Below are 55942 nucleotides of genomic sequence, written 5' to 3'. Positions count from 1 at the left end.
AGCGGGGCGGGCGGGCGCAGCGCCAGCGCGCGGCTGCTGAACCGCGCCGCCCACCTGTGCTATCTGCTGGAGGACCTGCCGCGCCTGCGCCGGCGCGTGCGCGAGCACGGCATCGACACGCAGCAGTCGGTGCACGCCTATACCCGGCTGATCGGCGCCATGCTCACGCTGGTCTTCGAGGCGGCCGACAGCGGGCTGGACCCGGGCATCACGCAGGCCCTGGCCGCGCTGTTGAACTTCATGCAGGGCAAGGAGCTATGCGGGCAAGAGCGCGCCGAAGGGGTCCTGGGCTTTGCCGCCGGCTACTTCGATGCGGACCGCAAGGCCCGCATGCAGCAGCTGGCGGCGGCCCAGGCGCGCTGCTTCGAGGTGTTCTGCCAGTACGCCGATTCCCAGGCGGCGGGGCGCTGGCGCGCCGCGCAGGCGCAGGCCGGCGATATGCAGCGGCTGCGGCGGATGATTCCCCGCACGTCCGCCGCCCAGCCCACCGACCCGGCCCTGGCGCAAGTCTGGTTCGATGTCCTGAGCGCGCACATCGACGCGCTGCACGGCATCGAGGCGGGCATGGCCGCGGCGCTGCCGGGCCTGTGCGAGCAGCGGCTGGCGCAGGCCCAGGCCGACCTGGACGATCACCGCAGGCTGCTGGCGCGCTGCGCCCAGGAAAGCGCCGAGCATGGCGCGCCGCTGCTGTTCGGCATCCAGGGCAGCACCCTGGATGCCACCAGCGACGACGCGGCCCCCGGCCCGCGGATCGGCCGCTCGCTGCTGGACCTGCTGCAGGCGCAGACGCTGCGCCTGCAGCAGCTCGATGCCGAACTGGCCCGCGCGCGCAGCAGCCTGGACGAGCGCCGGCGCCTGGAGCGGGCCAGGCGCATCCTGATGCAGCGCCACGGCATGGACGAGCAGGGCGCGCACGAGGCCCTGCAAAAGGCTGCGATGGACAGCGGCCTGCGGCTGGAAGAAGTGGTGGCCCGGCTGCTGCGCGAGCAGCCCGGCGCGCCGCAGGCCGGCTAGGGCCGGCCGCGCCTAAGGCGCCAGGGCCTGCTGCAGCGCCTGGGCGTTCTGCCGCAATTCGCCCAGCGGGTCGCTGCCTTCGGTGTGCAGCAGCACCGGCTTGGCGCCGCCGGCCTCGATGGCCTGGCGCAGGGCCGGATCCGCTTCGCGATGCATGAGCACGGCCGCCGCGCCGCTGTCCCGGATGGCGGCGGTCAGCGCCTGCAGGCGCTCGGGCGTCCAGTCGGCGTCGTCGCGCGCCATCGTCTCGACCAGGTCCAGGTTGAACGACGAGACCAGGTAGGGCAGGCGCTCGGAAAGGCTGATGACCGATACGTTTTCGGCCCGGGCCAATGCGGCCTGGCTGCTGGCGTTGATCTCGACCAGCTGGCGCTTGATGCGGGCAAGGTTGCCGTCGATGGCCGCCTGTTCCTGCGGCGCCAGGCGTCCGAGGTCGGCGGCGATGATGTCGGCCATCCGCCCCAGGTTGGCCGTGCCCAGCCAGGGGTAGGCGGCGAACTGGCTGCCGGCGCGCTCGCCGGGCTGCAGCGCGATGCCGCTCAAGGCGCCGTCCAGGGGAAGCGCGGCGTCGATCTCGACCAGCCGGATGTTGCTGCGCCGGGCCATGGGGTAGAGCGGATCGTCGGGCCAGACCGAACGCATGGCGACCACGGCATGGGCCTTGCCGGCGGCCGTTTGCAGCGCCTTGCCGCCGCGGCCCATGAAATACGACGCATGGCGCGTGGCGGGAAGATTGGCCGGCGCGGCCCGCTCGACCCGTATGCCGGTGCCCTGCGCCAGCGTTTCGGTCAGCGCCGCCAGCACCGGATGCGCGACCAGCACCACGGTGGCGGACTGGCCGTCCTGCGCCGCGGCGGCGGCCGGCGCGCCGGCCGCGCCCTGGGCCTGGGCCGGCGCGGCCAGGGCGACGGCGCCCAGCAGCAAGGTGAAGGCAAGCGCGGCCTTGCGCGGTGAGGTCTTCATGCAACGTTTCCTTTGAGTCCGGGCGCGACGCTGCGCGCCAAGGCGGCCAGGCCGAACAGCAGGCCCGCCACCAGGATGATGGCCGCGCCCGAGGGCACGGGCAGTTCCAGCTCGATGGGCAGCATGATGCCGGCCAGGGTGCTGACCGTGGCGATCAGCACCGACAGGCAGAAAAAGCCCTTGAGCGACTGGCTGAGCAACCGGGCGGCGGCGGCCGGGATCACCAGCAGGGCGCCCACCAGGATGGCGCCGATCACCTTGACCGACGCCACCGTCACCAGCGTGACCAGCCCCACGAACAGATAGTCCATGGCCTTGACCGGCACGCCGCGCACGGCGGCCAGCTGGGGGTTGAAGCTGGCCAGCATCAGGCGGTTGTAGTTGGGCAGGGCCAGCGCGCAGGTCAGCAGCGCCACGCAGGCCAGCACCGCCAGGTCCTTGGCGTTGACGGTCAGCACCGAGCCGAACAGCACGTTCTCCAGGATGTGGATGTTGATGCGCCCGGCCAGCACCAGCAGCAGGCTCGCGCCCAGGGCCAGCGACACCGACAGGAACACGCCGATCAGCGTATCGGGCGACAGGCCGGTGCGGTTGCGCAGGTAGTTCAGCACGATGCCGAACAGCAGGCAGTAGCTGAACAGGCTGCCGTAGGGGCCGGTGTAGGGCTCGCCCAGCAGGATGCCGATGGCCACGCCGGTCAGTGCCGCATGGCCGACCGCCTCGGAAAAGAAAGCATAGCGCTTGACCACCACCAGCGTGCCCAGCCCGCCCAGGATGGGGCCGATGATGAGCCCGGCCATCAGGGCATTGACCACGAAGCCGTAGGCCAACGCGCCGGGCAGCCAGCCTTGCGCGGCCCAGTCCTGGATCGCCATGCGGGCGGTGTCGAACCAGCCGGTCATGCTGCGCTCCCGGAAAGCGCGGCGGGCTGGCCGCCGGCGCCTGCCGCCTGGCCGCCCTGCGCGCCGGCATGGGAGAACAGTTCAAGCAGGCGTTCGCCGCTGAGCACCTCGGCGGGCGCGCCATCGCATAGCACCTGCCGGTTCAGGCCGGTGACGCGGTCGGCCAGGCGGCGCACCGCCTGCAGGTCGTGTTCGACCCACAGCACCGTCACGCCGCGCGCCCGCCAGCGGGCCAGCAAGGCTTCGAATACGCGCGCGCCGGCCTCGTCCAGCGCCGCCATGGGCTCGTCCAGCACGACCAGGTCGGGCTCGGGAACCAGGCCCTGCGCCAGCAGCACACGCTGGCGCTCGCCACCCGAGAGCGCGCCCATGCGCCGGCCGCGCTTGTCCAGCATGCCGACCGCGGCCAGGGCCTGCCCGATGGCCGGCCCCTGGCTGCGCGACAGGCCCAGGAAGGCCGGCCGCAGCTGGCACATGGCCGCCATGAAATCGTCCACGGTCATGGGCAGGCCGCGGTCGAACTCCAGGGCCTGGGGCACGTAGCCGATGATGCCAGGCTGCTTGCCGGGCCAGTCCAGGGTCAGCGTGCCGCGGTGCGGCGTCTGTCCCAGCAAGGTCTTGACCAGCGAACTCTTGCCCGCGCCGTTGGGGCCGATCAGCGCATGCACCGTGCCGGCCTGGACCCGCAAGTTCACCTGGCGCAGGATATCGGTGCGGCCCAGGGTGAGCGAGACGGCATCGAAGCGCAAGGACGGGCCGGCGATGGGCGCCGGGCTCACTGGCCGGCCTCCTGGATGGCCTGCACCACGGTGGCCAGGTTGCGGGCCATTTCCTCCTCGAACTGCCCGGCGCTGTATGGGCCGTAGGAGATGTGCGAGAGCGAGTAGAGCTTGACGCCGGTCTCGCGCTGGATGGTATCGACATAGGCCGAGGGGAAGTTCAGCTCCGAGAAGATCACCTTGACGTCGAGCTGGCGCAGCTGGTCGATGGTGGTCTTGAGCTGCGCGGGGCTGGGCTCGATGCCGTGCGCCGGTTCGACCACCGCCGTGACTTCCAGGCCGAACTCGCGCAGCAGGTAATCGTAGGCGCCGTGGATGGTCGCCACGCGGAAATCGGCGCCGGGGGCATGCGCCAGCCGTCCCAGCGCGTCGGCCCGCAGCTTGCGCAGGCGCTGGCCGTAGGCGCGGGCGTTGGCGGTATAGGCCTGGGCATTGGCCGGATCCAGCTTGCCCAGCTCGCGGGCAATGGTATTGACCTGGGCGATCGAGGCGGTGATCGACAGGAAGGTGTGCGGATTGACCACCTTGCCGCTATCGCCGCCGCCGCGCGCCGCCGCGCCGGTGGCCGCCAGCAGCGGCACCTGCGCGTTGGCCTCGATGACGGGCACCTCGGGATTCTCGCTGGCCGCGATCATCCGGTCGGCGAAATCGTCATGGCCGATGCCGTTCAGCACGACCACGTCCAGCGCGCCGATGCGCTTGATGTCCTCGGCGCGCGGCTCGTAGGCGTGGGGATTGAACCCCACCGGGATGAGGGGCACGACGTCGGCCCGATCACCCACGATATTGGCCACGTAGCTGTAGTAAGGGTGCAGCGTCACCCCCACCTTCAGGCGCGCGGCCTGGACGGGCAGGGCGGCCAGGGCAAGCGCGCCGGCCAGCAGGGCGGCGGCCGCGCGCAGCAGGCGGCGGCGTGAAGGCGGGCTGGACAAGGACATCAAGGACATGGGTTTCCTGCAAGAAAGGAGAAAGGAGGGGCAGGGCGGGCGCGCCGGCGGCCCACGGGGGCGCGGCCGGCGCCGGCGCGGCGCTAGCGGCGGTGCTCCCGGGTGACGCCCGCATCGAACTGCGCGATCACCTGCTGCCAGCCCTGCCGGGCCAGCGGCCCGGCCCCGGCCGCGGCGGGCAGGGCGGCCTGCCCGTCGCGCCGCAGCCAGATCTCGGGCTCGGCCGCCTGGCCGTGCCCGTCATGGCCGTGGCCATGGGCGGGCGGCGCCGGCGCAAGCAGCAGGAAGCTGCCCGCCACGGCGGCATCGCCGGTTCTGCCCAGGTAGGCATGGCGGTCCTGCACCATGCCGTCGGACCAGACATGGCCGCCGCGCGCCGCGCTGCTGGGATCCTGCGCAAAGGGCGGCAGGCCTTCCTCGGCCAGCGCCGCGGCGTCCGGCAGCGGCAGGCCGGCCTGCACGGCGTAGGCCAGTTCGTCGTGCACCACGCGCAGGTCGGCATAGATGCCTTGCTCGGCCGGGGTCAGGTCGCGCCGCGCGTCAAGCTGGCCGGCCGCCAGCGCCTGCGCGGCCTGCGGCGCCGGGGCCAGCCCGATATAGGCGCCCGCCCCGGCAAGGATGAGGGCGCAGGCAGCCAGCACCGCCAGCGTTTCATGGCCGGCGCCAGCCGGCCGCACCACCTGTTGCGCCATTTATTGGATGTCCGCGTGGTCGATCTCGACGACGTGGCCCGGGCCCGCGTCGAACAGCACGTAGAACTCGCCTTCGGGACGCTTGAAGGTGATGGAGGAGCGTTCGTCCAGCTTGCCCGGGACCAGGATCTGCTCGTCGTAGGAGATCACGTCCAGGGTCACGCCCGGCGCGCCGCTGCCGTCCGAGAAGCCGCCCGTGCACTGGACCTGGTCCGGCCCGGCGGACTTGCACTCGGCAACGGGGTTGTGGGCATGGGCGGCCGTGGCGCCCAGCACCAGGACGGCGGCCAGGGCGCGGCGGGCCGGGCCGGCAAAAAGGCGGGTAGGTTTCATCGTGCGGCTCCTTGTCGTTGCAGCCAGGTGACGGTATCGGGAGAGGCCTGGGCGATCGGCCAGGGCGTCTGGTGCACCGAGCCGTCCCAGCCTTCGGCGGTCAGCCACAGGTCGGCGTCGGTCGCGGTGCGTTCGGGTATGGGGATGGTCGCAAAAGCGCGGTGCGGCGAACCGAAGAAGATCGAGCCGGCCGCGCGCAGGCTGCGCGGCTTGCCCACGCGCAGGTACACGGCGCGCACCTCGTCCTGGCAACCCTGGCACAGCGCCATGGTGAAGGTCTTCATGTAGCCGGCCGGGTCGGGCTTGGGCGCGCCGGTTTCCCACTCGGCCAGCTGCAGCGGCCAGGGACCGACCTGCACCGTGCCGGCCGGGCGCTGGCCCAGCCCCATGGTGCCTCGGTTCAGCGCCACGTCCTGGAAATAGCGCGGCAGATACAGCAGCGGCAGCACCAGCAGCAGCGCGCTCAGGTGAAAGCGCCAGCGGTGCCACCAGCGCGAGAAGCCGCCGGCGGCCGGCGCAATAGCGGTGGCGGACTTGTTCATTCTGCGGCCTCGCGGGCGGGAGCGACCGGCGCGGCGGCCGGGCGCGGCGCACGCTGGCGCCGGGGGCTGACCGCCTTGGCGGTGGCCTGCGCGGTGCGCTTGGTCCAGATCAGCATGCCGCTGACCGACATCATGGTCAGCAGCAGGCCGAAGAAGAACCACACCAGCTTGAGCCAGAAGCCGCCGAAATCGCCCGTGTGCAAGGGCCGCATGGACTCGGTGAAGTACTCCAGCGCCGAGCGGTCCGACAGGCGGCGCACCGCCTCGGCCTTGCCGTTATAGGGATTGATCTGCGCCGACTGGAACATCAGCGGATAGCCGCCGCGCCCCATGACCGTGACCGGGTCGTAGGCGTTGCCGGAGAAGGCGATGCGCTGCGGCTCCATCGAGGGCAGCTCCTGGCGCGCGGCCGCCACGATCCGGTCCAGGTCCAGGCGCGGCACCGGCTGGCCGCGCGGCACGGTGGGGGCTTCTTCGCGCGCCACCACCGCGGGCACGCCCTGGGTGGAAATGGTGGTGTGGGTATCGAACAGGATGGCCTGCGCCAGGAACCACATGGCGCTCACGGAGATGAGCAGGATGAACCAGATCGACCACAGGCCCGCCAGGCGATGGAAATCGCCCCAGAAGATGCGCGCGCCCTGGTTCAGCCGCAGCCTGGGCTTGAAGAAAGCGCGCCAGAAGCGCTTGTAGACCACCAGCCCGGTGACCAGCGAGGCGAACATGGGTATGGACAAGGCGCTGACCAGGTACCAGCCCCAGCTAAAGCCGTTGGTAAAGGGGATCAGCAGCCAGCCGTGCAGCGCGCGCATGAACTGGCGCAGGTCGAAGTCCAGGCTCGGGCCCTGCACCACGCCGGTATAGGGGTTGACGTACAGCGAGGTGGTGCGCGCGCCCGGATAGCTGACCCGGGCGGTCAGGGCGAACTGGGACTCCTCGGGCCAGGACAGGGACTGGATGGCGGCCTCGGGCACCTGTTTCTGGATGCTGTCGTAAAGCGCCTGGTAGCCCATGCGCGGGGTCTGGGCATCGGGCGCGGATGCCCGCACGGCCGGATTGAGCAGCCAGACGATTTCCTGGCTGATCACGGCGATGGTGCCGGTCGCGCAGATGAAGCACACGAAGGCCCAGATGGGCAGCGCCAGCCAGCTGTGAACCAGGAACCAGAGCTTGGAGCGGGACGGTTTGGACATGCTTGAAATATGACGGGAACGGTATGGAAAGCTCGCCGCGCCCGATCCGGCGGCCGGAACCTGGCCGGGCCGCACAGGAAACGATGCAAACCCGTATTTTTGCAAATGGATCGCATTACAGCAACTGAATTGCTAATCGCTCGCATTTTCCTTTTGCCGCCGCGCACCGCCGGCCAGGCCCGGCGGCCGTGCCGGCCCGCCGTACAATAGGTCCAGGAGGAGCGCCAGATGTCGCCCGGACACGACAAGAAAGACAGGGTTTTCCAGGCCGTGCGCGCGGCTTGCCGCCCCGGGGGCGCGCCGCGCCGGGCAGGCGGGCGAAGCAGGGCGGCGATCGGCCTGGCCCTGGCGCTGGGCGCCGCGCCGCTGGCCCTGGCCCAGGCGCCCGCCTCGCCGGGCTCGGTGGCGCCGCAGGCGCTGCAGGCCGGCACCATGGCCGCGCGCCTGGCCGCCTGTACGGCCTGTCATGGCGAATCCGGCGCGGGCAGCGCCGACGGCTATTTCCCCCGCATCGCCGGCAAGCCGGCCGAGTATCTCTATAACCAGCTGGTCAATTTCCGCGACGGACGCCGCCAGTACCGGCCCATGCAGACCCTGCTGGCCAACCAGTCCGACGACTACCTGCACGCCATGGCGCAATGGTTCGCCGGCCAGCAGCCGGCCTATCCGGCCATGCGGGGCGCGCCGGCCGCCGCGGCCGCGCGGCGCGGCCAGACGCTGGCCTTGCACGGCGACGCGGCCCTGGGCGTGCCGGCCTGCACGGCCTGCCACGGCGCGACGCTCTCGGGCGTGCTGCCGGCCTCGCCGGGGCTGGTGGGGCTGCCGCACGACTACATCGCCGCGCAGTTCGGCGCCTGGCGGATCGGCAACCGGCGCGCCCACGCGCCGGACTGCATGGGCGAGATCGCGCGCCGCCTGGCCCCCGAGGACGTGGCGGCGGTGGCGGCCTGGCTGTCGTCGCAGCCGCCGGCGCAGGCCGGCCCGCCCGAGCCGGCCGTGCGCGCGCCGCTGCCCATGCGCTGCGGCAGCCAGCCCAACCCCGGCACGGCAGGTGCGCGATGAGAACCCTGATCCGAGCCCTGATGCTGCTGGCCGGCCTGGCGCTGCTGGCCCTGGCCGCGCTTTTCTGGCTGGGCGCCCGAGAACCGCGCGACACCGCCGCGCCCGGCCCCGCCACGGGCGCGCCCCCGGACACGCAGGCGCGCATCGAGCAGGGCCGCTACCTGGCCGCGCTGGGCAATTGCATGGCCTGCCACACCGCGCCGGGCGGCACGCCCTACGCGGGCGGGCGCGGCATCCCCACGCCCTTTGGCGAGTTTTTCGGGCCGAACCTCACACCCGACCCCGAGTACGGCATCGGCCAATGGAGCGCGGACGATTTCTGGCGCGCGCTGCGGCACGGCAAGCGGCCCGACGGCAGCCTGCTGTACCCGGCGTTTCCCTATACCAGCTACCGGCACGTCAGCCGCGAGGACGCCGACGCGCTGTACGCCTATCTGCAAAGCCTGCCCGCGGCCCGCCAGCCCAGCGCGGCGCACCGGCTGGCGTTTCCCTACGACCAGCGGCCGCTCATCGCCTTGTGGCGCGCGCTGTATTTCAACCCCTCGGCCGGCATGCCGCCGGGCGATGCGGCCCAGCAGGCCGACCCGCAATGGCTGCGCGGACGCTACCTGGTCCAGGGCCTGGCCCATTGCGCCGAATGCCACACGGCCCGCAACCGCCTGGGAGCGATGCACGAAGACGCGCGGCTGCAAGGCGGCATCATCCCGGCGCAGAACTGGTATGCGCCGCCCTTGACCGGCGACCTGGCAACCGGCCTGGGAAACTGGAGCGAACAGGACATCGCCGAGCTGCTGCGCAGCGGCATCTCGCGCCACGGCTTCGCCTCGGGGCCGATGGCCGAATCGGTGCACAATGGCCTGCAATACGCCAGCCCGGAAGATGCGCGGGCCATGGCGCGCTACCTGAAGTCCCTGCCGGCCGCCGGCCTGGACGCCAGGCCGCGCGGGCCCGCTCCGCTGGCCGGGGTGATGGAGCAGGGCGCCCGCCTGTACACGCAATACTGCGCCCAATGCCACCAGGACGACGGCCGGGGCGTGGCGCAGGCCTGGCCGCCGCTGGCCGGCAACCTGACGGTCACGGCGGCCGAGCCGGTCAACGCCATCCGGCTGGTGCTCTCCGGGGGCTTTGCGCCCTCGACCGCGCTGCAGCCCCAGCCGCACGGCATGCCGCCGTTCGCCCACGTGCTGACGGACGCGGACATCGCGGCGGTGGTGACCTACATCCGCAACAGCTGGGGCAACCAGGCCGGGGCGGTGACCTTGCCGCAGGTGCGCCGGGTCCGCAACGAACGTTGAAAAAGCGCGCATCGCGCGCTTTTGCATGGCATTGCAACAGCGGCGCGAGCAGCCGGGCGGGCGCCGGAAATATCGCTTTACCCTTGCTTGCCGATGCTGATGGCATGCGCACGGCAGCCCGGCACACTCAAGCAGGACGGCCCGGCCATGCGGGCCGACGGTCCCCCTGCCAGGAGTCGCATCGCCATGCCCACATCCTTGAAAGACCACCACATCGCCATACTCGTGGTCGACGGCTTTGAACAGGCCGAACTGCAATCCCCGCGCGAGGCCCTGCAGGCGGCCGGTGCGCGCACTGCCATCGTTTCCTCGGAGAAAAAGCCCGTGCAGGGCATGCACCACGACCAGAAAGGCGACACCTTCGAGGTGGACCTGACCTGGTCGCAGGCCGATCCGGCCGATTTCACCGGCGTGCTGCTGCCCGGGGGCGTGGTCAATGCCGACGAGATCCGCATGGACGCGCGCGCGCAGGCCTTCGTGCGCAGCATCGACAAAAGCGGCAAGCCGCTGGCGGTGATCTGCCACGGCCCGTGGCTGCTGATCTCGGCCGAACTGGCGCGCGGACGCACGCTGACCAGCTGGCCCTCGCTCAAGGACGACCTGAAGAACGCCGGCGCCAACTGGCTGGACCAGGAAGTCGTGCGCGACGGCAACTGGGTCAGCAGCCGCAAGCCCGACGACCTGCCGGCTTTCAACCAGGCCTTCATCGCGCTGCTGGCCGGGCAGTCCTGAAGGGCAGGTCCATAAAACCCGCCGGCCTGGTCCGTCGGCAAAAAAACGCTACAGTGACGGCATCGCCGGGGCATGGGGCCCCGGCCCCGACATGCCGCTACCGTGTCCGCCCGCGACAAGCCGCCTTCGCTGAACAGCCGCAACGACGTCCACCCTTCGATCGGGGAGTTCGTCGACGCCTTGTGGCTGGAGCACGGGCTGTCGCGCAATACCCTGGACGCCTATCGCAACGACCTGGCGGGCCTGGACGTGTGGCTGGCCGGGCAAGGGCTGGGGCCCTTGCCGCGCGCGCGCACCGCCGACATCGAACGCTGGTTCGCCGCCATGCATGCGCAGACCCGCCCGGCAACGGCCAACCGGCGCCTGTCGGCGCTGCGGCGCTACTTCCAATGGGCGCTGCGCACCCGCCTGGCCAGCGAGGATCCGTGCCTGCCGCTGCGCGCGGCCAAGCAGCCGCGGCGGCTGCCCCATACCTTGTCCGAGGCGCAGGTCGAGGCGCTGCTGGCCGCTCCGCAGGTGCTTACCGAGCTGGGCCTGCGCGACCGCGCCATGCTCGAAACCCTTTACGCCACGGGCTTGCGGGTTTCCGAGCTGGTCAACCTGGGCCTGCTGCACGTCAGCCTGAACGAAGGCGTGCTGCGCGTGGTCCAGGGCAAGGGCGGCAAGGACAGGCTGGTGCCACTGGGAGCCGAAGCCGCCCACTGGATAGACCGCTATCTGAAGCAGGCAAGGCCGGTGCTGCTGGCCGGCCGCGTCTCGGATGCGCTGTTCGTCACGGTGCGCGGCCAGGCCATGCACCGGCGCAACTTCTGGCTCATCGTCGAGAAATACGCGCGCCAGGCCGGCATCCATGCCCCGATCTCGCCGCACGTGCTGCGCCACGCCTTTGCCACCCACCTGGTCAACCACGGCGCGGACCTGCGCGTGGTGCAGCTGCTGCTGGGCCACGCCGACATCTCGACGACGCAGATCTACACGCACGTGGCGCGCGAGCGCCTCAAGACCCTGCACGCCCGGCATCATCCGCGCGCGACGTGACATAGCGCCACGGGCAGGCGCGCCAGCAGGGCCGCCACCGGCAGTGCCTGGCCCGCCCGGAGCGCGCCGCCGGCGTGCCCGGTCCCGGCCGCGGGCCCCGCATCGGCCGGCCCGCGGACATGCGCGCACTGCAGCGCATCGTGCACGAGGCAGCCATCGGGCGCCTGGGGCCACTGCACCGCCGTATCCCCCCAGAACCGGGCCGCCGCCTGCCCGGGCGCCTCGTCCCGGGCATAAAAGGCCAGCTCGCGCGCACACAGGTGCGGCACCAGGATCAGCAGATGCTCGCCGGCGTGGCTGCGCAGCAGCGCCAGCAGCCGTGGCGCCTGCGCGCCGCGCACCGGCAGGACCTGCAGGTCGCCGCGCGCGAACAGGGCCGGCCGGCGCGCGCGCAGCGCCAGGCAGGCGTGGATCACGGCCTGCTTGACGCGGCCGCTGGCCCAGGCCGCCTGCACGGCGGCCGGCTCGCCCGCCTGGATCGCCGCCAGCATGCGTGCGCGGGCGCGATAGTCCACCTCGGTGCGGTTGTCCGGATCGACCAGGCTGAAGTCCCAGAACTCGCGGCCCTGGTACAGATCGGGCACGCCGGGCAGGGTGCAGCGCAGCAGGGCCTGCGCCAGGCCGTTGACCAGGCCGGGCAGGGCCAGCGCCTGGGCTTGCCCGGCCACCAGGGACCAGAGCGCCGGCTGCCCGGCGACCGCGTGCACCAGGGCCTGGCCGGCCTGTTCGTAGGCCGGGTCGGGCGTGTGCCAGTCGGTATGCAGCTTGGCTTCGCGCATGGCCTTTTGCTGCCATGCCGCCACGCGCGCCAGATAGGCCTGGACCGCGGCCGGATCGTCCTGGCGCAACGCCAGCGGCCAGGCGCCCACCAGCGTCTGCAGCAGCATGTAGCGGTCGGTGGCGGCCACCGGCCCTTCGGTGGCCGCCAGCCACTGGTCGGCGGCGCGCAGCCAGGCTTGCGGATCCTCGGTGATCACCGCCAGCCGCGCCCGCACGTCCTCGCCGCGCTTGTGGTCGTGGGTCGCGGTGGCCAGCATGGCATGCGGCAATGCCCGGGCGCGCGCCTGCGCCAGCGCGACGAAAGCCTGGGGCGGCAAGCCCGGCCGATCCGGCGGCGAGCCGACTTCGTTGCGCGAGATCAGCGGGCCCAGCCGGTAGAACAGGGTGTCCTCCAGCGCCTTGGCCGCCAGGGGCGGCGTGAGCTGCTGGAAGCGCCGCAGCGCCTCGGCCCGCAAGGCGTATTCGGCCGGGCCTGTGTCGGCAAAGGCGCTGCCGCCCAGCAGCGCGTCCAGCAGGGCCAGCAGTTCGGCCATCGGATCCTGCTCGCGCGGGGCCAGGGCCCGGCGCGCCTGCGTCCAGGCATGGGCGCAGGGCGCCCGGTCGCCAGCCTGCCGCCCCGTGTCGCCGGCATAGCTGCGATACACGGGGAAATGCGCCAGCACGGCCGACAGCGCCCGGTCGATCTGCACCGCGCTCCAGTCGCGCGTCGTGTCCTGCAGGCGCACGATACGCAGCAGGCAGCGCACCAGCGCCGCGCGCTCGGCCGGAAAATGCCGCTCGACCATGCGCTGCCGGGCCGCCAGCAGCTGTTCGGCCGGGCTGCGCCCGTCACCGGAAATCCGGCGCCAATAATCCCGCAGGATTTCGGCCGCGCCCGGATCGTGCAGCAGCGCGCCCACCTGGTCCATGAAGTCGTAGCCGGTCGTGCCCTCGACGCCCCAGTTTGCCGGCAGGCTTTCGTCCTCGGCCAGTATCTTCTCCACCACGATATAGGGCTCGTGCGGCCGTCCTTGCGCGCGGCCGGCCTGGACCAGCGCCTGGCGCAGCCGCCGCGCGTAGCCGCCCGGGTCGGCCAGCCCGTCGATGTGGTCCACCCGCACGCCGTCGATCAGGCCTTCGGCATACAGCCGCAGCACCAGCGCATGCACGGCGTCGAACACTTCCGGCTGCTCCACGCGCACGCCGACCAGGCCGGTCACCTCGAAAAACCGCCGCCAGTTGATCTGGTCGGGCGCGGTGCGCCACCAGGCCAGCCGGTAGTGCTGCGCCTGCAGCAGGCCGTGCAGGCGCTCGCGCTGTCCGGGCGCGCCGGGCGCGTACAGGGCCAGGGTCGCGGCCACCGTGTCGGCCGCGGCCAGCGTGCCGGCAGCGATGGGGTAGGGCGTGCCGTGCACGTGGATGCAATAGCCCTGGCCCGGTTCGTGCCCCAGCGCGATGCTGCCGTCCCGCAGGCAGGCGCCGTACTGGGCGCCCAGCACCGGCAGCAGCACCTTGCCGTGCAGGGCGGGGTCGGCCGGCTGCCAGTCGATGTCGAAATAGCGCGCATGGGCGCTGGCCGGGCCATGCTCCAGCACGTCGCGCCACCAGGCATTGGCGGTCACGTCCGAGGCCATGTGGTTGGGCACGATGTCCACGATCAGGCCCAGCCCCTGCGCGCGCGCGGCGGCGGCCAGCTCGCGCAGGGCCGCTTCGCCGCCCAGTTCGGCGCTGACCGCCGCATGGTCGGCCACGTCGTAGCCGTGGGCCGAGCCGGGCACGGCCTGGGTGATGGGCGAGAGGTAAAGATGGCTGACGCCCAGGCGCGCGTAATAGGCGGCCTGGCGGGCCGCATCGAGCAGGGTGAAGCCGGCGTGCAGCTGCAGGCGGGCGGTGGCGCGGGGAAAGGTCATGATGGCTTGCACTGGCTGTGGCCCGCCGGCGCGGGCGGTTCGCCGCCGCCGGGCCCGGCGCGGCGCGAGCGCGCGCGGCCGCGCGCGAGGGCCGCCAGCCGGGCCTGCACCGCCGGCATCTCGAAGAAGGTGTCGGCGTCCTGGCGCATGCGCTGGCGCCAGTTGGGATGCTCGTCCAGCGTGCCGGGCAGGTTGGGCTGCTCCGGCTCGCCGGCCAGGTCTTCCAGCGGGACCAGCGCCAGCGGACTGGGCCCGGCGGCCGCGAAGGCCAGCAGGGCCTGCTCCGGCGCCTGCCCGGGCGGCTCGGCCGGCTGGCTGGCATCGAGCGCCCGCACCGCCTGCCACAGTGCGGCCTTCTCGGCCTCGCGCGCCTGGCGCATGCCGGCCTCGGTCTCGTCCTCGCCCAACAGGCCCAGCCGGGTGCGCCAGTCGATGTCGCGGCCCTGCCACCAGCCGCGCAGCGTGGGCAGGTCGTGCGTGCTGGTCACCGCCACGGCGGCCGGCGACCAGCGCGCCGGCGGCAGGAACGCCGCCGGCGCGTGCGGCGGACCTTCCTCGCGCTTGAACCACAGCACGTCGATGCCCAGGATGCCTGCGTCCGCCAACGCCTGGTCAAAGCCCTCGGGTACGGTGCCCAGGTTCTCGCCCACCACCAGGGCGCGGTGGCGCCAGGCCTCCAGGCGCACCAGCGCGAACAGGTCCTGCATGGGATAGCGCAGGTAGGCGCCTTCGGTGGGCGCGGCGCCCTCGGGCACCAGCCACATGCGGGACAGGCCCAGGACATGGTCGATGCGTACGCCGCCGGCATGGGCCAGCGCCGCGCGCAGCATGGCGATGAACGGCGCGTAGCCGCGCTGGCGCAGCCCCACGCTGGAGAAAGCGGTCAGGCCCCAGTCCTGGCCCAGCGGGTTGTACAGGTCCGGCGGCGCGCCCACGCAGGCCCCGCCGACCAGGCTGTCCGGATCGCTCCAGGCCTGGCTGCCGCGCGGGTCGGTGCCGATGGCCAGGTCCGCCACCAGCCCGATGCGCATCCCGGCCTGGCGCGCGCCGCGCTGCACCGCATCGAGGCTGCCCGCGGCGACCCATTGCGCGAACAGATGGAACTCGACTTCTTCGGGGCGGGCCGCGGCAAAGCCGGCCACCTCGGCCGAGCGCGGATCGCGCAAGGCCTGCGGCCACTGGCGCCAATCGCTGCCATGATGCGCGGCCAGTCCTTCGTAGCGCGCATGATCGCGCAAGGCAGCGCCACCGGCGCGGCAGAATCGCTCGAACCGGTCCCACTCGGGCGCGCCGCTGTCGCGCAGCCGCCGGTAGGCCGCCAGCAGAAATGCCATGCGGCAGGCCGCGGCCGCCTGCCAGTCGATGCAGGCGCCCGATTCCAGGCGGTCCGCGGCCTGGCCCGGATCGGCATCGGACCAGGCCAGCCGCGCCAGGGCCGGGGGCAGCACCGCGCCGGGGCTGCCGTACAGCACGTTCAGGAACAGGCGGCTGGACGGAGAATAAGGGCTGTAGCGTTCGGGCGCGCTGGCAAAGCCGGCATGCACGGGGCTGATGGCCAAGGCATCGGCGCCGGCCGCCGCCGCGCCGGCAGCCAGGCGCGCCAGCGCGGCGAAATCGCCATAGCCGCAGGCGCCGTGCCGCGCGCCCTGCAACTGGCGCAGGCTGTAGACCTGGGCGGCCACCCCCCAGCGGCGCGGGACCGGCTCGCCCAGCAGTTCGGCCGCCGGCGGGCAGCGCGGCGGCGCCACCGCCAGCGTCAGCAGGCGCCCGTCCACCTCCAGGCGATGGTAACCGGGTCGCAAGGGCGCCCGGATCCGCCAGCGGCCATCCGGCCCCTGCACGGCGTGGCTGTCGGCGTATTCGCCGTCCTCGTCCTGCAAGCGGGCCTGCGGGCGCTGGCTGCCCAGCGTCAGCACCTGGCCCGGCTCGGCCACGCGCAGCGGCAGGGCCAGTTCATCGACCTGTCCGGCCAGCCGCTGCCGGCTGTCCTGGATATCGCCGGCCGTATCGGCCGGCAGCCCCATGGCGCCCAGCAGCCGGCGCAAGGTATCGGGCGGCACCTGCTGCGCTCGCCTGCGCGCGTCGGTCCACTGCGCCAGCAGGCCGGCCTCCTGGGCCAGCGCCGCCAGGTCGTCGGCCGGCGCGGTCACAGCCGCTCCTGCAAGGTCCAGATGGCGCCGGGCAGCAGCATGCCTTCGCACAGCGTCTGGCGCGCGCCGGCCTCGCTCTCGAACAGCAGCGGACCGTGCGCTTCGTCCAGGTGGCGCGCGGCCACCGAGATGGCCGCCGCGCCCAGGTTGGCATAGACGGTCAGCATCGCGCCGTCGGCCAGGTACCAGCGCGCCATCACCGAATGGCTGCCCAGCGCCTGCGCGCCCGCGCTGCCGCAGCCGGCCAGCCGTGCGCTCAGGCACTCGTGGCGCAGGCGCAGCAACTGCTGGTAATAGGGCCGCCACAGGCGGGACTGGCGCGCATCGTGCCAGGGAAACGAATCGCGGTAGGTGGATTCGGCGTTGGGATCGGGTACCTGGGGGCCTTGCTCCGTGCCCGCGTAGAAGCCCTTGAACTCGGCGCGGCGGCCCTCGCGCACGGCCTGCGCCAGCGCCGGGTCCTGGTGGTCGGTGAAGTACAGGAAAGGTTCGCGCGAACCGTCCTCCTCGCCCATGAAGACGAGCGGGATGTGCGGGCACAGCAATTGCAGCGCCACGGCGGCGCGCAGCCGCTTGTCCTGCTCGACCAGCATGCTCAGCCGCTCGCCCTGGGCCCGGTTGCCGACCTGGTCGTGGTTCTGCAGGAAGAACACGAAGGACGTGGGCGGCAGGTGCGCGCTGGGCTCGCCGCGCGGCTCGCCGCCGTGGTGCGGCGAAGGCTCGCCCTGGTAGACGTAGCCCTGGGCCAGCGCACGCGCCAGCGCCTCGGCCGGGCGCTGCGCGTAGCTGCCGTAATAGCCGCGCGTCTCGCCGGTCAGCAGGTGATGCACCACATGATGGGCGTCGTCGTTCCATTGGGCGTCATAGCCCTGCTCGAGCAGGCGCGCGGCATTGGCGTCGTTCTCCAGCACCAGGTGCACATAGCGGCCAGGCAGCTGCTCGCGCAGCCAGCCCGCCAGCTCGGGCAGCCAGCCGTGGTCGGCAATGGCGTGCACGGCGTCCAGGCGCAGCCCGTCGAAGCGGAACTCGCTCAGCCAGTACAGCGCGTTTTCCTGGAAATAGCGGCGCACGGCCGGCTGGCGAAAATCGATGGCCGCCCCCCAGGGCGTGCGGATGTCTTCGCGAAAGAACGGGCGCGCGAACTGCGGCAGGTAATTGCCGTCCGGCCCGAAATGGTTGTAGACCACGTCCAGCATCATGCCCATGCCCAGGCCATGCGCGGTATCGACCAGCTCCTTGAGCGCCTCGGGCGTGCCATAGGCGGTATCGGGGGCAAAGGGCAGCACGCCATCGTAGCCCCAGTTGCGCCGTCCCGGAAAATCGGCGATGGGCATGAGCTCGACCATCGTCACGCCCAGTTCGGCCAGTTCGGGCAGGCGCGCCTGCAGGCCCTTGAAGCCGCCGGCCAGGCCGGCGTGCACCTCGTAGATCACCGACTCTTCCCAGGGACGGCCACGCCACTGCGGATGGCGCCAGGCATAGCCCAGCGGCGAGACCACCACGCTGGCGTCGTGCACGTCGCCGTCCTGCAGCCGCGAGGCCGGATCGGGCACGGCCAGGTCCGGCCCCAGCCGGTAGCGGTAGCGCGCCCCGGGCTGGCAGGCCACGTCCACGCAGGCAAAACCTTGCTCGTCGGGCGCCAGCGCGATCGGCGCCATGCCCTCTATTTCCAGCGCCAGTTCCCGCGGGGCCGAGGGCGCCCAAAGCTGGAAGCGCACCTTGCCATCGGACATGGGCGAGGCGCCAAAGCGCCACTGGTGCTCGCGCCGCGCGGCGCGGCGCGCCTTGTCGGCAGAAGGGGCGTTCATGCTTGCTGCTCCTTGTCGTCATCGGCCGGCTGCGCGCCGGCCTGCGCCACCAGCACCGCCACGCTGGAGGGCGCCAGCCGCAGCGTGCCCTCGCGCACCGGCCCCTGGCGCGCCGGATCGCCGCTGTCCAGGCCGATACGCCAGTCCAGCGCCGGCTGCGGCAGCTTGAACTCGACTTGCTCGGGCGCGCCGTTGATCAGCATCAGGGTCACGTCCAGGCGCTGCGGGTCGTCCTCGCACTGGGCCACGCGCCGCAGCACCAGCGTGCGTTCGTGCGGGTTCTCCCAGGCGGGCGGATCCATGAAATTGGCCTGCGCATCGAACCAGGACAGGCGGGAAAGATCGGGCACCAGCTGCTCGCCCGCATCGACGTAGCGCGCCGCGCGCAGGCTGGGATGCTCGCGCCGCAGCGCGGCCGCGCGCGCCACGAACTCGCTCAGCGCGCGGCCCTGCGGGCTGCGGGCCTGGCTCCAATCCAGCCAGGACAGCTCGCTGTCCTGGCAATAGGCATTGTTGTTGCCTTGCTGGGAGTTGCCGAACTCGTCGCCGGCCAGCATCATGGGCGTGCCTTCGGCGCACAGCAGCGTGGCCAGCATGGCGCGCTGCACGCGCGCGCGCTGGGCCAGGACCTGCGGATCGTCGGTCGGGCCTTCATGGCCCCAGTTGCGGCTGTAGTTCTCGGCGTGGCCGTCCTTGCCGTCCTCCTTGTTGGCCTCGTTGTGGCGCTGTTCATAGCTGACCACGTCGGCCAGCGTGAAGCCGTCGTGCGAGGTGACGAAGTTCAGGCTGGCCCAGGGCCGGCGCCGGCGCCGGTCGAAGATCTCGCGCGAGCCCGCCAGCCGGCCGGCCAGGCCCCCGCGCATGCCTTCGTCGCCGCGCCAGAAACGGCGCACGTCGTCGCGGAACTGGTCGTTCCACTCGGCATAGCGGGGCGGATGGTTGCCCAGCTGGTAGCCGCCCGGCCCGATGTCCCAGGGCTCGGAGATGAGCTTGAGCGGGGCCAGCACGGGGTCCTGCAGGATGGCGTCGAAAAATCCCGAGCCCGGATCGAAGCCCGTGCCCTCGCGGCCCAGCGTCGAGCCCAGGTCGAAACGGAAGCCGTCGACCTGGTAGTCCTGCGCCCAGTGGCGCAGCGAATCCATCACCATCTGCAGCACGCGCGGGTGCGACAGGTTGACCGTGTTGCCGCAGCCCGTGTCGTTGATGTAGTAGCGCTCCTGGCCGGGCATCAGCCGGTAGTAGCTGGCGTTGTCCAGGCCGCGCCAGGAAAGCGTGGGTCCCAGCTCGCTGCCCTCGCAGGTATGGTTGTAGACCACGTCCAGGATGACCTCGATGCCAGCGCCGTGCAGGCGCCGGATGGCCTGTTTCAGGCCGTTGGGCCCGCCGTCGGACAGGTACGCCGGTTCGGGCGCGAAGTACGACAGCGTGCTGTAGCCCCAGTAGTTGCTCAGTCCGCGTTCGACCAGGAAGCGGTCCTGCAGGAAGGCATGGATGGGCAGCAGTTCCACGGCGGTCACGCCCAGCTTGTGCAGGTGCTCGATGAAGCGCGGATCGGCCAGCGCCGCGGCCGTGCCGCGCAGCCCCTGGCGCATGTCTTCGCGCATCATCGAGGCGCCGCGCAGGTGCACCTCGTAGATGAAGCTGCGGTCCCAGGGCACGGCAGGCCGCTTGGCCCCGCCCCAGATGAAGGCGTCCTCGGTCACGACGGCCTTGGGCATGTATGGCGCGCTGTCGCGCCGGTCCATGGAAAGATCGGCCCGGCTGTGGCCCATCCGGTAGCCGAACAGCGCGTCGTGCCAGCGCGGCGCGCCGGTCAGCTGGCGCGCATAGGGATCGAGCAGCAGCTTGTGCGGGTTGAAGCGGTGTCCGTGGCGCGGCTCGTAGGGGCCGTGGGCGCGCAAGCCGTAGACCAGGCCTGGCTGGGCATCGGGCAGGTAGCCGTGCCAGACCTCGTCGGTGCACTCGGGCAGGTCCAGGCGGCGCAGTTCCTGGCGGCCGCGCGGATCGAACAGGCACAGCTCGATGCGGGTGGCATGGGCCGAGAACACGGCGAAATTCACGCCCAGGCCATCGCTGGTGGCGCCCAGCGGGTAGGGCAGGCCGGGCGCCAGGCGGTCGGGAAAGGAAGCAAACATGGGCGTCACCCTTCGTAGCGAAGAAACAGCGTGGAAAGCGGAGGCAGCAACAGGGTGAGCGACTGCGCCTGCCCGTGCGCGGGCGCGTCTTGCGTGTGCGCCTGCCCGCCGTTGCCGCGATTGCCGCCGCCGTAGTGGGCCGCATCGGTATTGAGCCGTTCGCGCCACAGGCCCGCGCGCGGCACGCCGACGCGGTAGCCGTGCCGGGCGACCGGCGTGAAGTTCGACACCCCCAGCAGCAGGGCCTGGCCGTCGGTGCGCAGCCAGGCCAGCACGCTGTTGCGCCGGTCATCGCCGATCACCCAGGAAAAACCCTCGGGCCGCGCGTCCCAGGCATGCAGCTCGGGCAGCTCGGCATACAGCGCGTTCAGGTCGGCCACCAGCCGCTGCACGCCGCGATGGCCGGCATCGTCCAGGCACTGCCAGGGCAGCACCGCGTCGTGGTTCCATTCTCCGGGCTGCGCCATCTCGCCGCCCATGAACAGCAGCTTGCGCCCCGGATGGCCCCACATGAAGCCGTAGTAGGCGCGCAGGTTGGCAAGCCGGTCGCCGGGCCAGCCCGGCATCTTGCCCAGCAGGGAGCCCTTGCCGTGCACCACCTCGTCGTGCGAGAGCGGCAGGATGAAGCGTTCGGAATAGGCATACACCATGCCGAAGGTCATGTCGTCATGGTGATGGCTGCGATGCACCGGGTCGTGCCGCATGTAGCGCAGGGTGTCGTGCATCCAGCCCATGTTCCACTTGTAGTCAAAGCCCAGCCCGCCTTCGTGGGGCGGGGCGGTCACGCCCGGCCACGCGGTCGATTCCTCGGCCACGGTGATCGCTCCCGGACAGTGCGCATGGACCGCGCTGTTCATCTCGCGCAGGAAGGCCACCGACTCGAAGTTCTCGCGCCCGCCCAGGTGATTGGGTATCCATTCGCCGGCATTGCGGCTGTAGTCGCGATACAGCATGGACGCCACCGCGTCCACGCGCAGGCCGTCCACGTGATAGGCCTGCAGCCAGTGCAGCGCGCTGGCGATGACCATGGCCTTGACCTCGTTGCGGCCCAGGTTGTAGATGCAGGTGTTCCAGTCCGGGTGATAGCCTTCGCGCGGGTCGGCGTATTCGTACAGCGCGGTGCCGTCGAAGCGGGCCAGGCCGTGGGCATCGTTGGGAAAATGCGCCGGCACCCAGTCCAGGATCACGCCCAGGCCGTGCGCGTGGCAGCGGTCCACGAAATGCGCGAACTCCTGCGGCGTGCCCCAGCGGCCGCTGGGACTGAACAGCCCCAGCGGCTGGTAGCCCCACGAGCCGCCGAAAGGGTGTTCCATCACCGGCAGCAGCTCGACATGGGTAAAGCCCAGGGCGCGCGCATAGGCCGGCAGCTTCTCGGCCAGCTGGTGCCACAGGCTGGCCGAGCCCGCCGCCGCCATCCAGGAGCCGGCATGCACCTCGTAGATGGAAATGGGCGCATCGGGCCCCTGGCGCGCCGCGCGCGAGGCCATCCATTCGTGGTCCGTCCAGTCGTGCGCGGGCGCCTCGGCCACGATGGAGGCCGTGCCCGGCGCGGCCTCGCTTTGCCAGGCCACCGGGTCGGCCTTCTGCACCAGGCTGCCGTCCGCGCCGTGCACCAGGTACTTGTAGTACTGCCCGGCATGGGCGCGCGGCACGAAGATCTCCCATACGCCGGCGGCGTGGCGCAGGCGCATGCCGTGCCGGCGCCCATCCCAGCCGTTGAAATCGCCCACCACCGCCACCCGGCGGGCATTGGGCGCCCATACGGCAAAACGCACGCCCGGCACGCCCTGTTCGCTGACGCAGCGCGCGCCCAGGCAGCGGCCCACGGCCTGCCAATCGCCCGCGGCCAAGGCCTGCAGGTCGGACTCTTGCAGCTGCAGGCCAAAGCCATAGGCATCCTCGGTCTCCTGCACGGCGTCGGGCCATTGGATGCGCAGCCGGTACGGCCGGTCCTCCTGCGGGGCCGGCCCCGCATAAAGTCCTGCCGCGATTTCCTTCAAGATATGCTCCTTGCCATCCTCGGACAGCAACGTGACGGCGCGCGCGCCGGGCAGCAGCGCCCGCACGCAGGCCTGCGGGCCGGCGCCGTGGCGGCCCAGCACCGCGAACGGCTGGCTGTGTTCGCCGCGCAGCAGCGCGTCGATTTCCTGCTCAGGCAGGCTCATGAACCGTGCTCCTCGTCGTCGATGGCCGCCGACACCAGCATCGCCCGCGCGATCTCGGCCAGGCCTTCCAGGGGGATGGGCAGCCAATCGGGCCGGTGGGTGCTTTCATAGACGACCTCATAGGCGGCCTTCTCCAGCTCGGCCAGCTGGAGCAAGGCCTGCCGTTGGGATGGGCCCATGCCCGGCTGCTCACCGACGGCCTCGTGATAGGCCGCCAGGAACCGCCGCCGGGCCTGGCTGCGGAATTCGGCCAGCACCTCGGCGCGCGGGGCGCGCCGCGCCAGCGTGGCCGCGGCGTACTCGAACGAGCGCAGCATGCCGGCCACGTCCTTGTACGGCGTATGCCGGGCGCGGCGCTCGGCCAGCGAACTGACGGGCTCGCCCTCGAAGTCGATGAGATACACATCGTCCTGGCCCACCAGCACCTGGCCCAGGTGCAGGTCGCCATGCACGCGGATGCGCAAGGTGCCGACCTCGGCCTGGCTCAGGGATTCGATGCAAGGCAGCAGCCGCTCGCGATGGGCGGCCAGCCACAGCGCACAGGCGCGCGCGGGCTGGTCCAGCTCGTGGCTGCGCGCCTGCAGCGCGGCCAGCGCCCGCTCGAGCATGCGCCCGACCTGGCCGGCGCGCAGCGCGGCGTGGCTGGCGGCCACCCGCTCGGGCGCAAAAGCCGGATCGTCATGGCGCCGCGACAGCAGCGCATGCAGCTGGCCCAGGCGCCGGCCCATCAATGCCGCCATGCGCGCCAGCTCGCCGCCGGCGCGCGGGCTGGCGCCGCTTTCGGACAAGGCGCGCTCCAGCGTCTGCAAGCTCCAGCGCCAGGCATCGCCGCGGTTGGGCACGTAGGCATGCAGCACCGCCAGCGTATGGGCGCCGTCCCGGTCCTCGCGCTGCAGCTCGCCCAGCAGGGCCGGCGCATGCGCATAGCCCAGGCGCGTCAGATGGCGCGTCATCTCGGCCTCGGGCGAGCGCCCGTGCGCCACCCGCCGGATCAGCTTGAACACGGCGGCCTGGCCGACGATCACGGACGTATTGGACTGTTCGCCGTCGATCCAGCGCAGCGCCTGGGCCGCGTCAGCGGGCATCGCCTCGGCCAGCGCCGGCTCGGGCACGCCGCGCAGCACCGCCTGGCCCATCGGGACCTGCCCGCCCTGGCGCATCAGCGCCAGCAGGGCGGCCACGAAGCCGGGCTCGGCGCTGGCATCGGCCAGCCAGCCGGCGGCGCCGGACAGCGCCACCCGCGCCAGCGCCTGCGCGGGCTCGCGGTCCCAGCACACGGCCAGGCCCAGCAAGGTGCGCAGCGGCGGCCCGCCGTGCGCGGCGTCCAGCTCGGCCAGGTAATACTCGCGCCCGGCGGGCGCGCCGGGCAGGGCGGCGGCATGCAGCAGCCGTGCCGGCCGGGCCGGCACGTCCTGGGGAAACCAGCGCTGGCGCGCCAGGTAGCGGGGCAGCACCTCGTCGCGCAGCAGGGCCTGCGAGGACGGCGTGAAAACCAGCTCGCCCCCGCGCGGCCCTTCGCGCAGGTGCAGCGTCAAGTCGTGGGTGGCGGTGGCCGGCGTTTTCATCGAATGCCCCTCCGGTGGCTGCCCGTGCGCGCACGCATCCATCACAGGGCCGACAGGCGCCATATGCGGTAAGGCTGCTCGGGCGTGAGCAGGCAGCCGTGACGCTCGCCCCACCACTGCTGCACCTGGCCGCCGGTCAGCTCCTCGGCGCGCACCCCTTGCGGCCCCTGGCCGGCGCGCCAGCGCGGCACCGCCAGATCGGCATGCTGGGGCTGGTGCGGATCCAGGCTGATGGCCACCAGCACCACGTTGCTGCCGCAGGAGGTGGCCTTGCTGAACGCCAGCACCTGCTCGTTGGGGCACTGCACCGGCGCGAAGCCGCGATGGGTCTGCAAGGCCGGATTGGCGCGGCGGATCAGGTTCAGCCGGGCGATCTGCGCATTGATATTGCCCGGCTGGTTCCAGTCGCGCTGGCGCAGCTCGTATTTCTCCGAGTCCAGGTACTCCTCCTTGCCCGGCACCGGCGCCGCCTCGCATAGCTCGAAGCCGCTGTACAGGCCCCACAGCCCGGAGGTCGTGGCCGCCAGCGCGGCCCGCAGCAAAAAGCCGCCGCGGCCCGAGCGTTGCAGGAAATAGGGATTGATGTCGGGCGTATTGACGAAGAAGTTGGGACGGAAGAAATCCACCGGCGGCCGGCGCGAAAGCTCCAGCAGGTATTCGGTCAATTCCTGCTTGCCGTGGCGCCAGGTGAAATAGGTATACGACTGCGTAAAGCCGATCTTGGCCAGGCGGTACATCATCTTGGGCCGCGTGAACGCTTCGGACAGGAACAGCACGTCCGGATGCCTGGCCTGCACCGTGTCGATCAGCCATTGCCAGAACGGCAGCGGCTTGGTGTGCGGGTTGTCCACCCGGAAGATGCGCACGCCCCGATCGACCCAGAACAGCACGGCCGCGCGCAGCGCCTCCCACAAGGCCTGCTTGGGCGCATGCCCGCCGCCCGGCTCGTAGAACTCGACATTGACGATGTCCTCGTACTTCTTGGGCGGATTCTCGGCATAGCGGATGCTGCCGTCGGCGCGCCGCGAGAACCAGTCCGGATGCTCGCGCAGCCACGGGTGGTCGGGCGAGCACTGGATGGCGAAATCCAGCGCGATCTCCAGGTCATGCTCGCGCGCGGCACGCAGCAGGCGCTCGAAGTCCTCCAGCGTGCCCAGCTCGGGATGCACCGCATCGTGGCCGCCCTGGGCCGCGCCGATGGCGTAGGGGCTGCCCACATCGCCGGGTTCGGCCTTCAGGCTGTTGTTGCGGCCCTTGCGGTTGCGCTGTCCGATAGGGTGGATGGGAGGAAAGTACAGCACGTCGAACCCCATCTCGCGCAGCGCCGGCAAGCGCCGCTGCACGTCGGCGAAAGTGCCGTGCCGGCCCGGCTCGGGGGCCATCGAACGGGGGAACAGCTCGTACCAGCTGGCGAATTCGGCCTGGGGGCGATCGACCCAAAGCGGGTAGGGCGGCGTGCTGGCCAGGAAGGGCCGCTCATCCAGGGCGCGCATGGCCTGCGCCAGTTCGGGCTGCAGCAGCACGCCCACGCGCTCGGGCGTGGCCTCGGGCAATTGCCCGGCGGCCAGCACCTGGCCAGGCGCGGCCGGTTCGGGGATCCCGCCCAGCGCATGCAAGGCGCGCGCGGCCACGGCCGCCGGCCCGGCCAGCGCCTTCTTGCCGCCGGCCCGCGCCACGGCCTGGCGCAACAGCGCCGCGCCGTCCATCAGCTCGACGCCCACCGGCACGCCCGCATCGTGCTTCTTGCGCAGTTCATGGGTAAAGGTGCTCCAGGCATCGCGCCAGGCCGACACCACGAACTCATGCCGGCCCACGCGCAGCGGCGTGAATTCGGCGGCCCAGCGGTCGTTGCCCAGCGGGCGCAGCGGCACCGCCTGCCAGCCCTTGTCGTCCAGCGCGCGCCAGCGCACCTCGCCGGCCATCTCGTCATGCCCGTCCAGGACCAGGTCGGCCTGCACGGCCACCGGGCGCCCGGCCAGCGCCTTGGCCGGCAACTGGCCATCGTCCACGGCCGGCTGCACCTGCTCGATGGCGACACGCAAGGCCGGCGCGCGCTTGAAGGGAGAATAGGCCGAGGCCCGGACCGGCTCGTGGCCGGCAATGCGCAGGCGCCGGTAGCCGCCCGGCGGCAGCGGCGCGTCGGGCGCCGTGCCGGCCGGCGCCGCACCATCGTCCACGACTGTCCGGGCGCCGGGCGGCAGCAGCCCGGCCAGGGCCTGCAGGTCGACTTGCGCCGGCGCATGCGCGTCGGGGTTGATCAGGATCAGATCGGCCGCCTCCTGCATCGCCGTGCCGGCCGCCTGGCGGCGCACCAGCACGGTGGCCCAGCCCTGCGCGCCGGGCGCCAGGCGCAGGCCGGTGCGCGGCGGCGACTGCTTGACGAATTCCACCGCCTGCGCGATTTCCTGCTGGGGCAGCAGCAGCGTGCTGGGCAGCAGCAGGCCATCGCCGCTGAGCGCCGCGGCCCACAACGCCCGGCGGTCCGACGCTTGCTCGCCGCCGGCCAGGGCCATGGGAGCGATCACCGGCGCCACGGCGCGCAGCCGGTGGTCCTCGTGTGCCAGCCAGTCGGCGCGCAGGTCCCACCAGGGCAGGGAGGAGAACACGGCGTCCAGGCCCGCGCCGGCCAGCCCGGCGACCGCCTCGGGCGTCAGGCCGTGCGTCCAGGCCAGGAAACGCGCCTGGCCGTGGCCGGCGCGCAAAGGCGCAAGCAGCGCCCGCCAGTCCGAGGCCGCAAAGCGCTGCGGCGCATCGAAACACAAGCCGCGCACCCCGGCTTGCAGCCAGGCGGCCAGCCGCCCTTGCCAGGCCTGCAGGAAGTCCTCGGGCAGCGGCCCGGGACGCACCGGCAGCACCTGCGCCTGGGTGTGCGCCAGGCGCGGGTCGCGCGCCGGATCGTCGGCATGCGGCTGCAGCCAGTGCGGCTGGGCGGTCCGGGGCACGGCGTGCGCGGCGGCCCGATCGAGCACCACGTCCAGGTAGAGATCCAGTCCTTGTTCCCGCGCGGCCCGGGCCAGGCTTTGCAGCATCGGCGCCATGGGCTGCGCGCCCAGCACCGCCGCCGACACGTCGGCATCGGCCGGCGCCGCGTCGCCGGGCAGGGCAGGGCCTGCCCCGCCAGCCAGGCCTGCGGCTTGGGCGCGCTCGCCGGCGCGCTGCCAGAGCGCCTCGACCAGCATGCCGTTCAAGCCCAGGCCGCTGGCATGGCGGCACAAGTCGCGCCAGCGTTCCAGTTCACCGTCCAGCCGCCCCAGGTCGACCAGCCGCACGTGCAGCAGGCACGCAGGCTGCGCGCCGGCCTGGGAGGCGGCGGCCGGCGCCAGGGTGCGGGTTCGCTTTGATGCTGCCATGACGCCCGCCGCCTCAAGCTGCCGCGGCCACGCCCACGTCGCGGTTGTCTGGGCGGCCGATCGCACGCACCTTCACCAGCGCCGGACGCGCCACCGGGCGCAGCGCCGGCACGCGGACCGCCTCGTCCGCCAGCGGGCCGACCATCTCGCGAAACAGCCGAACATAGGGCTGCACCGCGGCGGTCCAGCCAAACTCGCCGGTCATGCCGTTGCGCTGCATGGCGCGCCACAACGGCGCGCGCGCATGCAGGCGCACCGCCCGGCCGATCGCCCCGACCATGGCCTGCACGCTGTCGCCCTCGAACAGCACGCCCGTGGCCGCGCGCATGGCCTCGTCGGGCGCATGCTCGCCGGGATCGTGGATGGTGTCGGCCATCCCGCCCACGCGCGAACCGATGGGAATGGTGCCATAACGCATCGCATATAGCGGCGTCAGGCCGAAGGGCTCGAAGCGGCTGCCATGCAGCAGCATGTCCGCGCCGGCATGCAGCCGGTGGCCGGCGGCCTCGTCGTAGCCGATGCGCACACCGCAGCGCCCGGCAAAGCGCTCGCCCAACTCGCGCAGCGCGGCCTCGTAGCCGCGCTCGCCTTCGCCGATCACCACCACTTGCAGTTCGGGATGGGCCTGCAGCGCCAGCGGCAGGGCCTGCACCGCCACGTCGGCCATCTTCTGGTGGGTCAGCCGGTTGCCCATGGCCAGCAGCACCTTGTCCGGCTGCTGCGCCAGGCCGAAGGCCTTTTGCAGGGCCTGCTTGCAGCGCGCCTTGTTGCGCACGTCGCGCGCGCTGTAGTGCATGCCGTCCAGGCACGGATCGCGGGCCGGATCCCAGGTGCGGTCGTCGATGCCGTTGGCAATGGCCACCAGATGCTCGCCGCGTCCGGCCAGCAGCGGGTCCAGCCCGCAGCCGAAGGCCGGGGTCAGGATCTCGCGCGCATAGTTGCGGCTGACCGTGGTCACGCGGTCGGCATAAGCGATGCCGGCCTTCAGGTAGTTGATGCGGCCCCAGGCCTGCGCGCCCGACTCGTCCCGATAGGCCTGCGGCAGCCCCACGGCGTCGGCCTTTTCCATCGGGAACAGGCCCTGGAAAGCCAGGTTGTGCAGGGTCATCACGGTCTTGACGCCCCGCACTGCATGCGCGTGCAGCAGCAGCGGCACCAGGCCGGCGTGCCAGTCATGCGCATGCACCAGGTGCGGGACCGGCACGGCCTGCACGCCCTGGCTGATGCGCAGCGCGGCATGGGACAGGGCGGCGAAGCGCTCGGCGTTATCCGCGTACTCCTGGCCGTTCTCGTCCACGTACAGGCCGTGGCGGTCGTACAGCGCGTCGTTGGCCAGCAGCAGCACCGACAGGCCGGTTTCCCTGCAGCGGCCCGCCAGCAGGCGCGCCGGGCCGCCTGGCAAATCGGCCAGCCGCGCCACCGTACGCACGCCAGCCAGCTTGCGCGAGACGCCGCGATAGGCGGGCAGCAGCAGTTGCAGGTCGATGCCGGCCTCGACCATCGCCACCGCCATGCCCGTCACGGCATCGCCCAGTCCGCCCGTCTTGGCCAGGGGATAGGCTTCCGCGGCCACCATCAAAGTTCGTATCGCCGGCATCTCGTCGCTTCCTTCCATCAAGAGGATTAACACCGCCTGCCCGGCGCACGCGCCGGCCCTCGGTCAATAAAAGAAAGCAAAGCAAGCATCGTGCCCGCCGGCGGACATTAATGTAATGAAGCGTGACGGGCGTGAGAACCCGGCTGCGAGGCCGCAACGGCGCGGCCCGCCTGTAACCCGGCCCGCCGGGCCCGGGTGGGGCGCCGCGCGCCGGCCCGCCCGGCGGGCGGCGCCAGCCGAGACATTCTTTCCTGTGACGGTAAAAAATGGAGCCGCCGACGGGCGCAGCGCCGCGCGCCGGCCACCTCAGGAGCGGCCGTAATGCTCCAGCCGGTTGTAGAGCGTCTTGAGCGTGATGCCCAGCGTGGCGGCCGTGCGCCGCTTGTCGCCATGGTGATGCGCCAGGGTGGCCAGGATCAGTTCGCGCTGCATGCGCGCCAGCGGCGTGCCCACGGGCAGGTGCAGCACGCCGTCTTCGCATTGGGCGCGCAGCGCCTGCCGGGCGCGGTCCAGGAAGTCGCTGTCCAGCACGTCGTCCGAGACGATGAAGGCGCGCTGCACCACGTTGCGCAGTTCGCGCACGTTGCCCGGCCAATCGTGGATGGCCAGGCTCTCGAGCATGCGGCGCGAGAAGCGCTTGGCCGTGCCGTGGCTGGCGTTCATTTCATCCAGGAAATACTGCGCCAGCGCCGTCACGTCCTCGGCGCGCTCGCGCAGCGGCGGCACGCGCAGGGGCACCACCAGCAGCCGATGGAAAAAATCCTCGCGCAAACGGCCGCTGGCCACCGCCGCGGCCGGGTCCTGGTTGCTCGCGCACAGCAGCCGGACATTGGCCCGCAGCACGTCCGAGCCGCCCACGCGCTCGTAGGTGCCGCTCTCGAGCACGCGCAGGAACTGCACCTGCAGGTCCAGCGGCATCTCCGTGACCTCGTCCAGGAACAAGGTGCCCGCGCTGGCATGCTCCAGATAGCCGCAATGCTGGGAGAGGGCGCCGGTGAAGCTGCCTTTCTCGTGCCCGAACAGCTGCGCATGGGCCAGGCCGCCGTTGATGGCGCCGCAGTTGACCGCCACGAAAGGCCCGTCGCGCCGCCCGCTGGCGGCGTGGATGGCGCGCGCCACGACCTCCTTGCCGGTGCCGCTCTCGCCGACGATGAAAACCGTGGCGTCGGTGGCGGCCGCGCGCCGCATCTGCGAACGCAGCTGCGTCATCGCCTCGGACTGGCCGGTGCGCGCCAGCAGTTCGGCAAAGGGCTGGCCCCGGTCAGGGCTTTCTTGCTGGAAAAACTCTCGTTCTTGCATGGCGATCCTCCGTCCCCGACGGGGCCGGCAGCGGCAATCATAGGGCTTGCGGCACGCAGCCAGCGCGCCGCAAGCGGGCCAAAGTGTTAGGGACCGGTAAGTAATGGCAAATCTTGGAACAAGCCACGGCCAAACGCCCCGGCCGGCGCGTGCAGCGGCTATGCTCGAAACTTGCGCGGCCGGCCCGCCACGGGCGGGCCGCGCACGATGCCGACGCGGGCCCGACCGCCCGCCCGCGCACCTTGGAGAACCAATGCCTCATCTGCTGATCGTCGATGACGACCAGGCGATACGCGAATTGCTGGGCGAGATCGGACGCCACAGCGGCTATTCGGTATCCCTTGCCGCCTCGGTCGAGGACGCCGTGCGCGAACTCGAGCGCCAGCCGCCGCAGCTGGTCCTGACCGACGTGCGCCTGCCCGGCGCCAGCGGCCTGGACATCTTCCGTTTCATGGCCGGCGTGCGCGCCGAAGTCGTGGTGATCACCGGCTACGGCAGCATGGACACGGCGGTCGAGGCGCTGCGCCGCGGCGCTTCCGACTATCTGGTCAAACCCGTCGAGATGGAGCGCCTGCAGCACATCCTGGACCGCGTCTCGGCCAACTCCCGCCACGCGCCGGCCGCCGCGCCCGACGGCAGCGGCATGGGCGCCATGCGCGGGACCTGCCCCAGCATGCAGCAGGTGTACACCCAGATCGCCCGCGTGGCGCCCACGCAGGCCACCGTGCTGCTGGTGGGCGAGAGCGGCACGGGCAAGGAACTGGCCGCGCAGGCCATCCACGCCAGCAGCCTGCGCAGCCACCGGGCGCTGATCGCGGTCAACTGCGGCGCGATATCCCCGAACCTGATCGAAAGCGAGCTGTTCGGCCACGAGCGCGGCAGCTTCACCGGGGCGGACCGGCTGCACCGCGGCTACTTCGAGCGCGCCGATGGCGGCACGCTGTTCCTGGACGAAGTCACGGAGATGCCGCTGGCGCTGCAGGTCAAGCTGCTGCGCGTGCTCGAGACCGGCCAGTTCATGCGCGTGGGCACCACGCGCGAGATCGCCTGCGACTTTCGCCTGATCGCGGCCACCAACCGCAATCCCGAGCAGGCCGTGCAGGAAGGCCGCCTGCGCGAGGACCTGTACTACCGCCTGAACGTCTTTCCGCTGGAACTGCCGCCGCTGCGCGAACGCGGCCCGGACGTGCTGCTGCTGGCCGAACACTTCCTCGAGCGGGAGAACGCCGCGGCGGGCACCCGTAAAACCTTCAGCGCGGCCGCGCGCGAGGCGATCGCCGCCTATGGCTGGCCCGGCAACGTGCGCGAACTGAAGAACTACGTGCGGCGCGCCTTCATCATGGCGGAGAACGACCAGCTGCAGGCGGACGTGCTGCAGCCGCAGGCCTGCCTGTCCGGCGCCGACCCCGGCCAGGTCTCGGTGCCGGTGGGCGCCTCGCTGGCCGAGGCCGAGCGGCACGTCATCCTGGCCACGCTGGCGCGCTGCAACGGCGTGCGCAAGCAGGCCGCCGCCGTGCTGGGCATCAGCCCCAAGACGCTGTACAACCGGCTCGAGGAATACGCCAGCGCCGGCCACGAACTGCCGACGGAGTAGCCCCCGGCCGGGCGCCAGGGGCGCGCGCCGGCGGCATCCGGAAATACGGCTGGACATCTCGGTGTGCAAGGGCATGGCGGCTTCCGGCCGGGCCGGAATTGAAGCAGGGCTTGCCGCACCCTACGCAACATCCGTGCCTGCCGATTCCGCCGTGCGTGCGGCCCCCGCGCGCCGCCCGGGCGGCACGGGGGCCAAGCGCAATATTTACCGGATGTTGAAATCGAGGGCGCGGCTAGTCCTGCGGCTGCGCAGGGCGGGCAGCCAGCCGGGCTTCGACAATCAGATACGAGACGATACCGATGGCCAGGGGCGTCAGGGCGTAGGTCGCCCGGTACATCAGCACGCCGGCCAGCACGGCCGAGGCGGGAAACTGCGAGGAAAGCGCCGCCACGAAGATGGCCTCGGTAGTGCCCAGCCCGCCCGGGATATGGGTGGCCACGGCGGCGATGCTGCTGCACAGCAGGATGCCCAGCACGGCCGGATAGGCCACCCCCTCGGGCATCAGCACCCACATGATCGCGCCCATCAGCGCCCAGGACACCGCCCCCAGCCCGGCCTGGAACAAAGCCATGCGCCAGGAGGGCAGGCGCATGCGATGGCCGCGCACGGTCAGTTCGCGCCGGCGCGAGAAGGCGCACAGTCCCAGGTAGCCCAGGGCCAGCGCCAGCATGCCGGCGCCGATCAGCCGCAGCAGCCCCTGGCCCAGTTCCCAGCCCTGGGGCACGGGCACCGCGCCGGCCACGAACAGCACACCGCCCAGCCAACCATAGGCCAGCCAGTTGGTGATGGTGCTAAAGAGGAACACCCGCCCGATCATGCCGCTGGACAGCCCAAGCTTGGCGTACAGGCGAAAGCGGATGGCCACCCCGCCCAGCAGCACGCCCAGGTTCTGGTTCAAGGCATAGCTGATGGCCGTCACGCCCAGCACCTGCCAGACGGGCAGGCGGTGGCCGGCCAGCCTGCGCGAGAGCACGTCGAAGCTGGCGTAGACCGCATAGCCCAGGGCGGCCAGCCCCAGCGCCAGGGCGATGCGCCAGGGCGCGATGCTGCGCGCCGACTTGTAGACCTCGGGCCAGTCCACCTGCAGGGCCAGCTTGACGATCAGGGTGGCGGTGATGCCGACAACGAGCCAGACCAAGGCCTTTTTGAGGGTGCGGCTCACACGCTCTCCTGCACTTGCGCTTGGTCGAACTCCTTGGCCTGGAAGGTCTTCAGGCGAGGACGATGGGCGGGAAAATAGCCGGCCCAGGCGGGAAAGCGCCTGAGGAAATGGAACACGAATACGCCCGTCCACATGCGGCGCAGCTTGCGGCCCGAACGGGCGGGCAGGGGGGCGGGCCGGCACTGCTCGGCGATCAGGCGTTCCAGGCTGTCGCGCAGCGCGGTGTTCAGGCCCGTATCGTGCACCACCACGTTGGCTTCCAGGTTCAGCGAAAGGCTCAGCGGATCCAGGTTGCTCGACCCCACGGTCAGCCACGAATCGTCCATGCAGGCCACCTTGGCGTGCAGCGGGCGTTCGCAGTATTCGTAGATCTGCACGCCGGCCTGCAGCAGATACTCGTAGAGCATGCTGGCCGCCAGCTTGGCCGCCGGCATGTCGGGCTCTCCCTGCAGGATCAGGCGCACGCGCACCCCGCGCCGCGCCGCATTGGCCAGGTCGCGCAACAGCCGGTAGCCCGGGAAGAAATAGGCATTGGCGATCAGGATATCGCGGCGCGCCGCGCGGATGCCGGCACGGTAATAGCGCTCGATGTCCGAGGGATGGTGATTGTTGTCCCGCAGCACGAGCCGGCCCGCGCCTTCTTCGTAGGGCGAGGCCTGCGGCGGCTCGCGCCGGCGCAGGCGCGGGCCGCGCCCGCGCACCGGCGCCAGCGCCTCGCGGGCGAACTCGCGCAGGTCGCCGGCCAGCGGTCCCTCGATCTGCAGCGAATAATCCTGCTTGGCCTCCGGCCCGTAATCGGCCAGGTGGTCGGCGCCGAAATTGATGCCGCCGATCAAGGCGATCCTGCCATCGATGGTAACGATCTTGCGATGCAGGCGCCGGAACCAGTTGGTGCGCATGCCCAGCAGGCGGGGGCGCGGATCGAATACGTGAAACCCCACCCCGGCCTCTGTCATGCCCTGCACGAACTCCTGCGGCAGCCCTTCCGAGCCGTAGCCGTCGACCGTGACTTCGACCTGCACGCCGCGCCGCGCCGCCGCGATCAGCGCCTCGCGCAATTGCCGTCCCACCTTGTCGTCGAACAGGATGAAGGTCTCGACCAGCACTTCGGTGCGCGCCTGGCCGACCAGCTCGACCACGCGCGGAAAGAACTGCTCGCCGTTCTCCAGCAGCTCGAACCTGTTGCCGCTGCGCCATTGCAGATTCACAGCATCACCTCCGCCGCGATAGGCATGTGGTCGGACAGCACCGCCCAAGGGCGCGCAGCCATGGGCAGGGGCCGCCAATGCCGGATGTTGCGTACATAGATACGGTCCAGGCGCAGCAGCGGAAAGCGCGCCGGAAAGGTGCGCGCCGGCTTGCCGAAGCTGGCGCTGAACACCTCGGCCGCGCCGCATTCGTGCATGACCGCATCGGCGCGCAGCCGCCAGTCGTTGAAGTCGCCCGCCACCAGCATCGGCTCGCCTTCGGGCTGCGCATGCATCAGCGCGCACAGCCGGGCCAGCTGGCGGCTGCGATGCCGCTGGCGCAGGCCCAGGTGCACGCACACCGCGTGCAGCGGCGTACCCTGCCGGTCGATCACGCAATGCAGCATGCCGCGGGCCTCGTGGCCTTCGATGCTGACATCGTGGTTGTCATAGCTCACGATGGGATACTTGGACAGGATCGCATTGCCGTGATGCCCTTCGGTATAGACCGCATTGCGTCCATAGGCGTACTGCGGCCAAAGCTCGTCGGCCAGGAACTCGTAGTGCGAGGTTTCCGGCCAATGGGCATGGCGGCTGGCGTGCAGCACGTGTTCGCCGACCACTTCCTGAAGAAACACGATGTCCGGCGCGAGGCGGCGCAAGGCCTCGCGCAGCTCGTGCAGGATCACTTTGCGCTTGAAGAAGGTAAACCCCTTGTGCGTGTTCACGGTAAGCACCCGCAGGCTTTCCCCGCCGTGCCCGGGCCACGGCGGGGAAACGCCATGCCTGCCTGGCTGCCTGCTGCGCGCCGGATTTTGGACCTCGTTACCAAACTTACCGCTCATTCCTCGACGGTGCCGTTGCGCACGGGGTCGGGGCGGGTGTGCGACAGGCCGGCCTGGTCCTCGTCGACCACCGCGTCGGCATCGATATCGGCGCCGTCCTCGATGTCCTCGAGCGGGTCGGCGGATTCGCGCTCGCCCGTGCCGGTCGCATCGCTGTCGCTGCGCGCCTGCCCGGCCGGCACATCGCTGGCCGAGTCGGTCGAGTCGCTCGGGCCCAGGCCCGGCGCGGTCCGGGCGTCTTCGCCGGCCGGCTGCATCAGGGCGAACTGCGGAAGGAACATGGAATACATGGCGGACTCCACATGGGTGAACAATGACCCATCCACGATGCCGCAATCCGCGTAACCTTGCTTTATCAGAAAGTTTCCAAGCGTAGGCCGCGCCAGCGCCAGGCCAGCGCAGGCAAGCAGGGAAAGCCGTTGCGGATGCCGCTATCATGGGCGGCAAACAAAAGCCCCAGGGAAGCATCGGTGGAGTCATCGGCAAACACAACGACCACAGCGCTCGTCGCGGCGGGCCCGCGCTCCAGGACGATATACGTCTTTTCGCTATGCGCCATCTTCCTGGCCGTGGCGATCGTCTTCGTGCTGGGCCTGCACCTGGCGGTCAGGAAAAGCGACGAGCTTTCCGCCCAGCGGCAAAGCCGCGAGATCGCCCAGGCGGTCAGCAATGGGCTGGACGACCTGGCCCAGGCGCAGGAAGGCGCCGCCGTCTGGGACCTGCTGGCCTGGGAACTGGCCAAGCCGATGCCCGATTGGGCATGGGTGGACGAGAACGTGGGCCAATGGCTGCACGGGCTGTTCCGCCACGACGCGCTGTACATCCTGGATGGTGCCGACCGCCTGGTCTATGGCAGCGCAAACGGCCAGGCACTGCCGCCCGGCGAGCATGCGGACATCCTCCAGGACATCGGCCAGTTCGTGGACCTGGTGCGCGGGCGCCGCACCCGGCAGAACAACCCCCACGAAAGATTGCCCGGACAGCCGCTGGCCGCGGACAACAGCCTGCGCACCACGCCGGCTGCCGTGCACGCGACCGACGTTGCGATCTTTCGCGGCAGGCCGGCGGCGGTGAGCGTAATGCGCATCGAGGCGCCCCTGCATGGCGCCGCCTCGGACGATCGGGCGCCGCTGCTGGTCAACGTCAGGTATCTCGATGGATCGTTCCTGCGTGACCTGTCGCGCAACAACCAGATCGAGGCGCTGCACTTTCACCGCTTCGCGACCGGGCAGGCGCACGACGGCGAATACGCGACCGAGCTCGTATCGAGCGAGGGCAAACGGCTTGGATACCTGATGTGGTTGCCCGACCTGCCCGGCAGCGAGCTCTGGCAGGCGTTGCTGCCCTTGCTGGCGGCGACCCTGGCCGGGCTGGGCGGCATCATCGTGCTGCTGTCGACTCGCACCTATCGGCTGATGGGGCAGCAAGCCCGCAACCTCGAGCAGCTGCGCTCGGCCCATGTGGAGCTGCGGGCCAGGGAGGCCCAGGCCCACCACCTGGCCTTTCACGACGTATTGACCGGCCTGCCCAACCGGGCCCTGTTCAACAATTGCGTGGACCAGGCGCTGGGGCGCACCCGCACAGGCGACTCGTTTGCCATCCTGCTGCTGGATCTGGACCGTTTCAAGCACGTCAACGATACCTGGGGACACCTGGCGGGCGACGCGCTGATCCAGGAATTCGCCAGCCGCCTGAGCGGCGCGGTGAGCACCCAGGACACCGTGGCCCGGCTGGGCGGGGACGAATTCGCGATCCTCGCCAAGGGGCGCACGCCGCAGTCGATCGCCGTGCTGGCCGATGCGATTCTCGCGCAGGTGCGCCGGCCTTTCGAAGTGCTGGGCAACCGGGCTTTCGTCGGCCTGAGCATCGGCATCTCGTTCGCGCCGCAAAACGGCACGGACAGGGCCGAGCTGATGCGCAAGGCCGACATCGCGCTGTATCGCGCCAAGGACGAGGGACGCGACCGCTACTGCGTCTTTTCCGCGGAGATGGACGAGACGGTCAAGGTGCGCGCGGCCATCGAGGAAGATCTGCGCAGGGCGCTTGCCAGCCCCGGCGAGCTGCAGGTGTTCTACCAGCCGCAGATCGACAGCCAGACGCATGCATTGATCGGGGTGGAAGCGCTGGCCCGCTGGAACCATCCCGTGCGCGGCCCGATCTCGCCGCAGCTGTTCGTGCCCATCGCCGAAGACACGGGCCTGATCAACCCGCTGGGCCAGTGGGTGCTGGCCCAGGCATGCCGCGCCGCGCTCAAGTGGCCGGGCTTGTCCGTCGCGGTAAACCTCTCGCCGGTGCAGTTCCAGTCCGGCGGCTTTGCCGAAGCGGTCACGAGCCAGGTGCTTGCCGCGGGCGTGCATCCGAGCCGGATCGAGCTGGAAGTGACCGAAGGCGTGCTGGTCGATGATGACCAGCGGGTGCGCACGGCGCTGAACACGTTGCGCAAGAACGGCTTTCGCATTGCGCTGGACGATTTCGGAACCGGCTATTCAAGCCTGAGCTATCTGCGCAAGTTCGAGGTCGACAAGATCAAGATCGACCGCAGCTTCATCCAGAGCATCGGCCAGGCAGCCGACTCCACGCCCATCGTCTCGGCCGTCGTGACGCTGGGCCACGCCATGGGGCTGACGGTCACCGCCGAAGGCGTCGAGACGCCCGAGCAGCGCGATTTCCTGGCAACGGCCGGCTGCAACGAGTTCCAGGGATTTCTGTTCTCCAAGGCGGTAAGCGAAGACGAGATATCGCGGCTGCTCGAGCGCGCCGATCCCGGCTGGCAGGCGCAACCGCCAGCCTAGCGGGCGGCGCTACGCCTTGGCGGCCGGCCCGGTGCGCAGCACCAGCCACAAGGCCACGCCGATCAGCAGCCCGCCCTGCAGGTGAGCCCAGGACAAGGGCTCGTCCAGCAGCAGCGCGCCCCAGCCCACGCCAAAGGGCGGAATCAGGAAGGTCACGCTCAGGCTCTTGAGCGGGCCCACCTCGGCCAGCAGGCGAAAGTACAGCATGTAGGCCACGGCGGTGCACAGCAGCCCCAGGCCGGCCAGGGCCAGCAGGATGCGCGGGGCCAGCAGGGGCGTCCAGGGCATGTCCAGGCTGGTGGCCAGGAACACGGGCAGCAGCAGCAAGGTGGCGCCGGCCTGGCTACCCAGCGCCGACAGGGCGCTGTCCAGGCCGCCGCGCTCGTTGATCCAGCGCCGCGTGAAGTAGCCCGCAAAGCCATAGCAGGCCGTCGCGGCCAGGCAGGCCGCGGCGCCGTACAGCAATTGCGCGCTCAAGGGCACCGGACCGGCGCCGCTGAGCACCGCCACGCCCGCCAGGCCCAGCACCAGCCCCAGCAGCTTGGCCCGCGTCAAGCGCTCGGCAAAGAACAGGCTGCCGATCAGCGCGCCCATCAGGGGCGTCATGGCATTGAAGATCGCCGAATAGCCGGCGGGCAGGTACCAGGCGGCGATGCTGAACAGCAGGACGGGCAGCCCGGAATTGACCATGCCGATCAGCATGATGGCGCGCAGCTTGCCGCGAAACTCCCAGCGCTTGCCCAGCAGGGCCACGATGGCCGCCAGGCCGGCGGCCGAAATCAGCACGCGCAGAAAGGCGTTGGGCACGATGCCGATGACCGGCACCAGCTGGCGCATGAACAGGAAGGCGGCCCCCCAGATGGCGGCCAGGCACAACAGCAGAAGCAGGGCGGTGGGACGCATGGCAGCTAGCGCCGGACTCGGGACGCGTATTAAGCCAGGAAAGCGCGCGCGCATCCATCCGTTTCTTGCGCGGCAATGCCGCCGCCGGCCAGGGACGGCCCCGGCGGCGGCCTACAGGCCCGGCGGGTGCCGGCCGGCCCAGCCGGCGCGGCGCTCGAACTCGGCGCCCACCTGCAGCACCGTGGCCTCGTCAAAGGCCCGGCCGACGAACTGCACCGACAGCGGCAAGCCTTCGCCGCTCAAGCCCGCCATGACCGCCAGGGCCGGATGGCCGGTCAGGTTAAAGGGCGAGCGCGCGTGGCGGCCGTAGGTCTGGCGGCAGGCCTGGGCATCGTCCACCCGGCAGGGCGGATCCATGGAATTGACGGCCATCAGCACGTCCACCGACTCCAGGGCCTGGTCCACCGCGGCCATCAGCGGGCCGCGCAGCTGCTGCGCCTGCACGTACTCGGCGGCGCTCAGCAACGCGCCGGGCAGCAGCTTCTGGCGCGCCACCGGCGAATAGTCCTGCGGCCGGGTGCGCAGGCCTTGGGCATGGATGGCCCAGGCCTCGCTTTGGAAAATCACCCGCTGGGCCGCGCCAAAGCGCTGCAGCGGCGGCAGCCTGGCCTCGCAGACCCGGGCGCCGGCCTCGCGCAGCAGCTGCGCCGCCTGCTCGAAGGCTGCCGCCACCTCGGGATGCGCCGGCATGTCCTCTTCGTGAAAGTGCCGCAGCAGGCCGATGCGCAAGCCGGCCACGCCGGCGTGCAGCTTGCTCCCGTAGGCCGGCCGCGCGAAAGGCGCGCAGGCGGGGTCGGCGCCGTCCCAGGCCGCGATGGCATCGAGCAGGCAGGCCAGGTCGGCCACGCTGCGCGCCATCGGCCCGATGTGATCCAGCGTGAAGCTCAAGGGAAAGGCGCCCGTGCGCGAAACCAGGCCATAGGTGGGCTTGAGGCCCGCCACGCCGCAATGGCCCGCCGGGTTGCGCACCGAGCCGCCGGTATCCGTGCCCAGCGCCAAGGGGACCAGGCCCGCGGCCAGCGCCACGCCGGAACCCGACGAAGAGCCGCCGGGATGGCGCGTGCGATCCCAAGGGTTCAGGGCGGAAGGGAAGGGCACGGTGACGGGCGGTCCGCCCACGGCGAACTCGTGCAGCGCAAGCTTGCCCATCAGCACCGCGCCGGCCTGGCGCAGCCGCGCCACCACGAAGGCGTCCTGGGCCGCGCGATGGTCCAGGCGCAGCAGCGAATGGCAGGTCGTGGCCTGGCCGGCCACATCCAGGATGTCCTTGATGCCCACCGGCACGCCCTCGAGCGGGCCGCGCGGCGTGCCGGCGCGCAGCCGCGCCTCGCAAGCGCGCGCCTGCGCCAGTACCTGCCCGGCATCGACGTCAATGAAAGCGTGCAGGCCGCCATCGAGGGCATCGATGCGCTCGAGCAGCGCCCGGGCCAGCTCCACCGGGCCGAAGTCCCCGGCGCGGTAGGCCGCTGCGATCTGGCCGGCATCGAGCCAATGCCAGGGCTCGCGCGGCGCGGGCAGGCTGGCCGGCGGCAGCGGCGCGCGCTGCCGCGCTTGCGTCATGGCCGCGGCCGGCGCTGGCGGGGCCTGGCGCATGCGCATGGGCGGCCAGGGCTCGGCCAGCGGATCGGCGTCAGCCGGCCACGCCTGGCGCGCCTGGGCCACGGCCTGCGCGGCCAGGGCAAGATCTTCGGGAAACGCCCGGGCCACTTGCGCCAGGCCGGCCCGGCAGGCGTCGCGGTACAGGTCTTCGGAAAGCGGGGCGGCAGGCAAGGCAGGCAGGGTCATGGCGGGGCGAAGGCGATCGGTATGGGAAAGGCGCGGCTTGCGCGGGGCAAGCCAAGGCGCACCTTAGCCCGCCGGGCGCGGCCGGTCCACCGCCAGCGCGAGGCGATGTCAGCGGCCGCCGGCCTCGCGCGCGAAGCGGCGCAATATCCGCAGGCAGGAGTCCCTGGCGCTGTTCTCGCCATGACGCAGGGTCGCGGCGATGATGTGCACGTGGCTGGCCTGCTCGGCGGCCAGCGGCACAAAGCGCAGCACGCCGTTGCGGCTCTGGGCGATGGACTCGGGCACCAGCGCGATGCCCACGCCGATCTCCACCAGCGCCAGCAGCGTGGGCACCACGCTTTCCTGCACGATGTGCGGACGCACGCTGGCCTTCAGGAACATCGTTTGCAGCTGGGTCCGGAAATAGGGCGAGATGCGGGCGTCATAGCCGATCAGCGGATACTGCGCGACCTGCTCCAGGGTGGCGCGGCGCTGGTTGGCCAGGGGATGGTCCAGGCGCACCGCAAGCAGCATCGGCTCCTCGTGCACCACGTGCGTGCGGATATCGGCCTCCACCACGATGGGGCGCATCAAGGCCAGGTCGATGCGACGCGCGCGCAAGGCATCGGCCATCTCCAGCGAATTCATCTCGCGCAGCTCCACGGCGAAATCCGGGTGGCCTTCCTTGAACTGATGCAGGGCCACCGTCAGCGACGAGCGCGCCGCGCTGGGCGCCAGCCCGATGGTGACGTTGCCGGCCAGGCCGTGCGAAACCTGCTCGACGGCGCGCAGCATACCCTGCAGATCGTCGGCCAGCCGCCTGGCGTAGGCGTGGACGATGCGCCCGGCCGGGGTCAGGCGCACCGAACGCGTGGTCCGTATCAGCAACGCGGCACCCAGCTGTTCCTCCAGCCGCATGATCTGCTTGCTCAAGGGCGGCTGGCTGATGCGCAGGCGCTCGGCGGCCCTGCCGAAATGCAGCTCTTCGGCCACCACGCTGAAGGCATGCAGCAGCTTGCCTTCCAGCCTCATTAATTCCAACTTAGACATAATCCTTGTCCAAATTCGTATTGGACGACATCAGTTCGGGATTCCTACTATAAGCGCCATCCAATATCCAGGCGCTTGCCGCGGGCCGGCGCCGCCCACATCGGCTCTCTTTCTCCATGCTTTTGCAACATTTCGTCGATCGCCTGCGCCTAGGCAGCCTGCCGCCCACCCACGCCGTGACCCAATCGCTGGCGGCCATCGCCGCGCGCGAGCCGGCGGTGCGGGCATGGACGCATGTCGCGCCGCAGCAGACGCTGCTGGCGCAAGCCCAGGGCGTGGACCCTGGCCTGCCGTTGGCGGGGGTGCCTTTCGGCGTGAAGGACATCATCGACGTGGCGGGCATGCCCACGCGCTGCGGTTCGAACGTCACCCCCGACGCGCCGCGCGCCTACGATGCCGCCTGCGTGGACATGCTGCGCCGGGCCGGCGCCATCCCGCTGGGCAAGACGGTGACCGCCGAATTCGCCTTCAAGGCGCCCGGACCGACCACCAATCCGCACAACCCGGCCCATACGCCGGGGGGCTCGTCCAGCGGCTCGGCCGCCGCCGTGGCCGCCGGCATGGCGCCCTTTGCGCTGGGCACGCAGACCGGCGGCTCGATGATCCGCCCGGCCGCCTATTGCGGCGTGGTGGGCTTCAAGCCCAGTTTCGGGCTGGTGCCGCGCGACGGCATGAAGCTCACCTGCGAATCGCTGGACGTCATCGGCTGGTATGGCGCCGAACTGGAGGACGTGGCCTGCGTGGCGCGCGTGCTGCTGCCCGACCCCGCGATGGGTACGGCCTCGGCGGGCCAGGGCCCGCTGCGCGTGGTCCTGATTCCCGGCGCGGCCATCGCGCCCGTGCAGCCCGAGGCCGAGCAGGCGCTGGAGCAGGCCGCCTCGGCGCTGCGCCAGGCCGGGCATGCCGTGCGCACGCTCGCACCGTTCGCCCAGGCCGGCGCCTTGCTGCAGGCCCACGCCACCATCATGGAATACGAACTGGCCCGCAACATCGCGCCGGTGGCCCGCCTGCACGGCGCGGGGCTGAGCCCGCAACTGGAGGGCACGGTCCGGCGCGGCCTGGGCATCGGCGCGCGCCAATACCGCGAAGCGCGCCAGCTGCAGGCGTCGATGCAGCGCGCCTGGGATGCCCTGGCCGGCGAGGCCGACCTGATCGTGACCGCCAGCGCCGGCGGGACCGCGCCGGCCGGCCTGGGCCATACCGGCGACGGCGTCTTCAACAAGATCTGGTCCTTGCTGGGCTGGCCCAGCCTGCACCTGCCGCTGGCCCGCGCGGCCGGCAGCGGCCTGCCCGTGGGCGTGCAGCTGGTGGGCCGCCACGGCCAGGACGCGCTGTTCCTGGCGCTGGCCGCGCGGCTGCGCGACGCGCTGCGCGCCCACGTTTCCGACCGACAGGCCGCCTGACGGCGTCCCGTTTCTACCGCAGTCTCCGTAACCTGGCTCCACAAGGGGAAAATCATGAAGAAAACTCTGATCGCAATCGGCACGGCCGCCATGCTCGGCATGAGCCTGGTCCCGGCCGCGGCCATGGCCCAGCAAAAGTTCAATCTGCGCTGGGCGCATTACCTGCCCAAGGGCGAATTCCTGGAAGTCGAGGAAGAGTTCGCGCGGCGCGTGTCCGAACGCACCGACGGCGCCGTCAAGTTCAGCATCGCCTACTCGGGTGCGCTGGGCGGCGGCAACGAAGTGCTGCAGCTGGTCGGGCGCGGCGGCGTGGACATGGCCGCGATCGTCCCCGGCTACTATCCCGACCAGTTGCGCTACTGGAAGGCCAGCCAGATCCCGCTGGTGTTCGACACGCCGCGCCAGGCCGTGGAGATCATGCAGGACTCGGTGCAGAAGTTTCCCGAGTTCACGCAGGAGCTGGACAAGCTGGGCGTGCAGTTCCTGTTCCAGCAGGCGCTGGGCTCGTACTACCTGACCGGCCCGGGCGAGAACTGCCATACGCTGGCCGGCGTCTCGGGCAAGAAGGTGCGCGCCTTCGGCTCGGACATCCCCAAGGTGCTGACCGCCGCCGGCGCCACGCCCCTGACCATCCCGGTGGTGGAAATCTACGAGGCGCTGCAGCGCGGCGCGCTGGACTACTCCTTCCTGAACCTGGGCAACGTGGTCTCGAACCGCGTGCATGAAGCCGGCAAGCACACCTGCGGCCCGATCATGACCATGGGCGGGCACCTGACCGTGATCGGCAAGCGCACCTGGAACCGGCTGCCCGAGGACTATCGCCGGATCATCCTGGAAGAAGCCGCGGCCGCCCAGGCGCGCTATCCCGATTGGCTCGAGCAAAGCGACGCCAAGATGATCGAGACCATCAAGGCCTCGGGCGCATCGGTGCGGGCCTTCGACGCGGCGGAGCTGGAAAAGTGGAAGGCGCAGACGCCGGACCTGCTGCAGGCCTGGGTGCAGGACATGAAACGGTCCGGCCAGGAAGAATCGGCCGCCCGCATCGCCGAACGCTGGCGCGAACTGGGCCAGTAAGGCCAGAACGAGGGCAGGGCGGCCGCCGGCCGCCGGCCCCAAGTCCGTCCCAAGGAGCGCATCGTGCAGACTCTATCCCGAGCGGTGCAGCGGCTGGCCTGGCTGTCGGTATTCATCGGCGGCGTGGGCCTGTTCCTGTCCATGTTCGCCGGCATCGCCGACGTGGTCACCAGCAAGTTCGGCCATCCCATCCACGGCGCCTACGAGCTGAGCGAAAGCGTGATGGTGCTGGTGGTGTTCGGCGGCCTGGCCTACGCCCAGATCCAGCGCAAGCACATCCGCGTCGAACTGATCTACCTGCAGGCCGGCCCGCGCATGCAATCCCTGATGGACGTGCTGGCGGACCTGGCCGGCATCGCCTTCTTCGGCCTGCTTCTCTGGCAGGGGTGGAACGAGGCGCTCTACAGCCTGAGCATCGACGAGGCCACCAGCGGCGCGGTGCGCTTCCCGCTGTATCCGGCCCGCTTCGCGCTGGCCTTCGGCGCGGCGCTCTACCTGCTGCAGCTGCTGCTGGACCTGTGCGCCGACCTGGCCCTGCTGGCGCGGGGCACGGGCGGGCGGCTCAAGGACGACGCCGCCCACCTCGAGCGCTGATTTATCAAGGATACGCATCGTGATCGACGCGAACATCGCAGGCCTGATCGCCGTGGCGCTGCTGGCCTTCCTGCTGGTCATCGGCACGCAGATCGGCGTGGCGCTGGGCCTGGTCGGCCTTCTGGGCATCACCCTGGTGATCGGCCCGGACGCGGCGCTGGCGCAACTGGCCACCGTCCCGTTCAACACCACCAATTCGTTCACGCTGGCGGTGATACCGCTGTTCATCTTCATGGGGGCCTTCGCCACCCACGCCGGCCTGACCACCGACCTGTACCGCGCCGCCTATAACTGGATGGGGCGCCTGCCGGGCGGCCTGGCCATCGCCACCACGCTGGCCTCCTCGGCCTTTGGCGCGGCATCGGGCTCCACGGTGGTCAATTCGGCCGTGTTCACCCGCATCGCCATGCCCGAGATGACGCGCCTGGGCTACGACCGCAAGCTCAGCGCCGGCTGCATCGCCGCCTCGGGCACGCTGGCCGCGCTGATCCCGCCCAGCATCATCATGGTGGTCTATGCCATCGTCACCGAACAGTCCATCTCCAAGATGATGCTGGCCGGACTGGTGCCCGCGGCCCTGACCATCGCCGCCTTCATCCTGGGCATCTACCTGCGCGCGGTGCGCAACCCGGCGCTGGCGCCGCTGCAAAAGGCCGTGGTCAGCCAGCGCGAGAAATGGCAATCGCTCAGCGCGGTATGGGGCATCAGCTTCCTGTTCCTGCTGGTCATCGGCGGCATCTACACGGGCCTGTTCACGCCGACCTACGCCGGCGCGGTGGGCGCCTTCGGCGCCTTCCTGATCGCCCTGGGCAAGCGCCGCCTCAACCGCAGCACGCTGCTGGAGATCATCCGCGAGGCCAGCATCACCACCACGACCATCTTCATCATCATCATCGGCGGGATGATCTTCTCGCGCTTTCTGACCTACACGGGGCTGGTGGGCTCGGTGGCCGACAGCCTGCTGGCGCTGGAGCTGCCGCCCTATGTCTACCTGCTGGCCTTCATCGCGCTGTACCTGGTGCTGGGCATGGTGATCGAGGCCGTGGCCATCATGATCATGACGCTGCCGGTGATGTTCCCGGTGCTCACGGGCGTGGGCTACGACCCGATCTGGCTGGGCATCATCGCGGTCAAGCTGGCCGAGATCGCGCTGATCACCCCGCCCGTGGGCCTGAACGTCTACGTGGTGCGCAGCGCCTCGCCGGTGCCGCTGTCGCTGGGCGACGTGTTCCGGGGCGTCACGCCGTTCGTTCTGATCGAATTCGCGATCCTGCTGGTCCTGATCCTGTTTCCGGACCTGGTGACATTCATTCCCGACATGATGGAGTAGGGCGCAGGACCGCGCCCGCTACACGAACCCCTTGCTGGAGCCTTCCATGATCGAGCAGCACCAGCGGTATGCCTACCGCAACATCGACGACCGTCCCACCTACGAATGGCCCAACGGCACGCGCCTGGCGGTCTACGTCTCGACCAACATCGAGGCGTTTCGCTTCGGCAAGGGCAAGGGCGCGGCCATCGCGCCGCCGGACCAGGCCCAATCGCACAGCATCTATTCCTTTCGCGACTACGGCAACCGCGTGGGCTTCTGGCGCCTGATGGACCTGTTCGACCAGCTGGATATCCCGGCCGGCCACCAGCTCAACACCGCCGTCTACGACCTGCACCCGGACATCCCGGCGCGCATCCGCAGCCGCGGCGACGAGATCCTGGGCCACGGCCTGACGAATTCGGACGTGCAGGAAAGCCTGTCCGAAGCCGAGGAAAAGCACCTGATCGAATCGTGCACCGGGCGCATCCGGCAGGAAGAGGGCGCCGCGCCCACCGGCTGGATGAGCCCCTGGCTGTCCAACACGCCCGTCACGCTGGACCTGCTGCAAGAGGCCGGCTACCGCTATTGCATGGACTGGACATCGGACGACCAGCCGATCTGGGCCGCCACCCGCAACGGCCGCATCCTGCTCATGCCCTATCCGATCGAGAACAACGACAACCGCAGCCTGGTCTGGTACCGCTACACCTCGGCGCAATTCAGCGACATGCTGATCGACACCTTCGACGAGATGCTCGAACAATCGGCGCGCCAGCCCCTGGTCATGCCGATCTCGCTGCATCCTTTCCTGGTCGGGCGCCCGTACCGCATCCGCGAGCTGCGCCGCGCCTTCCAGCACATCGTGGCGCACCGCGACAGGATCTGGCTGACGCGCCCGGGCGATATCTGCCGGCACGTGGAGCAACTGCCGGCCGGCACGGTGCCGGGGGACGGCGGGGCGTAAGGGGACCGCCCGCCCGCATGCCGCCTATTGGACGTGGGAAGCGCCGCGAAAGACCTCCTCCAGCGTCCGGGCATCCAGCACGTTCATGGCCCAGGCTTGCAGTTCCTCGCTGCCGGCCTGCGTCAGGCGCCGGTCGACCTGCTTGGGCAAGGCGCCGAAACGCCGGACGAGCTGTCGCCGCAGCAACAGGGATTCGCCTTCCCGGCGTCCTTCCTGATGGCCTTCCCTGCGTCCTTCCCGGAGCCCCTGCTGCCTGCCTTCCTGCAGGCCCTGCTGCTTCCAGCGCAGGCTCCAGTCGATCTTTTCCTCAACGATCATGGCTTCAGGCTCATGCAAGGTAGTGATGGCCGAAATGCTAACGCCAGGCGCGCGCGCGGGCAGCAAAACGTCCCTTAGCCATGCCACGAAGGTACGCTGCAAGTCTTCGAATGCCGGCCCGTGCAAACGGCCGATCAGCCCTTGCAGTGCTTGGCGCAGTTCGTCCTCGCTGCGCGCGTGTTCGAGCCGAAAGAGCAGGGTGGCAAGGTTGCCGGCCGGCAGATCCCCCCGGGCCAGAAGCGCCCCCTGGTCAAGCAACAGGTAGCGCAGCGTGGGCACGTGCTCCTGCAGTCCGGACACGGGCTCGATCAGTTCGGCTACCTGTCGGGCCGAACGCCAGCGGGGCAGGCCGTTATAGATCACGATGGGCACGGCGGCAGGCAAGCGGCCACGGGGCAGCAGCTTGCCCTGGCGCTTGATGTCCTCGTAGAGCAGGCTCAGGTAGGTCAAGATCCGCAGGGCCATGTGCGCATCGCTGCGCGACTGGAATTCCAGCAGCACATAGAGATGGGACGGCCTTTCGTATTGCTTGGCCCGCCACACCATGTCGCTGGAGCGCCGCTGGCGCAGGCCGGCGACGTGTTCGCCGTTGACGCGTTCCAGGGTCGAAAGATCCAGCCCTGCGATCCAGTCCTGCCGGACGATGCCGCGCAACAGATCGGCCACCATGGAAGGGTGGCCGAACAGGCTGCGATAGGCGTGGTCATGGCGAGACATGCGAGTGAGGTGGGCAGGAAGGAGTCGGCACTCTAACGGTTCAGCGTGCATCCTTGGGCGATGAATGCGTCGGTTTTGTCACACCCGATCCTGGCACAGCCACTACTTTCTTCTTCACCATAACTTCTCATAATATACATTATGCGTATTTTAGCCAGGATGCATCTCAGCCAAGATGCCAAGCCACGCCGTCCGCCGGCCGGCCCGATCCCGCCTCGAACTCGATCACGAATGCCGGCAAGCCGGCGCGCGGCCTATCCAGCGCAGCCGGATCGTACGTTTGCACGACACGCACCCGATAGCTGCCTGGCGCCAGCGCCAGGCATTGGTCCTGCTCGTGCGCGGCTGGCAGCGCCGCATCGGCGAACTGCGCCGCCATGGTCAAGGAATCGTAGGACACCACGTGGACCAGTCCGGAGCGCACGGCCAGGACGCTGCCTGCTTCCCGAAAACCCTTGGACGCCGAGATGCCTTGCCGCAGGCTGACCGGATAGCTGCCGCCGCCGTCGCCGCAGTCCCAGGCGAAGATCCGGCCAGCCTGCGTCTGGGCGCGCAAATGCGCGACCAGGCCCGCGTGGTCCCAGTCCCCGGACACGTACGGCCGATACCCGGCCACGTCCAACACGGCCAGCAAGCCCGAATCGTCGATGACGCTGACAGTGCGCACGCCCGCTCCTTTGCCTGTCGCTTTCCGGAAAGCATATATTGGCATCTTTGCCATTCCGAGTCCCTCGGCACGGCCCTCGCCGCGGCCGGGACTCCCACAGGAGCACGATATGACAGGCGTCGAGACGGCGCACCGGCTCGATGGCCGGCTTGTCTGGGCAGGTTTTCGGCAACTCGCGCCGCTTTCGGCCTTCGTGGTCGTGTTCGGGGCGGCCTTTGGCCTGGCGGCGATACAGGCGGGGCTGGATGACGCGTCCATCGTCGTCATGAGCGCCCTGGTGTTCGCCGGCGCCTCGCAATTCGCCGCGCTGGAGCTATGGGGCCCGCAAATCCCGTTGTTCACGATGCTGGTCACCGTATTCGCGGTCAACGCGCGCCATCTGCTGATGGGCGCCACGCTGTATCCCTGGCTGCGCGCGCTGCCGCCGGCACAGCGCTATGGGACGATGCTGCTGGCCTCGGACGCCAACTGGGCCCTGTGCATGCAGGCGCTGCACCGCGGGCAGCCCGGGCTGGGCCTGCTGGTGGGCGGCGGCCTGGCGCTCTGGGTGTCCTGGGTGCTGGGCACCTGGCTGGGCCTGTATTTCGGCAACGCCATCCAGGATCCCACGCGCCTGGGGCTGGACATGGTGATGGGCTGCTTCCTGCTCGCCATGGTCGCGGGCGCGGACAAGAACCTGCGCACACTGGCGGTCTGGGGCGTGGCCGCGGGCGCTTCCCTGCTGGCCTACCGGTATCTGCCGGAGAACAGCCACGTCATCGTGGGCGCGCTGGCCGGCGGCCTTGCCGCGCTGGCATGGAAGGAGCCGGCCCATGAGCATTGACGCGCACGGCCTGGGCGCCCTCTTCGTCATCCTGGCCATGTCGGCCACGACCCTGGCCACGCGCTGGGGCGGCCTGTTCATCATGTCCTTCGTGCCCATCGGCCCGCGCACGCGGCGGTTCATCAACGGCATGTCGGGATCGGTCCTGGTGGCGCTGCTTGCGCCCTTGGCGGCAAGCGGCGACGGCGGCGCCAGGATTGCCCTGGCGACCACCGCCCTGGTCATGCTGCTGGCAAGAAGGCCCTTGCCCGCCATCGCCGCCGGGGTCGTGGCGGCCGCCCTATGGCGGCAGCTCTAGCCGGCGGCAAGCCCGGCGCCCCGCCCGCCTATCCGCCGCCCCGCCTATCCGCCCCGCGTATCCGCCCCGCCTATCCGCCCCGCCTATCCGCCCCGCCTATCCGCCCCGCGTATCACCCGCCCGATCCGCGCAGCCTGCGCCAGCCGATCACCACTGCGCTGGCCGAGACCGCGATGCCGCCCAGGCTCAACAGGATCAGCACCAGGTCCCGCAGCGGGCCGGCCCGCAGCATCGCGGGCAAGTCCCAGCTGTGCAGGAAGTTGAACAGCCAGCGCCCGGCGCGCTGCGCGCGCGACAGGCTCAGGGCCAGCTCGCCGGTGCGCAGGTCGATATAGGCGCGGGTGCGCCCCGCATCGTCGAAATCCAGCCGCAAGGCCGGCAGCCCTCGCACCAGGGCGCCGTTCATGGCCTCGGGATGGCGCTCGTAGTAATACGCGTCGTGCCGCGCGATGACGGCGCTGCGCACGGGTGCCCGGCCGTAGGCGCGCTGCGCCGCCGCCAGCACGTCCTGCGGCTGGAACTGCCGCGCCACGGCCAGCCCCGCGCGCTCGGGCAGGACCAGGCGGCTGCGCGCCTGCGCGTCATAGGCCAGCACGTAGGCGCGCCCGTCCAGCCGCCGCCACTGCAGCTCCACCGCCGCAAACCCCTGGGACTGCAAGGCCCGCAGCACGGACCGGGGTTCGGCCAGCGGCCCCGCGGGGGCCGGCTGGCCGCCGCCGCGATAGGCCGCGGGGTCCGGCCGCGCGGCGCCGGGCCCGGGCGCGAACACGGACAGCGGGTTCATCGACATCAGCCCGCTGAAGATCCAGGTGCAAACCAGGGCGCCGAACAGCAGCCCGGCCCAATGGTGCCAACGCATCCATGCCTGCCGATAGGGGGTGCGCGCGCCCGACTTGTAGCGGCCCCGGAACCGCCAGCGCCACAGCCCCACCACCATGCCGCTGGCCGCGGCAAGCGTGCCCAGGGCCGAGAGCGCGATGACGGTCCAGGACCACAGCGGGCCGTCCGCGCCCTTGCCCAGGAAATACAGCCAGTGCAGCCAGGCGCCCACATAGTTCCAGCGCTGCTGGGACAAGGGTGCATCGAGCACCAGCTGGCCGGTGGCCGAGGAAATGTACAGGGTGCCGCGGCCGGGCCCGTGCGGGCCGGATCCGTCCCAATACACCTTGTGCAAGGGACGATGCGCATCCAGGCCGCGCGCGTGCGTCCAGCGGTCCTGCTGGACCATGCCGCCGTAGCGCAGCGCAGCGCCCGGCATGCGGCTGGCCGCCTCGGCCAGCGCCTGGGCCGGTCCGGCCGCGCCGGGCCGGGCGGCGTCTTGCGCCGGATACGCAGCCGGCGCCGCGCCCTCGCGCACCACGAAATGAGGCTGGCCGCCTATCGAGGTCAGCACCGCCTGCCCTTGCGCCAGCGCGGCCCGCACGCCGTCGGGCACCGGGCAGCATGCCTGCGCATCGAGCGCCGGCAGCCCGGCCAGCCGCTCGCCGGGCGTGAGCTTGGGATAGCCGACGAACAGCATGGTGACGCCGCTGACGAACCACAGCAGCATCAGCACGCATCCGGCCACGCCGCTCCAGCGGTGAACCAGGTAGGTCAGCCTTCGGGCCTGTGCGCGCAAAGCCATCTTCCCTGCCCCCCTCAGAACCGGTGGTTCAGCGTCAGGCTCAGGCGCCGGCCCGGGCCGTAGAACCATTGCGTGTTGCTGTAGTAGGCCGTGGAGAAATAGGCCCGGTCGAACACGTTCTCGCCGCGCGCGGTCAGCGTGGTGTCGGCATCCAGTTCCCAGCGCAGCGCCAGGTCGGTGGCGGCATACGCAGGCAGCTCCAGGGTGTTGGCGTTGTCCGCATAGCGCTTGCCCACGTAGCGCACCCCGCCCATCGCGGTCCAGCCCGGCTGGAAATTCCAGCTCACCCAAAGGTTGGCCAGCCGCTGGGCCACGTTGGGCGGCACCTTGCCCTGGCGCGAGACCGCCGCGCCGCCGACGGATTCGGCAAAATCGTCGTAGCGCGCCCGCAGCGCCGTGGCGTTGGCTTCGATGCGCCAGCCGTGGGCCAGCGCCACGTTCACCGCCACCTCGATGCCGCGCGAGGACTGCTCTCCCACCTGCACGCGCCGGTCGGGCGCGCTGGCATCGCGCGTGAGCAGGTCCGACTTGCGGATGTGATAAGCCGCCAGCGTCCATTGGCCCCTGCCCTGCCAGAAATCCTGCTTCAGGCCCACTTCCACCTGCCGGCCGCGCGCCATGTCGAAGGCGGCGTTGGCCGGGCTTAGCATCAACAGGCCGCTGACCGGGTCGGCGGCCTGCGAATACTGGGCATACAGCGCCAGGTCCGCGCTCAGGTCGTAGACCGTGCCCATGCGCCAGCCCACGTCCGAATAGGTCTTGCGCAAGGCGCGCGTGCCCGTGGGCAGGTCGTCGCGCACCACGCGCGCATGGTCGTAGCGCAGCCCGCCGACCAGGGACCAGCGCGGCGTCACGGCAAGGCGGTCTTCCACGAACAGGGCGAACTGCTCGGCCCGGTTGCGATAGCGCGGAATCGTCGGCGCATCGCTGGCAAAGCGCCCGGGCTCGAAATCATAGGGATCGACCGGCCCGGAACTGCCCGCATAGGTGTTGTTGACGTGTTCGAAACGGCTGCGGCTGGCGTCAAAGCCCACCGACAGCGTGTTTGCCAGCCCGCCCAAGGTGCCTTGGAAGGCGGCGTCGGCGGTCAGGCCGGTCTGGCGCTGGTCGTGCGAGATGGCCGTGTTGCCCGAGCGGTCGATCAGCCCGGTGTCCGGGTCGTACAGGTAGTTCTCGGCATTGCGCCAGTCGCGCTTGCTTGCCACCTGATACAGCCTGCCGCGCACCGTGGCCGCGGCATTGGGCGTCCAGACGGCATCGAGCTGGGTCCATTGGTCGCGAAACCGCATGAAGCTGTCGCGCACGTTGTAGTTCTTCCCGCGCAGCGATTGCAGCGGGCGGCCCTGGACCAGCGGCGTGCCGAAGTAGCGCATCGGCCGCTGGTAGCCATAGGCATGGCTCAGCGTCAGGCTCAGGTCCGGGCTGGCCTCCCATTGCAGCGCGCCCGAGAAGGTCGCATCGCCCATCTCGCCCCGGTCGACCCAACCGGCCTCGCGGTTGCCGCTCAGGTCCAGGCGATAGGCCAGCCGCTCGCCCAGCGCGCCGCCGCTGCCCAGCGCCAGGCGGGCGGTGTCGCGCGTGCCCAAGGTGGCCTGCACTTCGTTGCGGATCGGGCCGAACGTGGGCTTGCGGGGCACCACGTTGACCACGCCGCCGATGGCGCCGTCGCCGTGGATCACCGAGGCCGGGCCGCGCAGCACCTCGATGCGCTCGACCGACCAGGTATCGAAGGGGAAAGTCACGCCTACGCCGCCGTACTGGCGCAGGCCGTCGTACAGGCGCATCACCGAGGTGCTGTCGGCAAAGCCGCGGGTGGACAAGGAGGAAAAGCCGTTGCCGGGGTGGCCCATGGCCGAGATCGCGCCGGCCCGCGTAATGGCCTCGGACAGGCCGGCGTCGCCGCGCGACTGCAATTGCCCGCGATTGATGATTTCCACGCTGGCCGGCGTCTGCCGCGGCGTCAACCCCAGGTTCGAGCCGGTGAAGGCAGGCGTGTCGAGCTGACTTTGCGGCTCGGCCGTCACGCGCAGCGGCGCCAGCATGGTGGCCGGCTGGCCCAGGGCCGGCAAGGCGGCCAGGCCCAGGGCAAGGTGTGCGGCGGCTGCGCCCGGCACGGCGCGGCGCCGCGCGAGCGTGGTCTTGGTGCTATCGAACATGTCGTCGTCCCGAATGCGCGGCATGGCACGCGCGGCGGCCCGGCCCGCCCGGGGGGCGCGCGCCGCACCAGCGCATGCGCGGATACCCGGCCTCGCCCATGCGTGGGCAAGGACTCAGGTATCGCCGCTGGAAGTTCTTATGGCTTTGCGTGCGAGACCGCCCCGCCTTGGGGGCGCCGCACGCGCGAGGACGCAATCAGGCCGGCACAGGCGGGGCGCGCGCGCGGCAGGGATGCCAGGCCGGCCGGCCCGGCGGGGCCACGGCTTCGGGCACGGGCGCCAGCAGGTGGGCGCGCGTGGCCGGCGCGATGGCCGGCCATCCGGTTTCAGGCAGGAAGGATGGGAAGCAGCACAGCAGGCAATGCCCCAGGGCGGCAGCGGATACGGCCTGCCCTTGCTGCGGCCCGTCGGCGTCGGCCGACAGATCGACCGCGATGCGCTCGTGCGTGCCGGCATTGCATAGCTCCAGCCAGACCTTGCGGGCCGTGGACGACGGCTCGCTCGCCATGCCCAGCACGGGCAGCAGCGTGGCATAGACGAAAGCGATAAGGGCGAGCCAGCACGCGGGGCGGCGGCCCGAAAGGCGCTGGCTCATGCGGGAAAAGGACGCGCTTTGCGGAACGGCCACAGTGTATCAGCAGGCCCAGCCAGCGCGTGCGCCCTGCCCTACATCACCCGCAGCTTGTCCACGTCGAACTCCACGTCGTTGCGGTCCTTGTCCAGTTCGCCGGTCAGTTCGACCTGCTGCTTGTCGTCGATGGGCTGGCCCTGGGGAAAGCGGCGCGAGGAGATCTCCACGCGGATCCGGCCGGTGCCGTCGTCGAAGGTGTAGTGGTCATCGCCATCGTGCGAGACGATGCGTCCGACCAGGATGGCCTTCTGGTCGTCCTTGCCGGTGTCCAGCAGCTCCTTGACCGTGGTCTTGGGAATGGAGCTGGGGCCGGCGTATTGCGCCAGCACGGCTCCGGAAGCGGCCACCATCAGGGTAAGGGCGGCGGCACGCATAGCGTTCTTCATGATCGGGCTCCTTGTCGTCGTTGCACTGGATCAGGCGGCATCCGGCGCGCCTGCCCGCGTCTTCCATAGTCCGCGCACGTTGGTCACGCCCAGGAACAGCTGCAGGACCACCAGCGCGTAGGCCGAGGCATGCACGCCCCAGGCCACCCACAGGACGTTGCTGGCCACGAAGGTCCAGAAACCGGCATGGCGCCGGCGCTTGCTCTTGGAAGCGACCAGGTAGGCGGCGGCGACGGTTACCGCCATGGCTGGCCACTGCAGCAGATCCAGTGTGTCGTTCATCCTTGCCGTGCGGGGGTCGGGCCCGCCCCATGCGGGCCGTGCACGGACTATATCGGCCGGCGCCGCCCGCTGGGGCAACGGGATGCAACACGGGTAAGCGGCGGTTCAGGCGGCCGCCAGCAGGTCCAGCGCCACCTTGCCCGCCTGCTCGGCCTCGAGCCGGGTGTCGTAGCCCAGTTCCGAACCCAGCAGTTCGCCCGGGCTGCCGTCGTCGTTGATCCGCACGATGCGCCACTCCCACTGGCCGGCCTCGGGTTCGCTCACCAGCAGTTCGATACGCTTGTCCATCTCGATGCAACTCCTCTCGTAGGAGGGGCCGGCACGACACGCTTGCGTGGATCGCCTCAGCCGGGCTGGCTTGCGCGCAGCTTGGCGGCCAGGGCTTGGGCGTCCGCCTCGGCCTCCTCGATGGTGCCGCGCGTATCGGGGCAGCGCTGGACCGTACTGGTGGCCGCGCCGCGCCCGCCGCTGTGGCTGACCGTTACATAACCATAGAATCTGCCATCTTGCCGGGCCCTGACGTCCCAGGCGATTTCCTGACTGCTCATGGCGCGCCTCCTTGCCGCGGATGGGTTCCGGTTGTCCCGATCGTAGCGCGGCGCCCCTGCCCTGTCAGCCGCCCGCGTGTTACCTGCCGTGTCCGGATCCCGCCGGGCCGGCGCAAGGAAATTCCCGCCCGGCCGCCACGCCGATGTTGCAGGGGTCACACCGACCTGCTAAGTTGCGCAGCATTTCACCCCCCCTTTTTTTCTTGCAAAGGATCGAACCATGTCCACTTACGACGATGCAGGCAAACTGGTGCTGCGGCTGAGCATCGGCATCCTCATGCTGTTTCACGGCCTGTTCAAGCTTGCCAACGGCATCGGCGGCATCCAGGGCATGGTGGCCGGCGCCGGCCTGCCCGGCTTTTTCGCCTATGGCGTGTACGTGGGCGAGGTGATCGCCCCCATCCTGCTGATCCTGGGCCTGTTCACCCGTCCGGCCGCCATCCTGGTGGCCATCAACATGCTGGTGGCCATCCTGCTGGCGCACGCCAGCCAGCTGGGGCAGTTCACCAAGATGGGCGGCTGGGCCCTGGAGCTGCAGGGCCTGTTCCTTTTCGGCGCCATCGCCATCGCCCTGATGGGCGGCGGCCGCTACGGCCTGAGCCGCCGCTAGCCGCTAGC

At 70.8% G+C, this 55942-nt stretch carries 49 protein-coding genes (1 of these 49 cut by a window edge); 15 read left to right on the top strand and 34 right to left on the bottom strand.

The window, feature by feature from the left end; all coding sequences use genetic code 11:
- Nucleotides 1-1014: the 3' portion of a nitrate regulatory protein gene (locus V8Z80_RS00245; protein WP_336060644.1), read on the top strand. Its footprint begins 273 nt before the window's first position; only the last 1014 of its 1287 coding nucleotides appear in the window; its start codon lies off the left edge, out of view; the stop codon is at nucleotides 1012-1014.
- Nucleotides 1015-1026: 12 nt separating this feature from the next.
- Here V8Z80_RS00245 and V8Z80_RS00240 read toward each other — a convergent pair whose 3' ends face one another.
- From V8Z80_RS00240 to V8Z80_RS00205, 8 genes are all read right to left on the bottom strand, one after another.
- Nucleotides 1027-1977: a metal ABC transporter solute-binding protein, Zn/Mn family gene (locus tag V8Z80_RS00240; RefSeq protein ID WP_155193717.1), complete on the bottom strand. Its 951-nt coding sequence runs from the start codon at nucleotides 1975-1977 to the stop codon at nucleotides 1027-1029.
- Nucleotides 1974-2879 carry a metal ABC transporter permease gene (locus V8Z80_RS00235; protein ID WP_336060643.1) on the bottom strand — a complete coding sequence of 302 codons (906 nt, stop codon included), beginning with the start codon at nucleotides 2877-2879 and terminating at the stop codon, nucleotides 1974-1976. Before V8Z80_RS00235 ends, V8Z80_RS00240 begins: the two co-directional genes overlap by 4 nt.
- Nucleotides 2876-3658, bottom strand: a complete 783-nt coding sequence (locus V8Z80_RS00230) for a metal ABC transporter ATP-binding protein (RefSeq protein WP_336060641.1) — start codon at nucleotides 3656-3658, stop codon at nucleotides 2876-2878. Before V8Z80_RS00230 ends, V8Z80_RS00235 begins: the two co-directional genes overlap by 4 nt.
- Nucleotides 3655-4605, bottom strand: coding sequence for a metal ABC transporter solute-binding protein, Zn/Mn family (locus V8Z80_RS00225; RefSeq protein WP_336060640.1), 951 nt, complete (start codon nucleotides 4603-4605; stop codon nucleotides 3655-3657). The genes V8Z80_RS00230 and V8Z80_RS00225 overlap by 4 nt, the downstream gene beginning before the upstream one ends.
- Before the next feature lie 83 nt (nucleotides 4606-4688).
- A complete protein-coding gene (locus V8Z80_RS00220) occupies nucleotides 4689-5297 on the bottom strand; it encodes a DUF6162 family protein (protein WP_155193713.1) in 609 nt (202 codons plus the stop codon).
- Entirely contained in the window at nucleotides 5298-5630 is a 333-nt protein-coding gene (locus V8Z80_RS00215) for a hypothetical protein (RefSeq protein WP_155193712.1), read from the bottom strand.
- A complete protein-coding gene (locus tag V8Z80_RS00210) occupies nucleotides 5627-6172 on the bottom strand; it encodes a thiamine pyrophosphate-binding protein (protein ID WP_336060639.1) in 546 nt (181 codons plus the stop codon). Before V8Z80_RS00210 ends, V8Z80_RS00215 begins: the two co-directional genes overlap by 4 nt.
- Nucleotides 6169-7365, bottom strand: a complete 1197-nt coding sequence (locus V8Z80_RS00205) for a PepSY-associated TM helix domain-containing protein (RefSeq protein WP_155193708.1) — start codon at nucleotides 7363-7365, stop codon at nucleotides 6169-6171. The genes V8Z80_RS00210 and V8Z80_RS00205 overlap by 4 nt, the downstream gene beginning before the upstream one ends.
- A 228-nt stretch (nucleotides 7366-7593) precedes the next feature.
- Between V8Z80_RS00205 and V8Z80_RS00200 the strand changes: the two genes are divergently transcribed.
- The 4 genes from V8Z80_RS00200 to xerD all read left to right on the top strand — a co-directional run bounded on the left by V8Z80_RS00200 (nucleotide 7594) and on the right by xerD (nucleotide 11492).
- Nucleotides 7594-8427, top strand: coding sequence for a c-type cytochrome (locus V8Z80_RS00200; RefSeq protein ID WP_336060638.1), 834 nt, complete (start codon nucleotides 7594-7596; stop codon nucleotides 8425-8427).
- Complete coding sequence (locus V8Z80_RS00195; RefSeq protein WP_155193704.1) at nucleotides 8424-9722, top strand: c-type cytochrome; 1299 nt, start codon at nucleotides 8424-8426, stop codon at nucleotides 9720-9722. The genes V8Z80_RS00200 and V8Z80_RS00195 overlap by 4 nt, the downstream gene beginning before the upstream one ends.
- A gap of 186 nt (nucleotides 9723-9908) precedes the next feature.
- The gene (locus V8Z80_RS00190) at nucleotides 9909-10454 is read left to right on the top strand and encodes a type 1 glutamine amidotransferase domain-containing protein (protein WP_155193702.1); all 546 of its coding nucleotides are present in this window, start codon (nucleotides 9909-9911) and stop codon (nucleotides 10452-10454) included.
- A gap of 102 nt (nucleotides 10455-10556) precedes the next feature.
- Nucleotides 10557-11492, top strand: coding sequence for a site-specific tyrosine recombinase XerD (gene xerD / locus V8Z80_RS00185; protein WP_442951917.1), 936 nt, complete (start codon nucleotides 10557-10559; stop codon nucleotides 11490-11492).
- On the opposite strand, the gene treY is transcribed toward xerD, so the two are convergent.
- The 9 genes from treY to V8Z80_RS00140 all read right to left on the bottom strand — a co-directional run bounded on the left by treY (nucleotide 11474) and on the right by V8Z80_RS00140 (nucleotide 30140).
- On the bottom strand, nucleotides 11474-14161 hold the full coding sequence (gene treY, locus V8Z80_RS00180) for a malto-oligosyltrehalose synthase (RefSeq protein ID WP_336060637.1): 2688 nt from the start codon (nucleotides 14159-14161) through the stop codon (nucleotides 11474-11476). The two genes, xerD and treY, sit on opposite strands and share 19 nt — an antisense overlap.
- Nucleotides 14158-16311 (bottom strand): 4-alpha-glucanotransferase, encoded by a 2154-nt coding sequence (gene malQ, locus V8Z80_RS00175; protein WP_336060636.1) that lies wholly within the window; start codon nucleotides 16309-16311, stop codon nucleotides 14158-14160. Before malQ ends, treY begins: the two co-directional genes overlap by 4 nt.
- Entirely contained in the window at nucleotides 16308-18044 is a 1737-nt protein-coding gene (gene treZ / locus V8Z80_RS00170; RefSeq protein ID WP_336060825.1) for a malto-oligosyltrehalose trehalohydrolase, read from the bottom strand. Before treZ ends, malQ begins: the two co-directional genes overlap by 4 nt.
- Nucleotides 18045-18115: 71 nt before the next feature.
- Nucleotides 18116-20254: a glycogen debranching protein GlgX gene (glgX, locus tag V8Z80_RS00165; protein WP_336060635.1), complete on the bottom strand. Its 2139-nt coding sequence runs from the start codon at nucleotides 20252-20254 to the stop codon at nucleotides 18116-18118.
- A 5-nt stretch (nucleotides 20255-20259) separates the two neighbouring features.
- A complete protein-coding gene (glgB, locus tag V8Z80_RS00160) occupies nucleotides 20260-22419 on the bottom strand; it encodes a 1,4-alpha-glucan branching protein GlgB (protein ID WP_336060634.1) in 2160 nt (719 codons plus the stop codon).
- The gene (locus V8Z80_RS00155; RefSeq protein WP_336060633.1) at nucleotides 22416-23984 is read right to left on the bottom strand and encodes a putative maltokinase; all 1569 of its coding nucleotides are present in this window, start codon (nucleotides 23982-23984) and stop codon (nucleotides 22416-22418) included. Before V8Z80_RS00155 ends, glgB begins: the two co-directional genes overlap by 4 nt.
- Before the next feature lie 41 nt (nucleotides 23985-24025).
- On the bottom strand, nucleotides 24026-27334 hold the full coding sequence (locus V8Z80_RS00150) for an alpha-1,4-glucan--maltose-1-phosphate maltosyltransferase (RefSeq protein ID WP_336060632.1): 3309 nt from the start codon (nucleotides 27332-27334) through the stop codon (nucleotides 24026-24028).
- Nucleotides 27335-27347: 13 nt separating this feature from the next.
- The gene (gene glgA, locus V8Z80_RS00145; RefSeq protein WP_442951916.1) at nucleotides 27348-28931 is read right to left on the bottom strand and encodes a glycogen synthase GlgA; all 1584 of its coding nucleotides are present in this window, start codon (nucleotides 28929-28931) and stop codon (nucleotides 27348-27350) included.
- Between the two features lie 306 nt (nucleotides 28932-29237).
- Nucleotides 29238-30140, bottom strand: coding sequence for a sigma-54 interaction domain-containing protein (locus tag V8Z80_RS00140; RefSeq protein WP_442951920.1), 903 nt, complete (start codon nucleotides 30138-30140; stop codon nucleotides 29238-29240).
- Nucleotides 30141-30483: 343 nt separating this feature from the next.
- On the opposite strand from V8Z80_RS00140, the gene V8Z80_RS00135 reads away from it, so the two are divergent.
- Nucleotides 30484-31824, top strand: coding sequence for a sigma-54-dependent transcriptional regulator (locus V8Z80_RS00135; RefSeq protein WP_155193685.1), 1341 nt, complete (start codon nucleotides 30484-30486; stop codon nucleotides 31822-31824).
- A gap of 232 nt (nucleotides 31825-32056) precedes the next feature.
- On the opposite strand, the gene V8Z80_RS00130 is transcribed toward V8Z80_RS00135, so the two are convergent.
- The 5 genes from V8Z80_RS00130 to V8Z80_RS00110 form a co-directional block, all read right to left on the bottom strand.
- Nucleotides 32057-32986: a lysylphosphatidylglycerol synthase domain-containing protein gene (locus V8Z80_RS00130; RefSeq protein WP_336060629.1), complete on the bottom strand. Its 930-nt coding sequence runs from the start codon at nucleotides 32984-32986 to the stop codon at nucleotides 32057-32059.
- Nucleotides 32983-34194, bottom strand: a complete 1212-nt coding sequence (clsB, locus tag V8Z80_RS00125) for a cardiolipin synthase ClsB (RefSeq protein ID WP_336060628.1) — start codon at nucleotides 34192-34194, stop codon at nucleotides 32983-32985. Before clsB ends, V8Z80_RS00130 begins: the two co-directional genes overlap by 4 nt.
- Nucleotides 34191-34910, bottom strand: coding sequence for an endonuclease/exonuclease/phosphatase family protein (locus V8Z80_RS00120; RefSeq protein WP_336060627.1), 720 nt, complete (start codon nucleotides 34908-34910; stop codon nucleotides 34191-34193). Before V8Z80_RS00120 ends, clsB begins: the two co-directional genes overlap by 4 nt.
- Nucleotides 34911-35014: 104 nt before the next feature.
- Nucleotides 35015-35308 carry a MatE family transporter gene (locus V8Z80_RS00115; protein ID WP_442951915.1) on the bottom strand — a complete coding sequence of 98 codons (294 nt, stop codon included), beginning with the start codon at nucleotides 35306-35308 and terminating at the stop codon, nucleotides 35015-35017.
- A 65-nt stretch (nucleotides 35309-35373) separates the two neighbouring features.
- Nucleotides 35374-35577 carry a hypothetical protein gene (locus V8Z80_RS00110; protein WP_336060626.1) on the bottom strand — a complete coding sequence of 68 codons (204 nt, stop codon included), beginning with the start codon at nucleotides 35575-35577 and terminating at the stop codon, nucleotides 35374-35376.
- Between the two features lie 10 nt (nucleotides 35578-35587).
- Between V8Z80_RS00110 and V8Z80_RS00105 the strand changes: the two genes are divergently transcribed.
- Nucleotides 35588-37810 carry a putative bifunctional diguanylate cyclase/phosphodiesterase gene (locus V8Z80_RS00105; RefSeq protein WP_336060625.1) on the top strand — a complete coding sequence of 741 codons (2223 nt, stop codon included), beginning with the start codon at nucleotides 35588-35590 and terminating at the stop codon, nucleotides 37808-37810.
- Nucleotides 37811-37819: 9 nt separating this feature from the next.
- Here V8Z80_RS00105 and V8Z80_RS00100 read toward each other — a convergent pair whose 3' ends face one another.
- The 3 genes from V8Z80_RS00100 to V8Z80_RS00090 form a co-directional block, all read right to left on the bottom strand.
- The gene (locus tag V8Z80_RS00100; protein WP_155193678.1) at nucleotides 37820-38713 is read right to left on the bottom strand and encodes a DMT family transporter; all 894 of its coding nucleotides are present in this window, start codon (nucleotides 38711-38713) and stop codon (nucleotides 37820-37822) included.
- 111 nt (nucleotides 38714-38824) lie between these two features.
- Nucleotides 38825-40498 carry an amidase gene (locus tag V8Z80_RS00095; RefSeq protein ID WP_336060624.1) on the bottom strand — a complete coding sequence of 558 codons (1674 nt, stop codon included), beginning with the start codon at nucleotides 40496-40498 and terminating at the stop codon, nucleotides 38825-38827.
- 108 nt (nucleotides 40499-40606) lie between these two features.
- On the bottom strand, nucleotides 40607-41527 hold the full coding sequence (locus V8Z80_RS00090) for a LysR substrate-binding domain-containing protein (protein ID WP_155193674.1): 921 nt from the start codon (nucleotides 41525-41527) through the stop codon (nucleotides 40607-40609).
- Nucleotides 41528-41643: 116 nt separating this feature from the next.
- Between V8Z80_RS00090 and V8Z80_RS00085 the strand changes: the two genes are divergently transcribed.
- From V8Z80_RS00085 to V8Z80_RS00065, 5 genes are all read left to right on the top strand, one after another.
- Nucleotides 41644-42930 (top strand): amidase, encoded by a 1287-nt coding sequence (locus tag V8Z80_RS00085; protein WP_336060623.1) that lies wholly within the window; start codon nucleotides 41644-41646, stop codon nucleotides 42928-42930.
- A gap of 54 nt (nucleotides 42931-42984) precedes the next feature.
- On the top strand, nucleotides 42985-44004 hold the full coding sequence (locus V8Z80_RS00080; protein WP_336060622.1) for a C4-dicarboxylate TRAP transporter substrate-binding protein: 1020 nt from the start codon (nucleotides 42985-42987) through the stop codon (nucleotides 44002-44004).
- Between the two features lie 63 nt (nucleotides 44005-44067).
- Complete coding sequence (locus V8Z80_RS00075; RefSeq protein ID WP_336060621.1) at nucleotides 44068-44598, top strand: TRAP transporter small permease subunit; 531 nt, start codon at nucleotides 44068-44070, stop codon at nucleotides 44596-44598.
- Between the two features lie 19 nt (nucleotides 44599-44617).
- Nucleotides 44618-45928, top strand: coding sequence for a TRAP transporter large permease (locus V8Z80_RS00070; protein ID WP_336060620.1), 1311 nt, complete (start codon nucleotides 44618-44620; stop codon nucleotides 45926-45928).
- Between the two features lie 46 nt (nucleotides 45929-45974).
- Nucleotides 45975-46874, top strand: a complete 900-nt coding sequence (locus V8Z80_RS00065; protein WP_336060619.1) for a polysaccharide deacetylase family protein — start codon at nucleotides 45975-45977, stop codon at nucleotides 46872-46874.
- A gap of 24 nt (nucleotides 46875-46898) precedes the next feature.
- Here V8Z80_RS00065 and V8Z80_RS00060 read toward each other — a convergent pair whose 3' ends face one another.
- Both V8Z80_RS00060 and V8Z80_RS00055 read right to left on the bottom strand, forming a co-directional pair.
- Complete coding sequence (locus tag V8Z80_RS00060) at nucleotides 46899-47909, bottom strand: Rpn family recombination-promoting nuclease/putative transposase (RefSeq protein ID WP_336060618.1); 1011 nt, start codon at nucleotides 47907-47909, stop codon at nucleotides 46899-46901.
- Between the two features lie 166 nt (nucleotides 47910-48075).
- Nucleotides 48076-48576 carry a hypothetical protein gene (locus V8Z80_RS00055; protein ID WP_336060617.1) on the bottom strand — a complete coding sequence of 167 codons (501 nt, stop codon included), beginning with the start codon at nucleotides 48574-48576 and terminating at the stop codon, nucleotides 48076-48078.
- 109 nt (nucleotides 48577-48685) lie between these two features.
- On the opposite strand from V8Z80_RS00055, the gene V8Z80_RS00050 reads away from it, so the two are divergent.
- A complete protein-coding gene (locus V8Z80_RS00050) occupies nucleotides 48686-49399 on the top strand; it encodes an AzlC family ABC transporter permease (protein ID WP_155196662.1) in 714 nt (237 codons plus the stop codon).
- Complete coding sequence (locus V8Z80_RS00045) at nucleotides 49389-49697, top strand: AzlD family protein (protein WP_155196661.1); 309 nt, start codon at nucleotides 49389-49391, stop codon at nucleotides 49695-49697. The genes V8Z80_RS00050 and V8Z80_RS00045 overlap by 11 nt, the downstream gene beginning before the upstream one ends.
- A 112-nt stretch (nucleotides 49698-49809) precedes the next feature.
- Here V8Z80_RS00045 and V8Z80_RS00040 read toward each other — a convergent pair whose 3' ends face one another.
- The 7 genes from V8Z80_RS00040 to V8Z80_RS00010 all read right to left on the bottom strand — a co-directional run bounded on the left by V8Z80_RS00040 (nucleotide 49810) and on the right by V8Z80_RS00010 (nucleotide 55324).
- On the bottom strand, nucleotides 49810-51321 hold the full coding sequence (locus tag V8Z80_RS00040; protein ID WP_336060616.1) for a PepSY domain-containing protein: 1512 nt from the start codon (nucleotides 51319-51321) through the stop codon (nucleotides 49810-49812).
- Between the two features lie 14 nt (nucleotides 51322-51335).
- Nucleotides 51336-53477: a TonB-dependent receptor gene (locus tag V8Z80_RS00035; protein WP_442951914.1), complete on the bottom strand. Its 2142-nt coding sequence runs from the start codon at nucleotides 53475-53477 to the stop codon at nucleotides 51336-51338.
- A 196-nt stretch (nucleotides 53478-53673) separates the two neighbouring features.
- The gene (locus V8Z80_RS00030) at nucleotides 53674-54072 is read right to left on the bottom strand and encodes a DUF2946 family protein (RefSeq protein WP_336060615.1); all 399 of its coding nucleotides are present in this window, start codon (nucleotides 54070-54072) and stop codon (nucleotides 53674-53676) included.
- Between the two features lie 71 nt (nucleotides 54073-54143).
- Nucleotides 54144-54494 carry a YgiW/YdeI family stress tolerance OB fold protein gene (locus V8Z80_RS00025; protein WP_155196657.1) on the bottom strand — a complete coding sequence of 117 codons (351 nt, stop codon included), beginning with the start codon at nucleotides 54492-54494 and terminating at the stop codon, nucleotides 54144-54146.
- A 30-nt stretch (nucleotides 54495-54524) separates the two neighbouring features.
- A complete protein-coding gene (locus V8Z80_RS00020) occupies nucleotides 54525-54776 on the bottom strand; it encodes a hypothetical protein (RefSeq protein ID WP_155196656.1) in 252 nt (83 codons plus the stop codon).
- Nucleotides 54777-54881: 105 nt separating this feature from the next.
- Nucleotides 54882-55064, bottom strand: coding sequence for a hypothetical protein (locus V8Z80_RS00015; protein WP_155196655.1), 183 nt, complete (start codon nucleotides 55062-55064; stop codon nucleotides 54882-54884).
- Between the two features lie 56 nt (nucleotides 55065-55120).
- Nucleotides 55121-55324, bottom strand: coding sequence for a hypothetical protein (locus V8Z80_RS00010; protein ID WP_155196654.1), 204 nt, complete (start codon nucleotides 55322-55324; stop codon nucleotides 55121-55123).
- Between the two features lie 220 nt (nucleotides 55325-55544).
- Here V8Z80_RS00010 and V8Z80_RS00005 point away from each other — a divergent pair, with 220 nt between their 5' ends.
- Complete coding sequence (locus V8Z80_RS00005) at nucleotides 55545-55934, top strand: DoxX family protein (protein ID WP_155196653.1); 390 nt, start codon at nucleotides 55545-55547, stop codon at nucleotides 55932-55934.
- Nucleotides 55935-55942 lie beyond the last annotated feature (8 nt).

This window comes from Orrella sp. JC864 (assembly GCF_037026685.1).
In the GTDB taxonomy this organism is placed as follows: domain Bacteria; phylum Pseudomonadota; class Gammaproteobacteria; order Burkholderiales; family Burkholderiaceae_B; genus Orrella.
This window is presented reverse-complemented; position numbering and strand designations above follow the sequence as displayed.

Coding starts and splice junctions, on each gene's coding strand:
- V8Z80_RS00240 (WP_155193717.1), bottom strand. CDS start 1,977: ATGAAGACCTCACCGCGCAAGGCCGCGCTTGCCTTCACCTTGCTGCTG.
- V8Z80_RS00235 (WP_336060643.1), bottom strand. CDS start 2,879: ATGACCGGCTGGTTCGACACCGCCCGCATGGCGATCCAGGACTGGGCC.
- V8Z80_RS00225 (WP_336060640.1), bottom strand. CDS start 4,605: ATGTCCTTGATGTCCTTGTCCAGCCCGCCTTCACGCCGCCGCCTGCTG.
- V8Z80_RS00220 (WP_155193713.1), bottom strand. CDS start 5,297: ATGGCGCAACAGGTGGTGCGGCCGGCTGGCGCCGGCCATGAAACGCTG.
- V8Z80_RS00215 (WP_155193712.1), bottom strand. CDS start 5,630: ATGAAACCTACCCGCCTTTTTGCCGGCCCGGCCCGCCGCGCCCTGGCC.
- V8Z80_RS00210 (WP_336060639.1), bottom strand. CDS start 6,172: ATGAACAAGTCCGCCACCGCTATTGCGCCGGCCGCCGGCGGCTTCTCG.
- V8Z80_RS00205 (WP_155193708.1), bottom strand. CDS start 7,365: ATGTCCAAACCGTCCCGCTCCAAGCTCTGGTTCCTGGTTCACAGCTGG.
- V8Z80_RS00200 (WP_336060638.1), top strand. CDS start 7,594: ATGTCGCCCGGACACGACAAGAAAGACAGGGTTTTCCAGGCCGTGCGC.
- V8Z80_RS00195 (WP_155193704.1), top strand. CDS start 8,424: ATGAGAACCCTGATCCGAGCCCTGATGCTGCTGGCCGGCCTGGCGCTG.
- V8Z80_RS00190 (WP_155193702.1), top strand. CDS start 9,909: ATGCCCACATCCTTGAAAGACCACCACATCGCCATACTCGTGGTCGAC.
- treY (WP_336060637.1), bottom strand. CDS start 14,161: ATGACCTTTCCCCGCGCCACCGCCCGCCTGCAGCTGCACGCCGGCTTC.
- treZ (WP_336060825.1), bottom strand. CDS start 18,044: ATGTCCGATGGCAAGGTGCGCTTCCAGCTTTGGGCGCCCTCGGCCCCG.
- glgX (WP_336060635.1), bottom strand. CDS start 20,254: ATGTTTGCTTCCTTTCCCGACCGCCTGGCGCCCGGCCTGCCCTACCCG.
- glgB (WP_336060634.1), bottom strand. CDS start 22,419: ATGAGCCTGCCTGAGCAGGAAATCGACGCGCTGCTGCGCGGCGAACAC.
- V8Z80_RS00155 (WP_336060633.1), bottom strand. CDS start 23,984: ATGAAAACGCCGGCCACCGCCACCCACGACTTGACGCTGCACCTGCGC.
- V8Z80_RS00150 (WP_336060632.1), bottom strand. CDS start 27,334: ATGGCAGCATCAAAGCGAACCCGCACCCTGGCGCCGGCCGCCGCCTCC.
- glgA (WP_442951916.1), bottom strand. CDS start 28,931: ATGCCGGCGATACGAACTTTGATGGTGGCCGCGGAAGCCTATCCCCTG.
- V8Z80_RS00140 (WP_442951920.1), bottom strand. CDS start 30,140: ATGACGCAGCTGCGTTCGCAGATGCGGCGCGCGGCCGCCACCGACGCC.
- V8Z80_RS00135 (WP_155193685.1), top strand. CDS start 30,484: ATGCCTCATCTGCTGATCGTCGATGACGACCAGGCGATACGCGAATTG.
- V8Z80_RS00115 (WP_442951915.1), bottom strand. CDS start 35,308: ATGTATTCCATGTTCCTTCCGCAGTTCGCCCTGATGCAGCCGGCCGGC.
- V8Z80_RS00110 (WP_336060626.1), bottom strand. CDS start 35,577: ATGGCGCATAGCGAAAAGACGTATATCGTCCTGGAGCGCGGGCCCGCC.
- V8Z80_RS00100 (WP_155193678.1), bottom strand. CDS start 38,713: ATGCGTCCCACCGCCCTGCTTCTGCTGTTGTGCCTGGCCGCCATCTGG.
- V8Z80_RS00095 (WP_336060624.1), bottom strand. CDS start 40,498: ATGACCCTGCCTGCCTTGCCTGCCGCCCCGCTTTCCGAAGACCTGTAC.
- V8Z80_RS00090 (WP_155193674.1), bottom strand. CDS start 41,527: ATGTCTAAGTTGGAATTAATGAGGCTGGAAGGCAAGCTGCTGCATGCC.
- V8Z80_RS00085 (WP_336060623.1), top strand. CDS start 41,644: ATGCTTTTGCAACATTTCGTCGATCGCCTGCGCCTAGGCAGCCTGCCG.
- V8Z80_RS00080 (WP_336060622.1), top strand. CDS start 42,985: ATGAAGAAAACTCTGATCGCAATCGGCACGGCCGCCATGCTCGGCATG.
- V8Z80_RS00065 (WP_336060619.1), top strand. CDS start 45,975: ATGATCGAGCAGCACCAGCGGTATGCCTACCGCAACATCGACGACCGT.
- V8Z80_RS00060 (WP_336060618.1), bottom strand. CDS start 47,909: ATGTCTCGCCATGACCACGCCTATCGCAGCCTGTTCGGCCACCCTTCC.
- V8Z80_RS00050 (WP_155196662.1), top strand. CDS start 48,686: ATGACAGGCGTCGAGACGGCGCACCGGCTCGATGGCCGGCTTGTCTGG.
- V8Z80_RS00045 (WP_155196661.1), top strand. CDS start 49,389: ATGAGCATTGACGCGCACGGCCTGGGCGCCCTCTTCGTCATCCTGGCC.
- V8Z80_RS00040 (WP_336060616.1), bottom strand. CDS start 51,321: ATGGCTTTGCGCGCACAGGCCCGAAGGCTGACCTACCTGGTTCACCGC.
- V8Z80_RS00035 (WP_442951914.1), bottom strand. CDS start 53,477: ATGTTCGATAGCACCAAGACCACGCTCGCGCGGCGCCGCGCCGTGCCG.
- V8Z80_RS00030 (WP_336060615.1), bottom strand. CDS start 54,072: ATGAGCCAGCGCCTTTCGGGCCGCCGCCCCGCGTGCTGGCTCGCCCTT.
- V8Z80_RS00025 (WP_155196657.1), bottom strand. CDS start 54,494: ATGAAGAACGCTATGCGTGCCGCCGCCCTTACCCTGATGGTGGCCGCT.
- V8Z80_RS00020 (WP_155196656.1), bottom strand. CDS start 54,776: ATGAACGACACACTGGATCTGCTGCAGTGGCCAGCCATGGCGGTAACC.
- V8Z80_RS00015 (WP_155196655.1), bottom strand. CDS start 55,064: ATGGACAAGCGTATCGAACTGCTGGTGAGCGAACCCGAGGCCGGCCAG.
- V8Z80_RS00010 (WP_155196654.1), bottom strand. CDS start 55,324: ATGAGCAGTCAGGAAATCGCCTGGGACGTCAGGGCCCGGCAAGATGGC.
- V8Z80_RS00005 (WP_155196653.1), top strand. CDS start 55,545: ATGTCCACTTACGACGATGCAGGCAAACTGGTGCTGCGGCTGAGCATC.